Below are 57671 nucleotides of genomic sequence, written 5' to 3' on the forward strand. Positions count from 1 at the left end.
GGCCACCCCAACTTGCCAAAAACCCACAACAGTTGAGCCTCGCAATATGCGGAAGCTGAACCGGACAGCCGTGGGACGAGCCCGGGCATGACGGAGTAACTCACTGGCGGGGTTGCTCGTCCCAGGAGTCCGATATCTTCACATGCCCGCCTTGAACCTCCAGGGGACAATGGCGCCGCCCGAACCGAACTGACGCAGCGCTCAGCGCGGCAGCTTCCTGATCAACGCGGTCGCCAGCTTGATCGTCTGCTGCGCCAGCGGCGTCGGGCGCTTGTGCGCCGAGGTGACGAAGCACAGCACGCTTGTCGGGGCCGGCTCGGTCAGGGGCCGGATCGCGAGTTCGCCGGCGCGGCCCGAGGCGGCGACGCCGCTCGGGGTCAGCACCGCGTGGCCGTAGCCGGCGCAGACGAGATCGATGATCGAGGGCACGCTCGACACCTCCCAGGCGATGTCGAGCTTGATCCCGGCGAGCGCGGCCTGCGTCTCCAGCAGGCGCCGCATCGCGTGCACCCGCTCCGGCATGATCAGGCTGTAGCGCGACAGCTCGGCCATCGGCAGCGGCGCGGTGACGCGGCGCTTGCCCTTCGGCGCGTGGCTGACGAGGGCGAGCGGCTCCTGCAGCACCGGCGTGATCTCGATACCGGCCTGGGCTTCCGGATTGTAGACCATGCCGACATCGATGCGGCCCGTGGTGACCCACTCGACCACATGCGTCGACAGGCCCTCGACCACGGCGAGGCGCGCGGCCGGATATTCCTTCCGGAAGCGGTCGATCAGCGGCAAGGTCAATTGCCGCGCGATGCTCGGCGGCAGGCCGATGGTGACGCGGCCGACCGGCGCATCGCGGCTGGCGCCGAGATCCTCGCGCGCATGCGCCACCAGCTGCAGCACGCCGACGCTGTGGTCGAGCAGCCGCTTCCCCGCTTCAGTCAGTTCGACGCCGCGCCCGTTGCGCGCGAACAGCTGCTGCTTCAATTCCGATTCCAGCGCCCGCACCTGCCGCGACAGCGCCGGCTGCGCCACGTCGAGCACGGACGCGGCCTTGCTGAACGAGCCGAGCTCGGCGACCTGGACGAAGTATTCGAGCTGCTTGAGGTTCATGGGCGGTGGCCCCGCGAATGCCCGTGGTGTGACGCGAACTCGGAGCCGCAAGCGCGCTGCAACCTCGCCCCGCTTGCGGGGCCGCGACGAGCTTCGCTCGCGCTGAGAGGTCGGATTGCATCGTCAGATCCAATCCGGGTGAGGGGGTACAGGTCTATCCGCGAACACCCCCCGCGCGGCTGCCCCTCACCCCAACCCTCTCCCCGTAAGAACGGGGAGAGGGAGCGCACCGTTGTTCTCATCTGACAGCGAGCTTTCATCAAACCCGCCTCATCTCAATTCAACACGTTCACCGAAAAATTCAGCACCGACGCAAACCCTACCCAACACGCATAGGGCACGAACAGCAACGCGGCGATCCGATCCTCGCGCCATTGCATCACGATGAAGATCACGATCAGCACGAACATGCTGGCGATGATCGCGAACGCGACCCACATCAGATGCGCGGTGAAGAACACCGGCGACCAGGCGAAGTTCAGCACCAGCTGTCCCCACCACACCTGCATCACGGCGCCGCTTTCGACCCGCTCATAGGTGCGCCAGCCGGCGACCGCAATCATGATGTAGAGCACGGTCCAGGCGATCGGAAACAGCCAGCCCGGCGGGGTGAACCAGGGCTTGTTGAGCGAGCCGTACCAGGCGCCGGGCATGTTGGAGGCGCCGATGATCCAGCCGCCTCCGACCACGAGGACCAGCAGGACGAGGAGATGCAGGATGGATCGGTTCATATTCCGCTCGGCGTGATTTACAGGAGGAGGTTCTCGGTCCGTCCGCTGGCGACCGGCAGCCATGCGGCTTGGGCACCCACGCACGCACTGGACAGGGCTGCCGGGTGCGCGTAGCCAGGACATAACACAATGCGAGGAAAAGTCAGGGTTTTCGCCCTGATGCCAACGTCCAGGGACCGGAACGCCGATCACATCTGCGCCGGGTCCTGATACCAGGAAACGGAGTTTCGTCAGTGGCTGATTCCCCGGCCTCCCCTTCAGCCATCGCCTCGATCGCGGCCGTCGAAGCCGGCCTCGCCGCGCAGGGCTATATCGCCAGCCGCCAGATCGCCACCGCCGTCTACCTGTCGCAGGCGATCGACAAGCCGATCCTGGTCGAGGGGCCGGCCGGCGTCGGCAAGACCGAGCTCGCCAAGGCGATCGCCGCCTGGCGCGGCCTGAAGATGATCCGGCTGCAATGCTATGAGGGTCTCGACGAGGCCAAGGCGCTGTACGAGTGGAAATACGCCAAGCAGCTGCTCTACACCCAGATCCTGAAGGACAAGCTCGGCGAGGTGCTCGGCGGCGCCCAGACCTTGCATGCCGCGCTCGGCCAGCTGCATGATTTCGGCGACGTGTTCTTCTCCAAGGAGTTCGTCGAGCCGCGGCCGCTGCTGCAGGCGCTGCTCGAGCCAAACGGTTGCGTACTGCTGATCGACGAGATCGACAAATCCGACGCCGAGTTCGAATCGCTGCTGCTGGAGATCCTCTCCGATTTCCAGGTTACGATCCCCGAGCTCGGCAGCATCGCCGCCGCAAAGCCGCCGACGGTGATCCTGACCTCCAACTCCGAGCGCAATCTCGGCGACGCGCTCAAGCGGCGCTGCCTGCATCTGCACATCGGCTTCCCCGAGCAGAAGCTGGAGGAGCGCATCGTCGAGAGCCGCGTGCCCGGCATCGCGCAGAATCTGCGCCGGCAGCTCGTGGCCTTCATCCACGACGTCAGGACGCTCGACCTGAAGAAGCAGCCTTCGGTGAGCGAGACCATCGATTGGGCGCGCGTGCTGGTGCTGCTGCAGGCCGCTGAACTCGACCACGAGGTGGTCAAGGACACGCTCAACGTGCTGCTGAAATACGAATCGGACATCGAGGTCGCGCTGCCGCAGGTGACGACCTTCGTCGCCAAGGCGCAGCGACAGAACATCTTCGGGTAGGCGCCATGCAGGAGAACCTGCATCGGTTCTTCCGGGCGGCGCGCGGCGCCGGCGTGCACGTCTCGCCGGCCGAGAGCATCGACGCCATGCGCGCGGTGGCGAGCGTCGGTCTCGCCGACCGCACGGTGCTGCGCGACAGCCTGCTGCTGACGCTCGCCAAGAGCGAGGACGAGAAGAAGGCGCTCGGCGCCTGCTTCGACCTGTTCTTCGCCCATGTCGATCCGGCGCAGGCCGAGGCGGATGACGAGACGCGGCAGGACGCGGCGTCGAAGGAGGCCCAGGCAGCTCCGCCATCATCGGGACAGCCGGCCGGCGCCGAGGCGGATGCCGAGCTTGGGCCCCTCGCCCAGATGCTGCTGACGCAGAACACGGCTGACATCTCGGCCGCGATCGCCAACGCGTCCAGCGCCGTCGGGCTGTCGGAGATCCGCTACTTCACCCAGCGCGGCCTGTTCTCCAGCCGCATGCTGGAGACGATGGGCATCCAGCGGCTGCGCGACGATCTGGATACGCTCACCGAAACCAATCCGTCATTGGCGGAGCGGCTGCAGGCCGGGCTCGACGGCCTGCGCGACACCGTGCGCGATGCCGTCGCGCAGGCGCTGGCGCTGTACGGCCGAGAAGAGACCGAGAATCTGCGCCACGAGATCCTGCGCAATGCCCAGCTCTCGCGCATCGAGCCGCGCCAGGTCGCGGCGATGCGGGCGCTGATCCGGCAGATCGCGCGCCGCCTGCGCGAGCGCTATGCGAAGCCGCGCAAGCGCCAGCGCCGCGGCCATCTCGACGTCCGCCGCACGCTCCGCCGCAACGCCGCCTGGGGCAGCGTGCCCTTCCTCACCGCGTGGAAGCGACGGCACCGCGACCGCCCGAAGATCGTCGCGCTGTGCGACGTCTCCGGCTCGGTCGCCCGCGTCTCGGACTTCTTCCTGCTGCTGATCCACAGCCTGCACGACGTCGTCAGCGACGTCCGCTCGTTCGCATTCTCCGGCCACCTGATCGAGGTCAGCGAGATCCTGGAGCAGAAGCCGGCCGAGGAGGCCATGGCCGAGATCATGCACAAGGTCGGCTTCGGCTCGTCCGACTACGGCTCGTCGCTGGTCGATTTCGAGAAGCAGTTCATGGCCTCGGTGACGCCGCAGACCACCGTGATCATTCTGGGTGATGCCCGCAGCAACAAGCTCGCCCCGCGCGCCGACATCCTGAAAGCGATCTCGGAGCGCGCCAAGCGCGTGGTGTGGCTCAATCCAGAGGGCCGCATGACCTGGGGCTGGGGCGATTCAGAGATGCCGCGCTACCAGACCTTCTGCAACGTCGTCCGCCCCTGCGCAACGGCCCAGCAGCTCGAGCGCGCCGTGAGCGACATCGTCTCGGCCTATCAGTAGGCCACCGCTCTCACCCCGTCATTGCGAGCGAAGCAAGCAATCCAGGGATGGAGCAAGGACTCTGGATTGCTTCGTCGCTGCGCTTCTCACCATGACGCCGAAAATTCGTAGGGTGGCAAAGCCGTCGTGCGGCGCAAGCCGCGCGATGGCGTGCCCACCGACAGTCCATCCGCGCAAGACGGCGGGCATGGCGCGAACATGTAACACGGACAAACAATCGCATTGCGGGCGCGCCTTTGCCCACCCTACGCACCGTCGGCGGAGCTACCTTGCCCCCGCCGCCCGCTTCAACAATGCCGCACGCTGCTGGTCCGTAAAACTCACCCCCGACTTCTTCTCCACCACGCGCACCGCCCACGACCGCATCGGATCGTCATCCACCCGCGCCGGCTCGCGCAGAATGGCGACGCCGATCTCCAGCATCTTGGCATCGGCCTGATGCTCGATGCCGCCGCCACCGACGCTCGCCAATGCCAGCGCGCCGGCCGCAGCGCCGATGCCGGCGGCCAGCGCCGTCGCCACGAAGAGTTTCCAATCCAAGTCCACCCCCTGCTCTCATCCGCCCCTGGGCGGCCACGCTCGAACAGGTTGGTGGCCGCGACATGGCGATCCCGCGTCCATCGTTCGACAGAGGGCGCATCAGACGACCACAATTGTTCGACGAACGAAGCGCAATGCCTGCGAACTGTGATGTGCTGTGTGACTGCCCGTCGCGTTACCATGTCGCAGCGCTCGAGCCTTGTGTCGTCGGGCAAATCACGACGATGCTTGCGCCCAACCTGATCCGGCGAAGAGGGGCGTACGCGTCGTCACGATACGTGGGGCAGGCTGCGGTGGACGCCGTTGCATCATGCGCTTGTTGCGCGGACGAGTGATGTCGTGGCGTACGGTGAAGTCGTGATGTCCTGATACCCCGACGCTGGTATCACCCGCGCAACGCGCTACGCGCGTTGTCGCGAACGCGACGAGGCTTCGCCTCGCGCGGAGGTGGCCAACAAGCCCGGCGCACCAGGGAGACCACGTATAAGCCGTCAAACATCGCGCAGGGAAGGCCGGCATGTTCGGCCCACCTGTGGTTCCTGCCCCGTGCATTTTTGATCGCACGGGGGCCGCGGGTGTGGTGGACACCCGGCCTTCCCTGCGCCCTCGATTTTCGCCGGGGGTGATCGACCAGCAAAGCTCGGGCCGACCAGCCGCGAGAGCGCGATGTCATATTCCAGATTCGACCGATCAAAGACGGGCCCCTGCCGGCAGCACCCGCCCTCAGCGCGGCACCACCGCAGTCGCCTCGATCTCCACCCGCGCGGCCTTCTCGACCAGCCTGACGACCTGCACCAGGGCCATCGCGGGATAATGACTGCCAAAGATCTCGCGATAGATCTTCCCAAGCTCCTTCAGATGGCCGAGATACTCATCCATGTCGACGACATACCAGGTCAGGCGCACCAGGTGCTCCGGACGCGCATGGCCCTCGGCCAGGATTGCGGAGATGTTTTCCAGCGCCTGCCGCACCTGCGCGACGAAGCCGTCGGCGAGCGTCTCGCTCGCGTCCCAGCCGATCACGCCGCCGGTGACGACGATGCGCCCCTCGGCGCTGATGCCGTTGGCATAGCCCTTTGGCATCGGCCAGCCGCTCGGCTGCAGCACGCGCATGCCCTCGGCCTCATCCTGCTTCACCACGGCCAGCGTGGGCGCCTTGGTCGTGCTCACGACTGTGCCTCCTTATCGATTGTCAGCGCCGGACGGCGGCGCGGCCACGCCTTGCGCCAGCTGCCGCAGGGCAAAGCGCTTCAGCTTGCCGGTCTCGGTCTTGGGCAACTGTGTCACGAACTCGATCGCACGCGGATATTTGTACGGTGCGATCTCGCGTTTGACATGCTCCTGCAGTTCGGCCACCAGCGCCGGCGTGCCTTCGGCTCCCGGCGCCAGCACGACATAGGCCTTCACGACCATGCCGCGCGCGTCGTCGGGAGCACCGACAACGCCGCATTCGGCGACAGCCGCGTGCGTCAGCAGCGCCGCCTCGACGTCGGTGCCGGCGATGTTGTAGCCGGACGAGACGATCATGTCATCGGAGCGCGACTGATACCAGAAGTAGCCGTCCTCATCCATCACATAGGTATCGCCGGTGACGTTCCAGCCGTTCTGAACATATTTGCGCTGACGCTCGTCGGCGAGATAGCGGCAGCCGGTGGGACCGCGCACTGCGAGCCGCCCCATCGTGCCCGGCGGCACGTCGCGGCCCTCGTCGTCGACGATCTTGGCCTCGTAGCCCGGCACCGGCTTGCCGGTGGCGCCGGGGCGGATCTCGTCCTCGATGGCGCTGATGAAGATGTGCAGCATCTCGGTCGAGCCGATGCCGTCCATCAGCTTCAGCCCGGTCGCCTTCAGCCAGGCGTCGAAGGTCGGCTTCGGCAGGGTCTCACCGGCGGAAACGCATTTGCGCAGCGAGGAGATGTCGCGCCCCTCGAGCTTGCTCAGCATCGCCCGATAGGCGGTCGGCGCCGTGAAGCAGATCGTGGCCTTGGTGCGCTCGATGGCCGCGAGCAGATCGTCCGGCGAGGTCTTTTCCAGCACGACATAGGATGCCCCGATATGCATCGGAAACAGCACGCCGCCGAAGCCGAAGGTGAAGGCGAGCGGTGCGGTACCGATGAAGCGGTCGCTCTGGCTGGCGCGCAGCACGTTGCGGGCGTAGCCGTCGCACACTGCGAGCATGTCGCGGTGAAAATGCATGGTGCCCTTGGGATCGCCGGTCGTACCGGAAGTGAAGGCGATCAAGCAGAGATCGTCGGAGGCGGTGTCGACTGCGGTGAACTCCGGGCTGGCATCGGCGATCAGCGCTTCCAGCGCGCTGGGCTGGCCGTTGCCCCAATAGACCACCTGCTTCAGCGCCGGCGCGATCGGCCGGGTCTTTTCCATCTCGTCGGCGAGCTTGCCATCGCACAAGGCCAGCGCGATCTGCGCCTTCTGGATCGGATAGGACAGCTCTTTGGCGCGCAGCAGCGGCATGGTGGCGACCACGATGCCGCCGGCCTTGATGACGGCCAGATAGGTGGCAACCATCATCGGATTGTTGGCGGAGCGGAGCAGCACGCGGCCGCCGGGCACGAGGCCGAGCTTGCCGACCAGGACGTTGGCGATCCTGTTCACCAGGGCCTGCAGCTCACGATACGTGTAGCCGATGTCAGCGCTGATGATGCACGGCGCATCGCCCCGCCCCTCATTCACCCAGCGATCGACGAAATGCGTCACGCAGTTCAGCCGCGGCGGATACTGGAATTCGGGCCGGCTGAAGACGAAGTCAGGCCACAGCTCGCGCGGCGGCAGATTGTCCTGGGCGAAGGTGTCGACGTGGGCGCTGTGCGCATGCGCACCGGCGCTCTCCGGCTGCTGAACCTTGGCGGCAGTGGCCATCACACGCTCCTGTCTGAAGGGAAGAACGCCCGGCACGTTTCAGTCCTAAACATTTTAGACTTAAAACATCTGGACGCAAGAGCCGAGGAGAGCCGAAGATTGTGCACTGCCCGCAAATTGTTTGAGCGTTTGCCGCGCGTGGCAGCGTGGCCTGCGACGTCCTGTCAGGCCCGCTTCAATCCTGCCGGCGCTGCACGGCCTTCTGCGCCGACCCCTTGGTCTTGGCGAGCAGCCGCATCAACTCGCGCACGTCTTTCTCCGAGAGATCGCCGAAGATATCCGCGATCCAGGTCTCGTGCTCGGCCGCCATCTTGCGGAATTCGGCGCGACCGAGCTTGGTCAGCCGGATCACCTGGACGCGGCGGTCGGTGTCGGAGGTGCGGCGATCCAGATGGCCGGATTCGACGAGGCGCTCGACCAGTCCGGTGACGTTGCCGTTCGAGACCATCATGCGCTTGGAGACGTCGGACAGGGTCATGCCATCAGGCGCCTTGTCGAGCTGCGCCATCAGGTCGAAACGCGGCAGGGTCACGTCGAAACGCTCACGCAGCCGGCTGCGGATCTCGCCTTCGATCAGCGTCGTGCAGGTGAGCAGGCGCAGCCACAGCCGCAGCTCCTCGGCATGGTCCTCGGGCAGCTCGACGGCCTTGGTCTCGGAATCAAGCGTCATGACGGAATCACTTGGGCACGTTCAGCCTCGTCTGGCGAGGCTCGTGAGTTTGACCTTCAGGACCTCCCGGGAGCAAGGAAAAATGTACCGTCATTTTGCGCAGGACGATGAGGCGGCAATTCCTTTAACCTTCAAGCAATTGGCGCGGCGCTTGCATGCGTGCCGAAACTGCCCTTTCCGCAAGCAGCTCGCTTGCGGCTGAGGGCGTCATCAGACTAGGCTTGTGACCAAGCTGCGGTCTGGCCCATCGTTTGGTCAGGTGCAAAAAACATAAACCTGAAATTCCGCATCCCGGGGGAGTTGTCATGAAAATGAGTTCGAAGCTGGCCGGTCTCGGCGTCGGTCTTGGCATTGCTGCGAGCCTGCTCGCCCAGCCGACGCTGGCCGCCGACAAGATCAAGATCGGCGTCATCGTCACCCTCTCCGGCCCCGCCGCCGCGCTCGGCGGCCAGGTCCGCGACGGCTTCAACCTTGCCATCAAGGACCTCGGCGGCAAGATGGGCGGCAAGGACGTCGAGGTGGTCGTCGCCGACGACGAGCTCAAGCCGGACGCCGCGATCACCAAGGTCAAGGGCCTGCTCGAGCGTGACAAGGTCGACTTCGTCGTCGGTCCGATCTTCTCCAACATGCTGCAGGCGATCCACCGGCCGGTCACCGAGAACAAGACCTTCCTGATCAGCCCGAATGCCGGTCCGTCCAGCTACGCCGGCAAGGAGTGCAGTCCCTACTTCTACGTGACCTCGTACCAGAACGACCAGGTGCATGCCGTTCTCGGCAAGGTCGCGCAGGACCGCGGCTACAAGAAGATGTATCTGCTGGTTCCGAACTACCAGGCCGGGCGCGATTCCGTCGCCGGCTTCAAGCTCGACTACAAGGGCGAGATCGTCGAGGAATCCTACGTCCCCCTCAACACGCTCGATTTCCAGCCCGAGCTGTCCAAGATCTCCTCGCAGAAGCCGGACGCCGTGTTCACTTTCATGCCGGGTGGCATGGGCGTGAACCTCGTCAAGCAGTTCAAGCAGGCCGGCCTTGCCGACACCATTCCGGTGCTCTCGGCCTTCACGGTCGACGAATCCACGCTGCCTGCGCAGCAGGACGCCGCGGTCGGAATGTTCGGCGGCGCCAACTGGGCGCCCAATTTCGACAATCCGCAAAGCAAGAAGTTCGTCGCCGGCTACGAGGCCGCCTACAACAGCGTGCCCGGCACCTACGCCATGCAGGCCTATGACGCCGCGCTTTTGATCGACAGCGCCGTGAAGGCGGTCAATGGCGACCTCAGCAACAAAGATGCGGTGGCCGCGGCGCTGAAGAAGGCCGATTTCGCCTCGCTGCGCGGCAACTTCAAGTTCAACACCAATGGCTACCCGATCCAGGACTTCTATCTGACCAAGGTCGCCAAGCGGCCCGACGGCAAGTTCCAGACCGAAATCGTGCAGAAGGTGTTCGAGAACTACGCCGACCGCTACGCCAAGGATTGCGCGGCCAAGTAACAACAGGGAGCGAAACCAACATGAACCATCCGGAAATCGCCGGCATCACCCGGGCCAATGAGGGCATCCAGGGCATCTCCTGGAACATCCTCGGCCAGGTCTACGTGCCGAAGAACCGCACCGAGCACAGCTTCTCCTGGCATGCGACGTTCCCGGTCGGCACCTTCGTGCCGCCGCACATCCATCCCGACCAGGACGAGTATCTCTACATCCTCGAAGGCCGGCTCGATTTCTTCCTCGACGGCGCCGAGGAATACGCCACCGCCGGCGACACGGTGCGGCTGCCGATGGGCAAGCCGCACGGCATCTTCAACAAGTCGCAGCAGACGGCCAAAACGCTGTTCTGGGTGTCGCCGACGCGGCGGCTCTACGAGCTGTTCTGGGCGATCCACAACATGCGCGAGCAGAACCCGGACGACGTGGTGAAGCTCGCCGCCGAGCACAACATCCACTTCCTGCCCCCGCCTCCGGGGGCGTGAGGCGGGCTGGTGCTTGGGTTCGAACTATACCACAGAATGCAGTCGGCTGCCTCTCCCCGTTGTTACGGGGAGAGGGCTGGGGTGAGGGGCAGTCCGGAAAACGGTGCTCGACGCTGACTTACGACGCCTGCCGCGTCACCATCCGCGCGGCAAAGCCGGCCCGGCTGGCATAGCCGCGCACGATGCCTTCGCGGGCTTCGTAGTTGAGGATGGTGTTGATGTCGCTGAACCCCTGCGGCGCGAGCTGCTCGACGGCATCGATGACGCCCTCGGGGCCGCCGCGACGGTTGGACGCGACGATCTCGGCCGTCATCGGCAGCCGCTTCTGCTCATAGGTCATCAGCGCCTGGCGCGGATGCTCGGAGCGGGCCAAGGCATCGGCGAGCGCTCGGGCATCGAGAATGGCCTGCGAGGCGCCGTTGGAGCCGACCGGGTACATCGGATGCGCGGCGTCGCCCAGCAGCGTGACGCGGCCACTCGACCAGTAAGGCAAGGGATCGCGGTCGCAGCAGGGATATTCCCAGAACTCCGGCGTCGCCCGCACCATCGCGGCGAAGTCGACCTGGGGAATGGAGAAGCCGTTGACATGCGGCATCAGCTCGTCGGCCTTGCCGAGCCGCGACCAGTCCTCACGCCGCGGCGGCGCGGTGTTGGCATCGCCGATGCGCACCAGCACGGCCCAGTTGGTGAGGCGGCTCGCGGGGCTCGAGCCCTCGGCGATCGGATAGATCACCGCCTTGGCGTTGAGGCCGCCGGCGATGATCATCGAACGCCCGGTCAGGAACACCGGCCAGTCGGTGGCGCCGCGCCACAGCATCAGGCCGTTCCAGCACGGCGCGCCCTCGTTCGGGAACAGCGTCTGCCGGACCTTGGAATGGATGCCGTCGGCGCCGATCAGCACGTCGCCGCGGGCGGTGTGGACATGGGCGCCGGTGCGGTCGAAGAAATACGCGGTGACCCCGCCCTCATCCTGGGTGAAGGCGCCGAGCCGGCAGCCGGTGTGGACCTTCTCAGGCCCGAGCCGCTGCATCACCGCCTGATGGATCACGCTCTGCAGACGGCCGCGGTGAATCGAGAATTGCGGCACATCATGGCCGGCATCGAGCCCGCGGGTCTCGTGCCAGACCTCCTGGCCGCGCCGGGTCAGGTAGAACAGCTCATAGGTCCGGATGGCGACCTCGTCGAGCCGGTCGAGCAGCCCGAGCTGGGCGAGCTCGCGGATCGCGTGCGGCAGGGTGTTGATGCCGACACCGAGCTCGCGGATTGCATCCGCCTGCTCGAACAGCTCACAGTCGATGCCGCGCGCCCGCAGCATCAGAGCCGTGGTCAATCCGCCGATACCGCCGCCTACGATGATCGCCTTCATCGTCCCCTACTCCACTCGTACTTCGCATACCGGGCGGCAGCGTTGCACAGCGGCTCACTCCGCCGCAAGCGGCTTCGCAGCCTCGGCCTTCAGCTCGGCCCGCGTTTTCGGCTTAGCCTTAATCTTCAGCTCCTCGAAATCCTGCCGGTCGCGGACGCTGTTGCGGAAGATCTGCTCCTTGCCCGGCAGATATTGCGGTGGACAGAACATGTCGGCGCCGTACCAGGCCGCGGCCTTCATCGTGAAGGCGGGGTCGACCAGATGCGGACGGCCGAGCGCGACGAGATCGGCGCGGCCGGCGGCGAGGATGGTATTGACCTGGTCGGCCGAAGTGATGTTACCGACGCACATGGTGGCGACATCAGCCTCATTGCGGACCTGGTCCGAGAACGGCGTCTGGAACATGCGGCCGTAGATCGGCTTGGCCTCGCGCACGGTCTGCCCGGTCGAGACGTCGACGAGATCGACGCCCGCCTCGCCGAAGGCGCGGGCGATCAGCACCGCGTCGTCACCAGTGATGCCGCCCTCGGCCCAGTCGGTGGCGGAGATGCGCACCGACATCGGCTTGTGCGCCGGCCACGCCGCGCGCATCGCCGCGAACACTTCCAGCGGGAAGCGCAGCCGGTTCTCCAGCGAGCCGCCGTACTCATCGGTGCGCCTGTTGGTCAGCGGCGAGATGAAGCTCGCGAGCAGATAGCCGTGGGCGCAGTGCAGTTCGAGCATGTCGAATCCGCAGCGGTTGCCGCGCTCGGCCGCAGCGACGAAGTCGGTCTTGATCGCATCCATCGACTGGCGGTCGAGCTCGCGCGGCACCTGGCTGTCCGGGAAATACGGCAATGGCGACGCCGACACCACGTCCCAGCCGCCCTGCTCCAACGGCCGGTCGATGCCGTCCCACATCAGCTTGGTCGCGCCTTTGCGGCCGGCGTGGCCGAGCTGCAGCGCGAACTTCGCCTGCGAGTTCGCATGGACGAAATCGACGATGCGCGTCCACGCCGCCTCCTGTGCGTCGTTCCACAGACCGGCGCAGCCGGGCGTGATGCGGGCACCGCGGCTGACGCAGGTCATCTCCGTGAACAGCAGACCCGCGCCGCCGATCGCGCGCGAGCCGTAATGCACCAAGTGGAAATCGCCAGGGACACCTTCCTCCGCCGAGTACATGCACATCGGCGACAGCACCGCGCGGTTCACGATTGTCATCTCGCGCAGCTTGAGCGGCTGGAACATCGGCGCCAAGGGCTTCTCGACATCGACATCAAAACCCTTGGCGCGGACCTGGCGCGCGAAGGCCTTGTCAACCTCGGCCACGAAGTCCGGCGCGCGCAGAGTGAGATTGTCGTAGGTGATCGCTTTCGAGCGCGTCATCACGCCGAACGCGAACTGAACCGGATCGAAATCCCAGAAGCGGTCGACATGCTCGAACCAGACCAGCGACACGTCGGCGGCGTGCTGGGTCTTCTCGACCTCCTCGCGCCGGCCATGCTCGTAAAGATCGAGCGCCGCTGGAATGTTGGGCGCGCGCTGCATGGCGTCAGCCAGCGCGATCGCGTCCTCCATCGCAAGCTTGGTGCCCGAACCGATCGAGAAATGCGCGGTCGACTTGGCGTCACCGAGCAGCACCATGTTGTCCCTGACCCAGCGCTTGTTGCGGATCATCGGGAAATTGCGCCACATCGAGCGGTTGATCAGCAGCGGATGGTCGCCGAGGAACCAGCCGAAGATCTCCTTCATGCGATCGGCGGACTGCCGCTCGTCGAGCCCGGTCAGGCCGGCGCGCTCGAAGGTCTCGGGATCCGTCTCGAATATCCAGGTCGAGTGCCCCGCCTCATACTGATAGGCGTGCGCAATGAACGGGCCCCACTCCGTCTCCTGGAAGATGAAGGTGAAGGCATCGAGCGGCTTGGTCGAGCCCATCCACGCGAACTTGTTGGCGCGCAGGTCGACCTCGGGCTGGAAGTGATCGACATACTTCTGGCGGAAGCGGCTGTTGATGCCATCCGACAGGATCAGGAGATCCGCATCAGCGAATTGCGACTCGTCCTCGAGGTCGACCTCGAACTGCAGGGTCACACCCAGCTCGCGCGCTCGCTCCTGCAGGATGCGCAGCAGCGTGCGGCGCGAGCAGCCGCAGAAACCATTGCCGCCGACCCGGTGGACCGTGCCGCGGAAATGCACGGCAATATCATCCCAGTAGGCGAACTCCTGGGTGATCCGCTGGTAGCTCGGCAGATCGTGCTTCTCGAAATTGTCGAGCGTGGCGTCCGAGAACACCACGCCGAAGCCGAACGTATCGTCGGCACGGTTGCGCTCGTAGACCGCGATGTCGGCGCTGGGCCGCTGCTTCTTGAGCAATATCGCCGCATAGAGACCGGCAGGTCCGCCGCCGATGATCGCGATCTTCATGAGCGCCTCCGCTGGAGAGCCGAGCCAATGAAAATTATTTTAGACCTAAAATATCTCCTGGCAAGTCCCTTTGGTTCCCGCGGCCGCTCAATTGCCCTGGAAGACCGGTTTGGACTTGGCGGCGAACGCTTCGAAGGCGCGGTTGAAATCCTCTGTCGTCATGCACAAGGCCTGGGCAACTGCCTCCGCCTCGATCGCCTCCTCGACCGACATCGCCCATTCCATCGCCAGCATGCGCTTGGTCATCGTGTTGGCAAAGGTCGGGCCGTTCGCGATCTCTGTTGCCAGTGTCACGGCCTGCCCCAGCACGTCGGCGGGCGCGACGGTGCGGCTGAAGAAGCCCCAGCGCTCGCCCTCGTCCGCGCTCATGAAGCGGCCAGTGTAGAGCAGTTCGGACGCACGCGACTGGCCGATGATGCGCGGCAGGATCGCGCAGGCGCCCATGTCGCAGCCGGCAAGACCGACCTTGTTGAACAGGAACGCTACCTTGGCGCCGGTCGCTGCGAGACGAATGTCGGAGGCCATCGCGACGATGGCGCCGGCACCGGCGCAGATGCCCTCGACGGCGGCGACGATCGGCTGCGGACAGGCGCGCATCGCCTTGACCAGGTCGCCGGTCATGCGGGTGAAGGCGGTGAGACCCTTGGTGTCCATCTTCACCAGCGGACCGATGATCTCGAACACATCGCCGCCGGACGAGAAGTTGCCGCCGGCGCCGGTCACGACCACCGCCTTGACCTCATCGTCGAAGGCACAGGCCCGGAAGAAATCGGTCAGCTCGCGATAGCTCTCGAACGTCAGCGGATTCTTGCGCTCGGGCCGGTTCAACGTCACGGTCGCGACGCGATCCTTGACCGTAAGCAGGAAATGGCTGGGCTTGTAGTCCGCCAGCGGCACGGTGACTGGGTTGGCCGGTCTCGACATGTAAGTTCCCTCTGTTCAACTGTTTTCGTTAGGCCAGGGCGCTGCGGCTCACACTTCGCCGCCGGCAACCGCGATCGCCTGCCCCGTGATCGCACCGGCACCGCTGCCGCACAGCCACAGCACAGTGTCGGCAACCTCCTGCGGCATGATGAGACGCCCCTGCGGATTGTGCTTGGCAAGCTCGGCGATCGCTTGCTCCCGGCTGCGGCCGGTCTTTTTCATGATGTTGTCGACGCTTTCCGCGACAAGATCGGTATCGGTAAAGCCGGGACACACGGCATTGACCGTGACGCGCGTCGCGGCCAGCTCCAGCGCCAGCGATCGCGTGAGGCCGACGACCGCATGCTTGGCCGCGGTGTACGCGCTGACATAGGGATAGCCCTTGAGGCCCGCGGTAGACGCCACTGCGACAATCCTGCCATAGGGCCTGCCCTTCATCGCCGGCAGCACCGCCTGCACGGCGTGTACGACGCCCATGAAGTTGATGTCCATCATGCGGTGGAACAGCGCGGTGTCGGATTTCAGGAACGGCGCCGATTCTGCGCTTCCCGCATTGGCAACCAGAATGTCGATCGGCTGATGCGCGGCGGCGCTTGCGGCTGCGGCATTGAGCGCCGCCGGATCGGCAACATCGGCGATTGCGGCGTGATCTGCGCATCCGGCCGCGATCGCCTCATCGAGCGTTGCGCGGTTGCGACCGACGATCGTCACGGTTGCGCCCGCAAGCTTCAAGGCGCGCGCGATTTCGCGGCCAATGCCGCGCCCGCCCCCGGTCACCATCGCATGCGCGGCTTGCGGAAGTCCGGACATGCGTGCGCCTCCTCTGATTTCGTTGGCTCGTCTCGACGGAGAAGTTATTTTAAACTTCAAATTTTTGCAACAACACGCCGGAAGCGGCTTGACACCTCGTTTACCGCGACTAGCGTTCAAGGGCCTGGAGCGAGCAACGTAGCGGCCTCGGGCATATCTCGGAGGTCTGCGTGCCTGCGTCGCAAATCGTTACCACGAAGGACGGCCGCTTCGGCTACGAGGCATCGGGGACGCCCGAGCAACAGAGCGTTGTGTTCCTGCACGGCATCGGTGGCGCCGCGCGCGCCTGGCGTGGTCAGCTCGATTATTTCGGCGAGCGCTGCCATGCGGTGGCCTGGGACATGCCGGGCTATGGCCGATCCGCCCGGCTCGACATGGTCAGCATCACCACGCTCGCCGCTGCGCTCCAAGACTTCCTGATTCAGATCGGCGCCAAGCAGCCGATCCTCGTTGGTCATTCCATCGGCGGAATGATCGTACAGGAATGGTTGACGATGCATCCACAGGCCGCGTCGGCCGTGGTGTTGGCTCAGACCAGCCCGGCATTCGGCAAGGCCGACGGCGACTGGCAGAAATCGTTCATCGAGGCCCGCCTCGGCCCGCTGGATCGCGGAGCGACGATGGCGTCATTGGCGTCGGGCCTGGTCGAGGAGTTGGTCGGCGACGATCCCGATCCGCACGGCCTTGAAATTGCAACCTCCTGCATGGCCGGCGTGCCCGAGGCAAGCTATCGCTCGAGCATGCTGGCCCTGCTCGGTTTCGACCGGCGACAAGCCTTGAGGGACATCAAGGTGCCGACGCTGGTGCTCTCGGGATCGAAGGATCGTAACGCACCGGCGCCGATGATGGAGAAGATGGCGAGCTTCATTCCCGCGTCGAGCTATGTCGAGATCCAAGGCGCCGGCCATCTCGTCAATCTCGAACGGCCCGGCGAATTCAACACTGCGCTCGACGCCTTTCTGAAGGCGCACGCGACAACGACGGCAGCGGAGGCACAATGACCATTCAGGTCCAGAAGACGGCGACGGCATCCCGTGAGGCGCTCGACGCCCCGATGTTCGATCCGGCCGCGTACCGGCTGACCGCTGAGCAGGCCGACATCATCACTCGCGCTCGGCAACTCGGACAGAGCGTGCTGGCGGGCCGCGCCGCGACCTGGGATCGCGAGGCGAGCTTTCCGACTGAGAACTACAAGGACCTGCATCGCGCCGGCCTGCTCGGCATCTCCGTTCCCAAGGCTCTCGGCGGCCTCGGCGCCGGCTACCAGACCTATGCACTCACCGCCGCCGAGATCGGCCGCTATTGCGGCGCGACCGCGCTGACCTGGAACATGCACGTTTGCTCGACCTTATGGTCCGGACCGCTCGCCGACGACCTCGACATGGAGGACGACGTCCGCGCCGAGCATGAGCGGCGGCGCGCGATCCACTACAAGCGCATCGTCGAGGACGGCGCGATCTACTCGCAACCGTTCTCGGAAGGCGGCGCAGCCGCGGCGGGCGGCGTCGCCTTCGGCACCGAGGCCAAGCCGGTCAATGGCGGCTGGCTGATCAACGGCAAGAAGATCTTCGCCTCGCTTGCCGGACACGCGGATTATTATGGTGTGCTATGCACCGAGGTCAGCGAGGGCGAGAAGGCGTCCCGCCGCAACACGCTCTATCTCGCGGTGCCGGCGAAAACGGAGGGCGTCTCCGTCGTCGGCGACTGGGATCCGCTGGGCATGCGCGGCACGGTGTCACGCACGCTGCTGTTCAAGGATGTCTTCGTCGCGGAGGACGCCGCCTTGATGCCGCGCGGCGTCTACTTCCAGGCGGCCATGCGCTGGCCGCACATGTTCATGACGTTGTCGCCGACCTATATGGGCCTGGCGCAGGCCGCCTACGACTTCACCGTCAAATATCTGCGCGGCGAGGTGCCCGGCATGCCGCCGGTCAAGCGGCGGATGTATCCGACCAAGCAGATCGCGGTGGCGCAGATGCAGATCAAGCTGGAGCAGATCAAGGGCATCTGGTTCCAGGCGGTGACCGAGGCGCGCGCTAATCCGACCAAGGAGCAGGTGCTGCGCGCCTATGCGGCGCAATACTCGGTGATGGAGGGGGCCAATGACCTGGCGGCGCTCGCCATCCGCACCTGCGGCGGACAGTCGATGCTCAAGACGCTGCCGCTGGAGCGCATCTATCGCGACAGCCGTTGCGGCTCCCTGATGCTGCCCTGGACCGCCGAATTGTGCCTCGACCGCATCGGCCGCGAGGCACTGTACGAGCCCGGCGAGACGGACGACTGAGCGTGGACCTCTGCAACCTGATCGAGCGCAACGCGGCGTTCACGCCGGACAAGCCGGCGATCCACTTCGAAGGCGCGACGCTGAGCTATGCCGATTTCAGCGCGCGCATCGCGCTGATGGCGCGCGCGCTCAAGTCCGAGTTCGGCGTCGGGCGCGGCGACCGCGTCGCGATCCTGAGCCTCAACCGGCCGGACTATCTGGTCCTGCTCTATGCCTGTGCGCGGCTCGGCGCGATCCTGGTGCCGTTGAACTGGCGGCTTGCAGTCGCCGAACAGGTCTTCATTCTCTCGGACGCTGCCGCCAAGGTGCTGGTGTTGGAGCAGGCCTTTGCGCCGGTGCTGCCGGCGCTAGCGGAGCAGCACCCGGAGACAGTGCCGGTCGGCATCGATTTCACGCCGGCTAACGGATTGCAGATCGACGATCTCCTAGCGCGTGGCCACGGCGACGATCGCAACCCGCACATCGATCTCTCCTGCCCGCTGCTGATCGTCTACACCTCGGGCACCACGGGCCGGCCGAAGGGCGCAGTGCTGCGGCAGGAGGCGCTGCTGTGGAACGGGGTGATGAGCCAGCACATGCATGGCCTGACCTCCGACGATCACGTGCTGACGGTGCTGCCGCTGTTCCATGTCGGCGGCCTCAACATCCAGACCACGCCGGCGCTGCATCACGGCGCCACCGTCACGCTGCACGCCCGCTTCACCCCGGATTCGACGCTGGCCGCGATCGTCAACGACCGGCCGACATTGACCGTGCTGGTGCCTGCAACGATCCAGGCCGTCACCGAGCATCCGGGCTGGGCCGCCGCGAACCTGTCGTCGCTCAAGGCCGTCGCCACCGGCTCGAGCATCGTGCCGCCGGCGCTGATCGCGCGTATCACGGCGCGCGGTGTGCCGGTACTGCAGGTCTATGGCTCGACCGAGACCTGTCCGATCGCGGTCTACACGCGGCTCGGCGGCGACCTCTCGCGCGCAGGCTCGACCGGCCTGCCCGGGCTGTGCTGCGAGGCCAAGATCATCGACAAAGACGGCGACGAACTTCCGGCGGGCAAAGCGGGCGAGATCGCCGTGCGCGGGCCCAATCTGTTCTTCGAATATTGGGGCAACGCCAAAGCCACGCAGCAGGCGATCCATGACGGCTGGTATCGCACCGGCGACATCGCCCAGCGCGATGCGGAGGGGTACTTCTTCGTGCTCGAGCGCAAGAACAACATGATCATCTCGGGCGGCGAGAACGTCTATCCGGCCGAGATCGAGCGTGTGCTCAGCGAGCATCCCGACGTCATCGACTGCGGCGTGATCGGCCGGCCCGATCCGCGCTGGGACGAGGTGCCGGTCGCCTTCGTGGTCAAGCGCCAGGGCTGCGCGCTTGAGGCCGAGACCCTGCGCGCGCATCTGCAGTCGCAGCTCGCGCGCTTCAAGGTGCCGCGGGACATCGTTTTCGTCGACGACCTGCCGCGCACCGCGCTCGGCAAGGTGCAGCACCATCTGCTGCGCCAGATCGATGACCCCGAAATAAGCGAGACGGAGACGCGCTCTTGAAAATTGCAGTGCTCGGCGGCGGCAACGGCTCCTTTGCAGCGGCAGGCGATTTCGCGCTCGGAGGTCACGAGGTCCGGCTGTGGCGCCGCGATGCGGACGCTGTCGCGCAGCATCGAGCGGCGGGCTCGACGATCGTCGTCAAGGACGTCAATGGCCGGCATGAGGCCAGGCTCGCGCTGGTCACGACCGACGTCGGCGAGGCCGTCCATGGTGCCGAGCTGATCCTCTGCCCGGCGCCGGCCTTCGCACAGGCCGACATCGCGCGCCGTCTGGCGCCGCATCTGACCGACGGCCAGGTCGTATTCCTGCCGCCGGCGACCTTCGGCACCATGATCTTCGCGGCGGCCGCACGCGATGCCGGCAACAAAGCCAGTGTCAGCTACGCCGAGACCGGCACCCTGCCCTGGCTGACCCGCAAGCATGGCCCGTTCGAAGTGGCGATCACCATCCGCGCCAAGCGGCTGCCCGTCGGCGTGTTTCCTCTCAGGACGGCGGACCGCGCTCTCGCGGTGATCGGCCGCGCCTTCCCTGGCGTGATCGAGTCGTGCGGCGATGCTCTGTCGGGCGCACTGATGAATGCCGGCTGCATCATTCATCCGCCGCTGATCGTGATGAATGCAGGGCCGATCGAGCACTTCGAACGCTGGGACATCCACAAGGAGGGCACGCAACCGTCGATCCGCCGCGTTACCGATGCGCTCGATGCGGAGCGGATTGCGGTGCGCGAAGCGCTCGGCTATGGCGCGCCGCATTTCCCGCTGGCGCATCACTACGCCAAGGAGGGCGAGATCTGGATGTATGGCCGCGGCTCGCACGATCGGCTCACCGATTCCGGCGATTGGCGCGAGCAGCTCGTGCTGACGCAGCACCGCTACATGCGCGAGGATCTCCGGCTCGGCCTGTCGTTCCTGATCTCGGCGGCCGAGCTGAGCGGCACGCCGGTGCCGCTTGCCCGCGCTTTCCTTGCCATCGGCGGCGCAATCTGCGGCGAGGATTTTTGGGCGACGGGACGCACGCTCGCCAGCCTCGGCCTTAGCGGTCTCGATCGAACCGCCCTGCAGGCGCTGTTGCGCGACGGGTTCGCGGCATGAGCACGCGCGGTCATATTGCCTGCCTCGGCGCCGGCCGCATGGGGCGCGGCATCGCGGTGGCTTTCGCCTATGCCGGCCATCCCGTGACCATGATCGACATCAAGCCGCGCACGGCGGCCGAGTTCGACAGGCTGCAGCGCGAGGCGCTCGGCGAGATCAGCGCGACGTTCGCCACCTTGGCGCGGCTCGGGATGCTGCGGGCCGCGGACGCCGACAGACTGATGGCGAAGATCAGCGTGGCTCCGGCCGACGCGAGCAGCGACGTGCTGGCGCAGACCACGCTCGTCTTCGAAGGCGTGCCGGAGATCGTCGACCTCAAGCGCGAGGTCTTGGCTGCGGCGTCGCGCGCGGTCGCGCCGGACGTGATCATCGCCTCGACGACGTCGACCATCCTGGTCGATGATCTCTCCGGCGCGGTGGAGCGGCCCGAGCGCTTTCTCAATGCCCATTGGCTCAACCCGGCCTATCTGATCCCGCTGGTCGAGATCTCGCCGGGCAAGGCCACAGATCCCGACGTCACGGCGCGGCTGAAGGCTTTGCTGGAAGACATCGGCAAGGTGCCGGTGGTCTGCGCGGCGACGCCGGGCTTCATCGTGCCGCGCATCCAGGCGCTCGCCATGAACGAGGCGGCGCGGATGGTCGGCGAAGGTGTCGCCAGCGCCGAGGAGATCGACAAGGCGATCCGCTACGGCTTCGGCTTCCGCTACGCCGTGCTCGGCCTGCTCGAATTCATAGACTGGGGCGGCGGCGACATCCTCTATTACGCCAGCCGCTATCTCGAAGGTGCGCTGGGTAGCGACCGCTACCGCGCGCCCGAGGTGATCGAGCGCAACATGGCGGAGGGCCGCATCGGCCTGCGCACCGGTTCGGGCTTCCTCGACTACTCCGGCATGGACGTCGCCGCCTATCGCGAGCAGCGGCTGGGAGCGCTGGTCGATATGCTCAGGCATTTCAAACTGGCCCGGCCACCGGTGGTGGATTGAGCGCGGCGAGTGCACGTGAATGCGCCCTCTCCCTTTGCGGGAGAGGGCATGTAGGACAGTGCGGCGAGCTCGGTTGGGTGAGGGGTATGTTTCCACGAGCTTTGCTCGCTGAGAGATACCCCTCACCCAATCGAGTGCGAGGATGGGCCGGCGATGCCCTCTCCCGCAAGGGGAGAGGACGCTGTATCGCGCAGCGAGGCGATGGGTGCGGTCGGATTCACGGTTCAAACAGCGATCGGCATGAGGGCGCAGTCTCGCGGCACATCATGCCCGAGGTATGCGATGAGTTCGTCCCTCTGGGAATGCAGAGGGCGCAGGGAATGCCGGGTGAAGGCCTCACCCATGGCCCGCCTGCGAAAAAAATGCAGGCGGCAGGTACCACAGGCAAAGCCGAACACTCCGGCATTCCCTGCGCGATGGGTCTAACGCTTATACGCAGTCTCCCTGGTGCGCCGGGCTTGTTGGCCACCATCACCGCGCGGCACTGAGGCCGACGCGACTTGATACCAGCGTCGGGGTATCAGGACGCTGCGACTTCACGTCCGCAAGCGATCGTTCGTCCGCGCCCTCGTAAGAAGACGCTGCGATCTCTCGCGGCCATCGCATCCCCACCTCGCGTGTCGTGACGATCGCGCGCAACGCCCCTCCGCAGTGAGGCGGGATGCAGAGAGAGAACCATAATTTCCGAAAAATAGCAAGCAGATTATTTTTAACAGAAGAACGGAATGATTCTGTCTCGGCGCTTGTCATTTGGGCCGGCCCGCACCGCGTGATGACGGTGCGCTCCCCTCCCCCTTGCGGGGAGGGGTCGGGGGTGGGAGTCCTCGAGTTGTGCTTGGAGTGACGAGCGCAAGAGCCCTGCATCGATCAACCGATGGCGTGTTGCGGCCTACGCGTCTCACAGTGGAGGTTTGTGTACGAGCAGTTGCGCCCACAACGGAGTTCAGCGCATGGGGACCCCCACCCCCGCCCCCTCCCCGCAAGGGGGAGGGGAGCGCACTACCGCCGCGCCAGCAGCTCGCCAGTAGAATGCGAAGGACTCTACCCGAACACGTCCTGCAACACGCCTTCCTTGATCACGGCGACCCCATCCAGCTCGATCGTTGTCCCCATCATCGGCAGGTCGAAATGGCCCGCCGTGTAGCGACCGGCGAATTCGTTGGCGCCGGTGGAGAACAGGAAGTTGCCGGGGACGGCGCGCAGCTCGGTGCCGTTGGTGTCGCGCTGGTCGTACATGGTCAGCGCCTCGTAGCGCGCGCCGGGGTTCATGCCCCAGCCGACATGCGACACCGCATAGGCCTCGCGGTCGCCCCAGGAGGCGAGATAGGCACGCATCATCGCGGCGTCGGCGCCCTCGCCTGCCAGGTCGGTGATGTAGTCGTCGCGCAGCGTCATCGTGACAGGCGATGAGAGATAGCGCTTGAAGGTGAGGTTGATGTCGCCCGGCGCCATGACGATGGTGCCGTTGACCGATTTGCTCTTGGGAAAGCTGACGACGATGCCGCCCGGCCAATGCGCCAGCGTGCCGGGACGGTCGGTCCAGCCCCAAACGCCGACAGTCGAGGCGCCCTCCATGACGACGTCGAGATCGGTGCCGGCCTTCGACGTCACGCGCATGCGTTTCGTGCCGCGCAGCATCTTGGCGGCGGCCCGCACGCGCTTCTCCAGCGCCGAGTCAGGCCGCATGCGCTCGAGCGCTTCCGGATGCTCATTGGAGATGACGAGAATGCGCGCGCCGGTTTTGAGGATCTCCGGCGTCTCCACCGCGTGCATCAGGCCCTCGATGGTGCAGTCGACGACGAAGCCCGCTTGCTGCAAGGCCGTCACAACGGGGCCGAGCTTGCCGATCGCCTCCGACGCGCCGGTCGAGCGCACCGGCACCGGGTGGGGGTTGCGCGGGGTCGGCACCACGACGTGGAACGGACGCGCGCCCATGCGCAGCAGCGCCAGCTCGGCGATGTGCACGTTGAGCGGGCGCGACTGCGTCTCCGAGAGGATGGCGGCGGTATCGCCGACCTTCACGGCACAGCGCTCGAAGATCTCGCAGAATGCGTCGATCCATTTCGCCTCGATGCGATCCGCCAGCATGGTCGTTCTCCCGATTGTTGTCGTTGTCTGTATCAGACCGAGGGGAAGCCGCGCAGCAGGTAAGCGCGCAGGCCCTGCAGCAGGGCGTTGAGAATGAGGCCCAGGAGCGAGATCGTGATCAGCGGCACGAACATGTCGACGGCCTGGAAGGTGCGCGCGGCGGTCACCAGCACATGGCCGAGCCCGTCGGTCGAGGTGATCATCTCGGCGAGGAACACGACGATGCAGGAGATCACGAGGCCGATGCGGCAGCCGGTCAGGATCGACGGCATCGCGGCCGGCAGCACCACCTTCCACAGCACGTCGCGCGGCGGCGTCCCGGCTGCGAGTGCCGACCAGATCAGCTTCTGCTCGACCGTGGTGGCGCCGTAATAGGTCGACAGCAGGATCGGAAACAGCGCATCCGCCGCCACCAGCATGATCTTGGATTCGTGGCCGAAGCCGAGCAGCAGCAGGAAGGCCGGATAGAGCGCGACCTTCGGCAGCGGCGCCAGCACGCGCACGATGGGCTTGACGGCGGCGTTGACGGGCGGGCTCACCGCAGCGGCAATTCCCAGGGAAACACCGAGCACCACGGCGATCGCAAAGCCGGCGAACAGCCGGAACAGCGTCGCCACGATGTCCTGCTGGAAGGTGACGCTCGAGAGCTGCTGACCCATGCGCAGGAACACCTGCCCCGGCGGCGGCAGCAGGGTCGGCGGCGCGTAGCCGAACGACACCAGCGCCTGCCACAGCAGCAGGACCAGCACGATCGGCGCGGCGCCCAGCAGGATGTCGTTGGAGGTGCGCGTCATGAGAAGCTCAAGGGCATGTCGAACTGCGGCTCGGACCAGCGAACCAGCCAGCGCCTGACGACCTCGAACGCCGCATCGAGGCAGATGCCCATGGCGCCGATGATGATGATCATCGCGAACACCGTGTCGTACTGGCCCATGTCGAGCGCGTTGAACAGGATGTTGCCGGCGCCGGACTGCCGCGCGATCATCTCGCTGGTGACCATCGTGATCAGCGCCAGCACCAGGCCCGTGCGGCAGCCGGTCAGGATCTCCGGCAAGGCCGCAGGCAGGACGATGCGCAGCAGACGCTCGGCCGGCGACAGACCCATCGCCGCTCCCGACCACAGCATCTTCTCCTCGACCGCCTTGGCGCCCTCGAAGCTGTGGTAGATCACCGGAAGGCTGACGCCGAGGAAGATCACCAGCGTCTTGGAAATGTCGCCGACGCCGAGCCACAGCATGATGATCGGCATCAGCGCCGCCTTCGGCACCGGGTAGATCAGCATCAGCAGCGGATTGAAGAAGGCGGCGGTCGACCGGCTGCGCCCCATCAGCAACCCGAGCGGAATCGAGAAGGCGAGCGCCAGCGCGAAGCCGATCGCCATCCGCCGCAGCGAGGCCAGGATGTTGATCAGGGATTCCTTGTCGGTGAGGATCGGCGGGATCGCGCGCAGCGATTCCAGCGCGGTCGGGAAGCTGTCGTTCTTCAGCCCGAGCGAGGCGAGCTGCCAGGCCAGGAGCAGACCGCAGCAAGCCAGCACCGGCGCGAGCGGCTTCGACAGTCCATTCATGACGGCAGCTCGTTGTCACCGGAATCGTCGAACATGCGCTCGATGTCGACGATGTATTTCTGATAGCGCGGGTCCAGCAGCAGCTCCTCGCGGCGGCGCGGCCGGGGCAGATCGATGTCGATCACCTCGCGGATGCGGCCGGGCGAGCGCGACATCATCACGACCTTGTCGGACAGGAACACGGCTTCCTCGACCGAGTGGGTCACGAACAGCACCGTCTTGCGGTCGCGCTCCCAGATGTCGAGCAGGTCGTTCTGCAGCCGCGTGCGCGTGTGCGCGTCGAGTGCGCCGAACGGCTCGTCCATCAGCAGCACCTCCGGCCCGTAGGCCAGCGTGCGCGCCAGCGCGACGCGCTGCTTCATGCCGCCGGAGAGCTCCTTGGGATAGAATTTCTCGAAGCCGGTGAGACCGACCATGGCGAGCAACGTCCGCGCGAGCGCCTCGGCCTTCGCCGGCTTCTTGCCCTGCTGCAGCGGACCATACATCACGTTGCCGAGCACGCTCTTCCAGGGGAAGAGCGCGAACTCCTGGAACACCGGGCCGCGATCGGGGCCGGGACCGGTGATCGGCTTGCCCTTCATTTTCGCGGTGCCGCTGGTCGGGCTGACGAAGCCACCGACGATGTAGAGCAAGGTCGACTTGCCGCAGCCGGAGGGCCCGAGGATCGAGACGAAGGCGCCCTCGCCCACCGTCAGCGAAATGTCCGACAGCGCGGTGTGGTCGCGGCGCGACGAGGTCTTGAACACCTGCGACACGTGATCGATCTCGATGATCGGCGTGGCCGCGCGACGGCCGAGCGGCGTGCCCGCGAGCTGGCCGGGTCGGATCGGGGTCACGCCCATGTCGGCTTCTCTTTCCGATGCAGCACGCTCAAACGCTCCGTGAAATCAGGCAAGACAGACTGCCGCAGATTAGCAAGAAACCTGCCAATCGTCGCCACGCGCGGATCATTCCCGGTCCTGATCGAACCAGGGCCATTCGGCCGGCCCTTCGTGAGTCACGGCGCCGAGCGGTGCCTGCCCAACGAGTTTCGCGTATTTCGCCAGTGCACCTGCCCTGTGCCGCGGCGGCCGCTGCGACCACGCGCTGCGACGCGCCGCGAGCTCGGACTCATCGAGCAGCACGTCGAGCGTGCGCGCCTTCGCATCGATGCGGATCGGATCGCCATCCTGCACCAGCGCCAGCGGACCGCCGACGAAGGCTTCCGGGGAGACGTAGCCGATGCACAGGCCGCGGGTGGCTCCGGAGAAGCGGCCATCGGTGATCAGCGCGACCTTCTCGCCCATGCCCTGACCATAGATCAGCGCGGTGACACCGAGCATCTCGCGCATGCCGGGACCGCCGACCGGTCCTTCGTTGCGGATGATCAGCACCTCGCCGGCTTGATAGTTGCGCGCGCGCACGGCCGCGACGCAGGTCTCTTCGTCTTCGAACACCCGTGCACGGCCCTCGAACACCAGGTTCTTGAGGCCGGCAACCTTGATGACGGCGCCATCGGGCGCGAGGTTGCCCTTGAGCACGGCGACGCCACCGTCGGCCATGATCGGCCTGGCCGGGCTGAACACGATCTCGCCGTCCGGCGCGTTGGCCGCGCCGTATTCCTCGGCCAGCGTGCGGCCCGTCACCGTGAGGCAGGAGCCGTCGATGTGGCCGCTCTCGATCAGCGCGCGGATCACCACGGCGGCGCCGCCGATGTCGTAGACGTCCTTGGCGGTGTACTTGCCGCCCGGCCTGAGATTGCCGATCAGCGGCGTGCGCGCGAACACCTCGCCGACATCGTCGAGCGTGAAGCGGATGCCGGCCTCATTGGCGATCGCCGGCAGATGCAGCGCCGCGTTGGTGGAGCCGCCGGTCGCCGCGACGATCGCCGCGCCGTTCTCCAGCGCCTTCCGGGTCACGAGGTCGCGCGGCAGCGGGCCGCCACGCGCGAGCATCTGCATGATCAGGCGTCCGGCCTGCCGCGCCACGTGGGCGCGCTCGGCATAAACGCCGGGGATCATCGAGACGTTGGGCATCGACAGGCCCATTGCCTCCGACAGCATGCCCATGGTGTTGGCGGTAAATTGCCCGGCGCAGGCGCCGATCGTCGGCAGGCAGGACCGCTCGATGCCTTCGAGCGTCTGTGCATCGATCTCGCCAGTCATGTAGCTGCCGACCGCTTCATACGAATCGAGCACCGTCAGCGTCCTGCCCTGGTACTTGCCGGGCAGCGCGCTGCCGCCATAGATGAAGATCGAGGGCACGTTGCAGCGGACCATGCCCATCATCACGCCGGGCAAGGTCTTGTCGCAGCCGCCGAAGCCGATCAGCGCATCATAGGCGAGGCCGTGGACCACGGCCTCGATCGAATCGGCGATCAGCTCGCGCGAGAACAGAGAGAACTTCATTCCCTCGTGGTTCATGCTGATGCCGTCGGAGACCGAGACGGTGGCGAACTCGCGCGGCGTGCCGCCGGCCTCCGAGATGCCCGTCTTCGCCGCGTCGACCTGGAAGTCGTGCGTCATGTTGCAGGGCGTCTGCTCGCCCTTCTGGCTGACGACACCGATCATCGGCTTGGCGATGTCGGCGTCATCCAGCCCCATCGCGCGCATGAAGGCGCGGTGCGGGGCGCGGTCGAGCCCCTCCACCGTCACGCGCGAGCGCAGCTTCCTCATCGACACGAGCTCCGCGCCAGCCGCCTACTGGATCGGCGCGACGATCGTCGGATGCTTGAACTGGGCGACGTCGAGCTTCGGCAGCATGCCGGTCTCGGCGTAGATGTCGAGCATCTTCTGGATCGCCGGGAAGTTCGGCGCGGCGACCGGGTCGCGGCCGAAATCATTGTCTTTCAGCAGATAGGTATCGATCACGGCGACCGGCGCCTTCATGACCTCCGACACCACCTTCAAGGTCTCGTCGCGGTTGGCGAGCGCCTTCTTCATGCCGGCGGTGATGTCGCGGACATAGGCCTTCACCAGCTCAGGGTTCTTGTCGACGAAATCGGCGCGGCAGGCCTCGAGGATGTGGACGATGTTCGGCATCGCCTCGGACAGCGAGAACAGCTTACGGGTGCCGCCCTTGGCCTCGGCGCGCGCTGCAAAAGGCTGATTCATGTTGACGGCGTCGACACGGCCCTGGCGCAGCGCATCCTCCGACACCGCGAAACCGACCTCGACCAGCTTGATGTCCTTGGCGGGATCGAGCCCGGCCTTCTTCAAGAGCATGTTGAACGGCCCCTGCGTGCCGCCACCGATCACGGAGATGCCGACCGTCTTGCCCTTGAGATCGGCGATGGTCTTGATCGGCGAATCGTCCTTGACCGCCCAGTAGACCGAGAAGCCGCCCGGCTTCTCATAGACGTGCTGCGCGACGATGTAGGCCTTGAGGCCGCCGCCGACCACGCCGTTGGCGAGTGACAGCGGCGCCTGCGTGGCGCAGTCGAGCGCGCCGGCGGCGAGCGCCTGCGTCATCGGTGCCGTTCCCTGGAACTGGGTCCACTCGATGTTGTAGGTCTTGCCGATATCCGGAAATTCGGCGGGCCGCTTCATCATCCAGTATTTGGATTCTTCCGCCGGGATGGTCCAGCCGACGCGGATCGTCTGCTGTGCGAATGTCGGCCCCGCGCTCGTCACCAAAGTCATCGCCGCGAGTGCCGCCAGCATCAACCGTTTCCGCATCACGCCCCTCCGCCTCATCAAAAAAGGAACCTCGCGGAGAATGTTTCATGTCTCAAATATCCGTGCAAGCGCGGAAAACGCCCCATGCTTGCCTGCCCCATGGGCAACCCCGCTTTGCAGCGCGGTGAAGCGGCGTCATGCGGAAACGTCGCTGGCCGTGTGCTGCGGATATGCCGGCAACGCAAGGTCGTGTCGAGGCCTCATGGTTCGAGACGCGCCGCTAGCGGCGCTCCTCACCATGAGGAGATGCATCGTGCTGCAGGATAGATGGACCGCGCCGCGAATTCCGGCCTCGTCCTAAGGAGCCCGCAAAGGCGGGCGTCTCGAAGGACGATGGAGGGCACATTGCCAGCCACGACGTTGTAAAAGGGGGCGGGAAAGAGGTTCGATTGCCATCCCTGCCCTGCCTCAGCCGACTGGCGTTGCCGCGCCGCACGCGCTAGGGAGAAGCTCCGAATTGACCTTTTGAGGAGTTCTTCGATGTCGATCCAGCGTTTCGAAATTGGCCCGCGCATGAGCCAGGTCGTCGTTCACGGCAATACCGTCTATCTCGCGGGCGTCGTCGCGCAGAAGACGGCCGGTGAAAGCGTCACCAAGCAGACCGAGGAGATTCTCTCGATCATCGACGGCCACCTCGCCAAGGCCGGCACCGACAAGTCGAAGCTGTTGTCGGCGACGATCTACCTCACCGACATCAAGACGTTCGGCGAAATGAACGCCGTGTGGGATGGCTGGGTCTCGGCCGGCAACACCCCGGCTCGCGCCACGGTCGAGGCCGGACTTGCGGCGCCGCAATACACCGTCGAGATCATGGTGATCGCGGCGAAGTAGACGCTGGGTCGCCGCACCCTAGATCATGATGCGATTCCGCGGAATCGCATCATGATCTTATCCTTTTGTTTGAGCATGATCTTTTCGGAAAACCGGCTTCCACTTTTCCGGATCATGCCCTAGCCGGTGTCGCGGCGACCGGTGTTGCGATTGAGCGGATCACGCCGCTCGCGCCTGAGCCCTTCGGGAAGCACCGGCTCGGTGCCGGGCAAGGGCTCGGCCCGCACGTCGGCGCCCCACTGCTCCTGCTGGCGGGGCGTCGTTTCATCCTTGACCTGTTGCGGCTGCGGCAGACCGTCCTTGCTGACGGGGTCGTAGGCGCCGGAGCGCAGGTCGCGGGTGTCTCTGCCTGTCATGATGTTTCAACAAGCGTGCTGCGGCATTCGTTCCTGATCGCCGGCATGGAACGAGGCCTTCCTGCCCCAGGTGAGCGCAGTGGTCGGCGTCGACGGTGGCGATGCAGCCGCGGTCAGGACTGAGGCCGCGCCGGCGCGCCCTCGCGGATGCCGTCGACCTTGACGGCGAGCCGCTTGATCTTGTCGTAAAGCGTCTGCTTCGGAATGCTCAGCAGCGCCGCGGTCGCCGGCACGTCGCCGAGCTTGCGGCGCAACGCATCTTCGATGATCGAGCGCTCGATGTTCTCCAACTGCCTTGGCAGCGACAGCTCGGAGCCTGCGGCGCCCGAGCGGTCGAGGACCTTGCGGTCGAGCACGCCGAGCACGAAGCGGTCGGCGACGTTGCGCAGCTCGCGCACATTGCCCGGCCATGAGTAGCCGAGCAGCAGCGACATGGTCTGCTCGTTCACGATCGGCGCGTCGCGCTCGAACCGCTTGGCGGCCTCGAGGGTGAAGTGCTCGAACAGGATCGGGATGTCCTCGCGGCGTTCGCGCAACGGAGGCAGCTCGATGAAGGCGACGCCGAGACGATAATACAGGTCGGCGCGGAACAGCTTCTGCTCGCTGAGCTCGAACAGATTGGCCTTGCTGGCCGCCACCACGCGGCAATCCACCGCCACAGGCTTGTTGGAGCCGACGCGCTCGACCGAGCGGTCCTGCAACGCCCGCAGCAGCTTCACCTGCACGCTGAGCGGCATGCTCTCGATTTCGTCGAGGAACAGCGTGCCGCCATGGGCGTATTCGATCTTGCCGATCCGCTGCTTGGTCGCGCCGGTGAAGGCGCCGGCCTCGTGGCCGAACAATTCGCTCTCGACCAGCGACTCCGGCAGGCCGCCGCAATTCACCGCGACATAGTTGCCGCCGCGCCGGGCGCTGTGAGCGTGCAGGCAACGGGCGACGACGTCCTTGCCGGTGCCGGTCTCGCCATAGATCGTCACGTCGACATTGGTCGAGGCCAGATTGGCGACGAGGCGGCGCACCTCCTGGATCTGCGGCGAGCGCCCGAGCAGGCTCGCTTCGATGCCCTGGCGGTCGGCGAGCGCCGAGCGCAAGGTGCGGACTTCGAGCGTCAGGCGACGCTTGTCGAGCGCGCGGCGCACCACCGAGACGAGCTGCTCCGACGAACAGGGCTTCTCGATGAAGTCGTAGGCGCCGTTGCGCATCGCGTCCACGGCCATCGAGATGTCGCCGTGGCCGGTGACCAGGATGACCGGCAGGTCCGGATCGAGCCGTTGCAATTCGGACAGCCACTCCGTGCCGCTCTTGCCGCGCAGCCGCACGTCGGAGACCACCACGAACGGCATGTCGGCGCGAACGATGCCGCCGGCGGCTTCGGCGGAGGCGAACGGCGTCACCGGGAGCCCGGCGAGCTGCAGCGCCTGGACGGCGCCGATGCGGACATCCTCATCGTCCTCGACATAGATCACGCCGACCGGTTGCTCAGGAGTCATGCGGGGACCTCTTCAATCGGCCAGCGGCAGCAGCACGATGAACTCGGCGCCGGCCGGCTCGAGATTCCGCGCCCGCAGCTCGCCGCCGAATGACCGTGCGATGTGGTTGGCGATGACGAGCCCAAGCCCGAGGCCCTTGCCGGCCGGCTTGGTCGTGACGAAGGGCTCGAACAGGTGCGGCAGGACATCGGCGGCGATCACCGGGCCGCTGTTGGCGATGGCGATCCGGCACTGCCCCTCCTCACGCACGGCGCGGATGTGGATGGACTTCCGCGCGGCGCCCTCGACGGCATCGAGCGCGTTGGCGACAATGTTGCAGAGCAGTTGCTCGAGCCGGATCTGATCGGCCCTGACATGAAGCTCGGGCGCGAGATCGATGGTCACGTCGACATGGCCGTCCTTCACCCGCGCGCCGAGGATCTTGAACGTTTCGGACAGCGCCTGCTCGACCGCGACGGCATCGAGCGGCGCGTTCGATTTGTAGGCGAACACGCGCAACTGGCCGGTCAGGCGCGCGAGACGGCGAACCAGCTCGCCGATGCGGATGAGATTGCCGCGGGCCTCGCCGATCATGCCGCGATCGACGAATTGCACGGCATTGTCGGAGGCGGTCTGCAGCGCCGCGAGCGGCTGGTTGATCTCGTGCACCATGCCGGCCGACATCTGGCCGAGCACGGCAAGCTTGCCGGCATGGACGAGCTCGTCCTGCGCGGCGCGCAATTCGGCGGTGCGCTCCTGCACCCGGATCTCCAGCCGGTCGTTGGCGGCCTGCAGCGCGGCCTGGCTCGCCAGCCGCTGCCGGATCTCGCGGCGTCGCTGCGCCAGCAGGCCGACCGCCAGCAGCGCCACGATGCTGGCGAGACCCGAGAGCGTGCCGATGATCAAGGCCGTCCGCCGGATCGGCGCCTCGTCGTCGAGCAGCAGCAGCTGCCATTGCCGCCCGTTGAGCGGACGCTCGTCGACGCTGTAGACCGCGCCACGCTCGGTCGCGACCTGACCGCCGCGATCGGTCCTCTCCATGAAGGTCCAGCCGAGCGGCGCGAGGCTGGAACTGCCATAGGGCTTCGACGTCGCGATTTCCTCGAGCGCATCCACCGAGAGCGGCGTCAGCGGGCGGAAGCGCCATTCGTCGCGCGAGGCGAGAATGGTGACGCCGCGGGCGTCGACCAGAAGCATGTCGGCACCGCGGTTGCGCCATTCGCGCTCGAAGGCATCGAGATTGACCTTGACGACGGCGACGCCGATCGTCCGTCCCTGTTGCTTGACGGCATAGGACAGGTAATAGCCGGCGCGCGCGCTGGTGATGCCGATGCCGAAGAACGCGCCGCGGCCGGTCGCCAGCGCCTGGCGCATATAAGGCCGGTAGGACAGGTTGCTGCCGACCGGCGTGCCCGGCTGGTCGAAATCGGCGGCGGCGATCGCATCACCGGCGACGGTGAGGACATAGAGGTTGTCGGCGCCGGCCAGCAGATTGATCGACTTCAGATGCAGGCTGACGCTCTGCTGCAGCGCGCGATCGTCCGGCGTGCCGAGCAGCCGGAAGACATCGGGCGAGGTCTCCAGCAGCGACGGCAGATATTCGAAGCGCGAGAGGTAGCCGTCGAGCTGCGCGGCCTCGACCGCCAGCCGCTGCTGGGCCGTGGCGTGCCGCTGATCGAGCCCGCGGGAAAAGGCAATGGCATAGCCGAACCAGGCCGCCGTGCCGACCAGCGCAGCCGCCATCACTCCGCGAACGACCAAGCCCGCGCGCCTGCGGACCACCGCAGTGACGTCGGGATGTCGCTCGAGGCCGATCCGGAATGGAAGGTCCGTCATTCCCTTTTCCAGGCCCATCGCTCCCAGGCCCATGCACCGGGCCGCGCCTGCCGTATCCGCAATTGTTCTGCAAGTCTAAGGCCTTGCCGGGCCATAGGCGACAACAAAATCGGCCACGCCCGCGCCCTGGGCACCCTCGTCAGTGCAGCTTGACGTGCGGCTCGGTGCGGCGGGTGATCAGCCGCGCCAGCGTGTCCAGGGTCACCTTGGCGAAGCCGTGCAGCGCGTATTCGTGCATCTTGTAGAGCGACAGATACATCATCCGCGCGAACAGGCCTTCGAACACCAGATTGCCGCCGACCAGCGCGCCCATCATCGAGCCGACGGTGCTGAACTCGCCGAGCGACACCAGCGAGCCGAAATCGTGATAGCGGTAGTCCGCCAGCGGCTCGCCCCTGATGAAGCGCGGGATCTGCTTGTAGAGGTGCGAGGCCTGCTGATGCGCGGCCTGCGCCCGCGGCGGCACGTTGCCGCGCTCGCCCCAGGAGCAGGCCGAGCAGTCGCCGATCGCGAAGACGCGCTCGTCGCGCGTGGTCTGCAGCGTCTGGCTGACCACGAGCTGGTTGATGCGGTTGGTCTCCAGCCCCGCGATGTCCTTCAGGAAGTCGGGCGCCTTGACGCCGGCGGCCCAGACGATCAGCTCCGCCGGGATGACGCGGCCGTCGGCGAGGCTCACTTTGTCGGGCCCGACCTCGGCGACCTTGGCGCCGACCAGCACCTCGACGCCGAGCTTTGCGAGCAGCTTCTCGGTCTCGCGCGACACCCGCTCGGGCAAGGCCGGCAACACCCGGCCCGCGGCTTCGATCAGCGTGATCCGGATGTCCTTCTCGGCGTCGACCTGGTCGAGGCCATAGGCCACCACCTCGCGGGTCGTTCGATGCAGCTCGGCGGCCAGCTCGACGCCGGTCGCGCCGGCGCCGATGATCGCCACCTTGAGCTGGTGCGGGGCGATCGGCGACGACTGCGAGTGGGCGCGGATGCAGGCGTTGACCATGCGCTCGTGGAAACGCCGGGCGTCGTGCTGCGATTCCAGCTTGATCGCGTGGTCGACGACACCGGGCGTGCCGAAATCATTGTTCTGGCTGCCGATGGCCATGACGAGCACGTCATAGGGGATGGTCCGCCGCGGCGTGACCTCGCGCCCCTCCGCATCGAGATAGGGCGCCACCAGCACCTCGCGCTTGTCGCGGTCGAGGCCGATCATGTCGCCGATGCGGTAGTGGAAGCCGTGCCAATAGGCCTGGGCGAGATAGTCAACCTCATGCGCCGAGAGGTCCATGCTGCCCGCGGCGATCTCGTGCAGCTTCGGCTTCCAGACATGGGTGCGGTTGCGCTCGACCAGGGTGACGTCGAGCTTCCCCTTGCGGCCGTATCCGTCTCCGAGCCGGGTCGCGAGCTCCAGGCCGCCGGCACCGCCGCCGACGATCACGATGCGAGGAACACCAGGCTGCGCGACGGCCATCATCCAACCTCCCCAAGGGTGACCGCGCCGCGACGGAGGGACTGCGATGTCACTCCGGTTGCGTCATCACGTCGGAATGCGCGGCCTTGCGGCGCCAGGCAGGATGCCTCCACGGTGAGCCCCTGCCCGCTGCCACCCTAGCAGATTATCCGAGATGTTGGCGGCATCGCGATTGGGCTTGACCGACTGATGCGCCGGGCCCTGACGATGACGAAGCGGGCATGCCACATTTTGGCACGACGGCGCCACTGACGCTGGAATGCGCCGGCAGCGCAACCCGCGACCGCAGGCCTATCCCGTCGTGACGGCGACCTCGACATCGGCCGGATCGATATCGCGATCGAGCGCGATGCGCAGCTTGTCGCGATCCAGCTCGCCTTCCCACCACGCCACGATCACGCAGGCGACGCCGTTGCCGCACAGGTTGGTCAGGGCGCGGCATTCGCTCATGAACTTGTCGATGCCGAGCACGATCGCCATGCCGGGAACGAGCTCCGGCCGCACGGCCGCCAGCGTTCCGGCCAGGGTGATGAAGCCTGCGCCGGTGATGCCCGAGGCGCCCTTCGAGGTCAGCATCGCAACCAGCAGGATCGTGATCTGCTCGCCGAAGGAGAGGTGGACGTTCATCGCCTGCGCAATGAACAGCGTCGCCAGCGTCATGTAGATGTTGGTGCCGTCGAGATTGAACGAGTAGCCGGTCGGAACCACCAGGCCGACGACCGGCTTGGAGCAGCCGAGCCGCTCCAGCTTCTCCATCATCTGCGGCAGCGCGCTCTCGGACGACGAGGTGCCGAGCACGATCAGCAGCTCGTCCTTGATGTATTTGAGGAACTTGAAGATCGAGAACCCGGCGATGCGGGCGATGATGCCGAGCACGATCACGACGAAAGCGATCGCCGTGAGATAGAAGGTCGCGATCAGGCCGGCGAGGTTGCCGAGCGCCTGCGGCCCATAGCGGCCGATGGTGAAGGCCATGGCGCCGAAGGCGCCGATCGGAGCGGCCTTCACCACGAGAGCGATGACGCCGAAGATTGCGTGCGCGGCGTCGTCGACGAAGGCGCGCATCGTGTGGCCGCGCTCGCCGAGCGCCATCAGCGAGATGCCGAACAGGATCGAGAACAGCAGCACCTGCAGGATCTCGCCCTGCGCGAACGCTCCGACCACCGTGTCCGGGATGATGTGAAGCACGAAGTCGACCGACTTCATCTCGCTCGCCTGCTTGGCGTAGTTGGCGACGGCGGCGGCGCCGGCGTTGCTCTGGCCCTGGAACCCGGCCCCCGGCTGGATGAAATTGCCGACGATGAGCCCGAGCGCGAGCGCGAAGGTCGAGACGATCTCGAAATAGATCAGCGCCTTGACGGCGACGCGCCCGACCTTCTTCACCTCGGAGACATGCGCGATGCCCGACACGACGGTGCAGAAGATGACCGGCGCGATCACCATCTTGATCAGCTTGACGAAGCCGTCGCCGAGCGCCTTGATCCATTCGTTCCTGCCGAGCTCGGGCCAGAGCCAGCCGACGACGACACCGAGCACGATCGCGAACAGGACCTGCACATAGAGGATCCGGTAGAACGGCTTCTGCGGCGCCGCGGCCGCTGTGATGGTTGCAGACATCGTATCTTCTCTCCCTGATCTTACTCGGTCTATCTCTCTGGCCTGCCTAGGACCCGCTTCCGCGCCGGCTCCATTGCGTGCCGGGGCAACGTCGCGCGTCTGGACGCGGGCCGCGCGAGGCGGACCCGCTAAGCTGCGCAGTCGGGATCGCCCGTCACCGGGTCTCAGGTGAGGAATGAGCTGTAGGCTGGCATCCGGACGTCCCCTCGCATCTGTTGTTCTGGAGCTGGCGCTCGTTTGGCGGCTCAGTAAGCAGCAATCGTGCCAGCCGAACGGTGCGGCGTGAGGCATCTGCATGTCCTTCAGTTTGCTGCGATTTGTGAACCATCACTCCCGCCGGGCCAGGGCCCTCGCGGCGCCGCGTCTGGACTTTCGGAAAATGGCCCCGGCCGACGCCCGAAGAACCGGACGGGCCGGCACGCCGTGGCCCGACCGGCCCCGCCGGTGATCACGAGCAGGTATCGCCCGTCCGCGATGAGGTTCGGTCCGCGTGGTCGTGCTCGACGAAGCCACAACAAGATCGATCAGCCCGGGCCGCCAGACTCCTTGGGCCAAAGCGGCGCGATCCAGCCCAGCGATTATTCCTTTGTCAGATCGGTCTCGGGTTGGGAACGCACATTTCCTGCGGATATCTTTCCGCATGGAGGTGAACTGATCGTTCTAAGTCGGTGCGGGCGTCGAAGCGCAGGTCGATGGCAAGGCGATGGATGCTGTCGAGAAGTCGTGCGACGAGTGCGTTTCCCATGACCAGGCGTGTTCCGTGTGTCGCCGATCCGGTCCATCGCATAGCGGGTGAGAAGACCGAGGACATGCCTCAATGGTCCAGCGAGGTGGACCGGATGCGCCGCGAACAGGACGCCCGTCTTCCGCTCGAGAAAGTCGAGAACGATCGGGCCGGCCTTGGGGAACATGTCCACGCGTCGGTAGGTCGCGTGCTGGCCGAACTTCGCGGTGAGATAGGTGCGCGCAGCGGCGTCCCCTCACCCTGCTCCTCTGGTCATGCGGCGATCCAGGCGTGGGCCTCGGCCGCCTCGGACAGCGAAAACACCCTGGTCGTTGCCGGCATCATGAACGCGAAGAGACGTACCGCCGTCCGGATCCATTCGATGTCGGTCACGACCGCGATCCTGTCCCAGCGCATCAGATGCTCGATGCCGATCTTGAAGTCTTCCCACATTGCGCCGGCATCGAGCGTGAAATCCTTGCCGGTCTCGTAGTATAATCGAAGAGTCCGGTTGGCTTGAAGTCCGGCGAGCACGGCGGGCGCCAGCACCTTGTCATAGTCCTCCTTCGTCACCCGGCCGCTGCAGCGGAACCCGACGACCTGGTCTGGAAAGTTCGTGAGCTGCTCGATCATGGCGTCCTCCTGTCGTTTTGTTGTGAAACCGAGGGGTTCGATCACGACGCACTCGATCTTGACCCTGCGATCTCGACCTTGCAGAGACTGGTTTGGCGGACCTGGCACCGGCTCGGTAGCTTTAGCGTCAGTCTCTCTGCGCGCTTGTCCGAGCGACCGTCAGATCCAAGGCCCGCGCTGGATCTTGATCCTGCCGGCCAGTATCCCGGCTGCTGTCCCTCGATCGCGAAACGGCTCCATCTCGCCACCGACTTGCAGCCAGTCGACGGCACCCGCGACATCATCTCGCTGTCCTCCGCCTGCGCCCTACAGACCGAGACGTCCAGCCAGGCCGGAAGTCCGGCCGGGATCCGGTAACGTGCGGATGCAGTCGATCCGTCTTCGCGCGGGCCGCAAGGCGCTCGGTTGGTGTTTCCTTGTTGACCATGCCCATGGCGCTGACTCCCCACCGTTGGTCGCCCCCTGACGTGAAACGCACTTCGCGACATCCGGTTGCCGTTTCAGTACCGGATGCGTCAGATGTGGCCACAGGACGCGCCGGCCGCCGCAACGATTCTGCGGAGTCGCCCCTCGCCGAGACGTCGGGTCGACACGGGGCTCGCCGCATGTCCGTCGTTCATCCCGCACACAACGCGTGGCCTGCTGCCGGCGATGGGGAGAGCACCGGCAGCAGGCTCCGTATCGGCGCGTCAGCCGATCGGGACCGCAACAAAATGGGTATTGGCGGCGGACTTGACCCGCATCAGCACGTCGCGCTTGCCGGCGGACCTTGCTTCCGACAATGCGTTGCGCAGTTCGGCGACGGTGCCGATGGTCCTGCCGCCGACATCGAGAATCACATCGCCGGACTGCACACCGTGCTCCGCCGCCGGGCCGTCGGGATCAACGGCGGTGACAACGATACCCTTGTTCCCGGCGCCCGCCACGTCCTCTGCGGGCGCGACTGACAGACCGAGATGTGGCACGCCGCGAGCCGAGCCGTTGTCGTGATCGTCGGAACTGGCCTGCTTCTGCTGCTGGTTCGGCATGCTCGCAAGCGTCACAGCGATGGTCATGGACTCACCCTTGCGCAGGATGTCGAGCTTTGCCGAGCTTCCGGGGGCCATCGCCGAGATCCGGCCCGCCAGGGCGCGCGAGTCCTTGATGGCTTCACCGTTGACGGCCGTAATGACGTCGCCAGGTTCAATCCCGGCTTTCGCCGCCGGCGTATCCGGCCTTGCTTCATCGACCAGCGCGCCCGCGGCGTTCCTCATGCCGAGACCTTCTGCGATACCTGCCGTCACCGGCTGGACCTGCACGCCGAGCCAGCCCCGGGTCACCACGCCCTTGTCCTTGAGCTGGGCAACGATCATCTTGACCGTCGGCGCAGGTATATCGAAGCCGATGCCGACCGAGCCGCCTGTGGGCGAATAGATCGCGGTGTTGACGCCGATGACATTGCCGTTGGTATCGAAGGTGGGACCGCCCGAATTGCCCTTGTTGATCGGCGCATCGATCTGGATGTAGTTGTCATAGGGGCTTGAGCTGAGCTCGCGGCCTTCCGCCGAGACGATGCCCGCCGTGACGGTGCCCCCGAGGCCGTAGGGATTGCCGACCGCCACGACCCAGTCACCGACGCGCGGCGTTTTGCTGTCCAGGTTGACATAGGTGAAGTCCGACTTGCCTTCGACCTTGATCAGCGCGACGTCGGTCTTCGGGTCGGTCCCAATGACTTTGGCGGTGTAGGCCTTGCCGTCGTCGGTGGTGACCTGCACCGACTTCGCGTGGTCCACAACATGGTTGTTGGTCACCGCGTAGCCGTCGGCCGAAATGAAGAATCCGGAGCCAACTCCCGTAATCAACTGGTGGCGACGCATCTTGCCTTGCGGGCCGTCGGCGAATCCGTATTGGCGGAAGAACTTCTCGAACGGCGTTCCCTGCATGAACGGCTCCCCGTTCGGCCCAAGCATGTCGGTCTCGTCACCTTCGTCGACACTGACGCGGACGGAGATCACCGCGGGCCTGACCTTGGCGACCAGATCGGCGAATCCGGTGGGGCCCTGCTCGCCCTGGGAAGGCGCCGCCGCCCATGCCTGATCGATCAGGCGGCCATAGCCGAGCGGTCCCGACAGCGCGATCGCCGAACCGATCACGGCAGCCGATCCGAGCAGAGTCAGGCGCCGCGCGGGCATGATCCTGCGGCGAGGTTGCTGATTGCTGTCCGACATGGATTGTCTCCTTCGAGATGTTGCGCCTCACGGCGTTGCACGAAGGAGTAACGCTGGTCAGATTACTACGTCCTGTCCGACGAATTAATTCATCCTGTCGGTGAGATGAATTCGTAGTAAGGCGGCATGCGCTGCCGAAGCACAGAAAGATGAACTGTTCGGCAGCGATCGCCCGGCGGACTGCGGCGTTCGGCATAGAAGGGCTCTTAGGTGAAGTGGAGCGATCGATGGCCAAAGATGCAACATCGCCAACAGCCGCCGCAGCTTGGCGCGATTCAAATGGAAGACTGCGAGAGGTGGGCGCCGATCATTCAGGCCGCCGGGCTCGCAGGCAAATAGCCGATGCCATTTGGAGTGACTTGGGCCTGCGAGTTTGGCGACGTCGTTCCAGTTGCTCGCTCAAGCGTGCTGCGGCCAATGCTGCTGAAACCTCTTTCGGACAAACCCAACGACTATACCGGCGGATTGACGATGATCATCGATGCGATCGCCGCAATTTCCTCGAGCTCATGACGTTTTCGGGCGCGCCCCCACATTGCCCGCATACGCTGAACTCGCCTCCAGCTGGCGTCGGTTCGACTAATGGCAGCAGCCGGGGGTCATGACGGCATCGAATACCCTATTCGACGATGTCTTCTTCGCCGCCAGCGGCTGCCTGCAGATCAGTGAGCTCCGTAGCTCGTTCCGAGAGTCTCCTCAGCAGCATGTCCAACATATGTGCGTCTTCATCGCTCAGACACGCTGCCAAATCTCTATTGTACGCCTTGGTTATCCGTTGCGCCTGCTCGTACAGGGCCTGTCCAGTGTCCGTCAGCGAAAGTGCCAAACGTCGCTTATTTTTGGGGAGCCTTGTCTTCGCAATGATTCCGCTGCCCACGAGCCTACCAACCCCTCTACTTGCAGGCTCCAGCTCGATGTCGGCGACTTCGGCGAGTTCGCTCAGGCTCATGCCAGGACGTTGCGCGACGTAAGCAAGAATGCGCCAGTCGCGCCGACCGATCCCCAACTCCCGCCGTAGCATGATGCCCGCGCCCCGCGCGGCGAGCTTTCCAAGATTATAGATACGAAACGCGAGATACTCGTCAATGTTTGACGGATCCTTCAAATTGCTCATGACGTTCCGGCTGAGGGTGGAGGATGGCGGATGAGGTGACGTTTTCGAAACATACCGTCGTTTGACAATCTCCAACAGCAGCATTGTGCATCGCAGAACACATTTGATTTGGTCAAACGTTTGTCGACCATTGACGCTGAGCCGAAAGACACACATCAACGATCGAGCCGCGTCCCTAAATGGACCAAGCTGATCAGAGTGGCGACGGCCACAGGCCCCCCTGCTATCAGCAACCTCGAAGATGTTCGGTGTTCAGATGCAAGCAATCGAAACTGGCATAGTGAGACTAGTTGCCTCTACAATTGCGGCCTGTGTTCTGCTGTGGGGACATCCATCCGCGGCAGATGAGATGAAGGTGACTTTGCTCGGAACCGGCACACCGACCCCACGGATCGGAAGCTTCAGTGCGTCAACACTCGTCGAGGCCGGACCCGAGAAATTGCTGTTTGATATGGGGCGGGGCTCGACCATTCGCCTCTTCCAGAAGCGAATTCCGCTCGGCGCCATCACCGCTCATTTCATCACGCATCTCCACTCCGACCATATTGTCGGCTTGCCTGATATGTGGCTCAGCGGCTGGATCGGAACGCCCTGGGCCTCACGAAAATCACCGATGGTGATCTTTGGGCCGGCCGGAACCGTCGCAATGACGCAAAACCTGACCAAGGCGTTCTCGGAGGATATTCGCATTCGCGAGGATGACGAACATCTGCCGCCGGAAGGCGTGGCATTTAATGCGCACGACATTCAGCCCGGACTCGTCTATGAGAAGGGCGGCGTGAAGGTCACGGCGATCGAGGTCAACCACGGTGAGAAGATCAAGCCAGCCTTCGGCTACGTGATCGAGTACGGCGGCAAGAAAGTCGTTCTATCGGGTGACACCAAATATGACGAGCGAATCGTGAACGCCGCGAAGGGCGCCGATCTGCTGGTTCACGAGGTCGCAATCATCGAACCTGATCTCGTGAAGGATTATCCCTCTTATCGTGCTATCGAAGCCCATCACACTTCACCAGAGGAAGCCGGGCGGATCTTCTCGCTCGCAAAGCCGAAGCTGGCGGTCTATTCGCATGTCGTATTCGCGACGGTGAAGCCGGTGCAGGATGTGCCCGAGGAGGCGCTGCTTCGGCGCACCCGCGCGACGTACCAGGGTCCATTAGTCATCGGACACGACCTGATGTCCTTTTCCGTCGGAGACGGCGTGTCGTCCTATAGTCCAGATGGGGAGCCCATGAAGCCGTTGATGGGCGATGGCCAGCGCTGATAACCACACTTGGTGACGATCTGACTGTGAAATTGCTTGGGGAACTATCCTCCCTCTGAAACTCAGATGCGAGCGCCGCGCTCATGTCCCGTGGGCAAAGGCGCGTGTTATCGCCCGCTGCGCGTATTCTCATTGAACGGTGATCCCCGCCGACAAAGGCTCTGAATGTTGGCGTTCGGGACAAGCGCGAGCTGCACGAACTCGTTACGGGCCTCACTAGGCGTATTTGACTTCCGGGGCATGCCGCACCTCCATTTTTGGGGTGACAAGCTCGGCGGGTGAGCCAGGGGCTTCAATCAATCTGACCTTAGGCGGGCAACGCCTGGTCTATACCGGGCCTCAAGCAGCCGCCCTCGTTCACGACGCCTTGGTTCGATCTGCTCCCATAGGGCAGCGTTCCTTCCGCGCTGCGCTACGATGACCTTTTCGAGCTTGGCAAAAGGCGCGTTCCCCAACAAATGGCGGACGTCACCCAGTTCCTGCAACCTGCCTAGGGGCCGGCCGTCTTCGGAGAAGCGAGTAACGGCAGACTGTCGCACTTCGGCCACGCTCTCGGGCCGCTCCCTGGCCTTTACGTACGCCTGGCAGGCTTCAAAGGAAACCGGTGCCTCGGGAAGCCAATGCCAGTCGTCTCAATCTCCTGGGCCCGCGCTGGGGCCTGTCACCTATAGTTTTCGGGATCGGAAGAACTGACGCCTCGTCGCGGCAGAAATCTCGGTTCCAGGCCTCGCGCGCTCTGCCGCGTCGACCTTCTCGCGTCGCTGCTCCGGGTGCGACTTTTATCAGGGCGTTCGTGCTAGCCCGACGCCAATTGCTTTTCCACCGCCTTGTGATCCTGCGCGAGGCCGGCGGCGATGCCCTTGGCCATGTCGCCGACATAGATGTCCTCCTCGCCGGTCTCGTAGCCGTCGAGAATTTCCTTGGCGGCCTCGGCCGGCGTCATCTTCGGGATCGGCAGGCCGGCCGTCATGCGCGTGTCGACGGCACCGGGCAGCGCGCCGGCGACGTGGACGCCCTTCGGCGTCAGTTCGCCGCGCAGTCCTTGCGTGAGGCTCAGCGCCGCGGCCTTCGAGGCGCAATAGGAGCCCATCAGCGGCAGGTTCACCCGCGCCAGGATGGTCAGGATGTTGAGCACGGCCCCCTGGTTCTTGATCAGCACCGGCGCGAAGGCGCGCGTCAGCCGCAACGGCGCGAGGTAGTTGATCTCGATCTCCTCCGTGGCGATGGCGAGATCGGGCGCGAGCATGAACGCAGTGTTGTGATTGACGCCGGCATTGTTGATCAGCAGCGTCGCGTCGGAAGCCTGTGCGGCGGCGGCTGCCGCGTCCCCATCGCTGGTAACGTCGAGCTTCAACGGCACGACCCTGTCGGACGCCGTGAGCGCGGAGACGTCGCGGGCGGCGGCATAGATCTTCGCAGCGCCGCGGGCGAGCAGTTCGGCGATGAGCGCCTTCGCGATGGCGCCGGTGGCGCCGGTGATGACGACGACGGAGTCCTTGATCGAAGCACTCATGCGGCTGATCCCTGCTGCTGGGGTTGCTCACGGGGCGAGGTGTCGTCGAGCCAGCCCGGCTCGACATCGGGGAGCGGAATGGCGGCCAGGAGCTGGCGCGTATAGGCGTGTTGCGGATGGGAGAAGATGCGGCCGACCGGGCCGTGCTCGACCACCTCGCCGCCCTTGAGAATGGCGACCTCGTCGCAGAGCACGCGGATCACTGAGAGATCATGGCTGATGAAGACCACGGTCAGCCCGAGCCTTGCGCGCAGCTCCTTCAACAGCATCAGGATGTGCGCCTGGGTCGAGACGTCGAGCCCGGAGACGATCTCGTCGGCGACGATGAAGTCCGGCTGCAGCGCCAGCGCGCGTGCGATGCCGGCGCGCTGGCGCTGGCCGCCGGAGAGCTCGTGCGGATAACGGTCGACGAAGGCTGTCGGCAGGCCGACGAGATCGAGCAGCGCGGCGGCGCGGTCGCGGCGATCGCGCCGGCCTTTCAACTGTCCATAGACCTCGAGCTGGCGCGTCAAGGTGACCGCGAGCGGCAGGCGCGGATTGAGCGAGGATTGCGGATCCTGGAAGATCATCTGGATGCGCGCGCGCAAGGGGCGCAGCGCGGCTTCGGACAGACGGCTGATCTCGACGCCGTCGAACTGGAGGCCGCCAGAAGTCGGCTCCAGCAGCCGCACCAGCAGCCGGCCCAGTGTGGTCTTGCCCGAACCGGATTCGCCGACGAGGCCGAGCACCGCGCCGCGCGGAACGGCGAGATCGACCGACTTGATGACGTCACGCATCACAGGCTTGCCGAACAGCGAAGTCGACCGCGCCGGATAGGCGAAGCCGAGCTGGCCGGTGCGCAGCAGGATCTCGCTCATGCCGGCCTCCTCGCCGCGAGCTGATCGAGCCGGTGCGCCTCCGCCCACAGGCTTTCGATCAGCGCCGGTGGCACCGGCCTCAAGCTGTCCGCCGGACGGTCGGCGCGCGGCGTCGCCGCCAGCAGCGCGCGCGTGTAGGCATGATGCGGCTTCACCAGCACGTCCGACGTCAATCCATCCTCGAGCACGCGGCCGGCATGCAGCACGGTCATGCTGCGGCAGATTTTTGCGACGACGCCGAGATCGTGGGTGACGAACAGGATCGCCGCGCCGTGGCGCTGGCGCATCCGCTCGACCAGCTGCAGCACCTGGCGCTGCACGGTGACGTCGAGCGCGGTGGTCGGCTCGTCGGCGATGACCAGCGACGGATCGCAGGCGAAGGCCATCGCGATCAGCACGCGCTGGCGCATGCCGCCGGAGAGCTCGTGCGGATAGAGTGCGAGGACGCCAGCGGGATCGCGGATCGCGACCTCGCTCAGCAGCTCGGCGGCGCGATCGCGCGCGGCACGCTTCGACAGCTTCAGATGCAGCTGCAACACCGCGCATATCTGCGCGCCGATACGCCGGACCGGGTTGAGCGACGTCATCGGATCCTGCGGGATCAGCGCGATGCGCCGTCCCAGCAGGTCGCGGCGCTGCTTGTCCGGCATCGCCAGGAGGTCGCGCCCCTCGAAGCTCACGCGGCCGGCCGTGATGGCGGCCTTCGCCGGCAGCAGGCCGAAGATGGTGCGGCCGACCATCGACTTGCCGGCACCGGATTCGCCGACGAGCCCGCGGACCTCGCCGGCCTCGACGCGCAAGGAGACGCCGCGCAGCACATTGGCGGCGCCGATCGCGACGTGGAGATTGTCGATGTCGAGCACGGCACTCATCGGCGCTGCACCGGATCGAGCGCGGCGCGCAGGCCGTCGCCGAGCAGGTTGAAGCCGATCACGCTGACGATGACGGCGCCGATCGGCAGCGCCATGATCCAGGGCGCCTGGTAGACGATCTGCCGTCCCTCGGTGATCATGCCGCCCCAGCTCGCGGTGTCGCCGGTGACGGAGATGCCGACGAAGGACAGGATGACCTCGACCAGGATAGCTATGCCCATCTCGACCGCCAGCAACGTGACGATCAGCGGCACGAGGTTGGGCAGGATCTCGAGCCGCAGCGCCTGCGCGCGGGTGAGGCCGAGCACCCGGGCCGCGGCGGCGTAGTCGCGCGCAAGCTGGGCCTGCGTTTCGGCTCTGGTGATGCGGGCGAAGCGGGTCCAGTCGACGACCACGATCGCAGCAATGACCGAGGTGAGGCCGGCGCCGATGACGGCGGCGAGCACGATCGACAGCAGCACCGGCGGGAACGCCATCCAGACGTCGATCAGCCGCGACACCAGCTGATCGATCCAGCCGCCGAAGGCGCCGGCAATCAGGCCGAGTGCGATGCCGATGACCGCAGCGAGCAGCGAGGCGATCAGCGCGACGGAGACCGCAGTACGCGCGGAATATATCAGGCGCGACAGCACGCAGCGGCCGAGGCTGTCGGTGCCCAACGGAAACGCCGCCTCGCCGCCGCGCATGAAGGCCGGCGGCAGCTGCGCCGACATCAGATCCTGCTCGGCCGGATCATGCGGCGCGATGACCGGGGCGAACAGCGCGATGAGCAGCAGCAGCGCGACAAGGCCGCCGCCGATCCACAGCCGCGCGCCGCCGCGTGAGAGAGCGCTGCGCCAGCGCGACGGCTGGGCCGTGATCGGGCCAGAAAGAACCAAGTCAACCATGGCGCAGCCTCGGATCGAGCAGCGCCACCAGCAGGTCGACGGCGAGATTGAGAGCGATGAACAGGACGGCGAAGGTCAGGATCAGCCCCTGGATCAGCGGGAAGTCGCGGTTGATGACGGCATCGATCGCCATGTTGCCGATGCCCTCGTAGGAGAAGATGCGCTCGACCAGCACGGTGCCGCCGAGCAGCAGGGTGACCTGCACGCCTGAGAGCGCGACCGTCGGGATCAGCGCGTTGGGGAACACCTCGCGCTGCAGGATCGTGGTGCGCGAAAATCCGCGGGTGCGGGCGATCTGGGCGTAGTCCTGGTCCTCGGCCTCTGCGAGCTGCGCCTTGAGGAGACGCGCGACCAGCGCGGCGAAGGGCAGCGCGAGCGCCAGCGACGGCAGCAACATATGGCGCAAGAGATCGGCGGCGACGTCGAGGCGCAGGGTGAGCAGGCTCTCGATCAGATAGAAGTGGGTGCGGAAGGCCACGGCAAGCTGCGGATCGAGCCGGCCGGAAATCGGCAGCAGCGGCAGCAGCACGCCGAAGCCGAGCAGCAGGATCAGGGCCCACAGGAAATCAGGAATGGCGAGAAAGAAGCCGTTGGCGGTGTCGAGCAGCCATTCGGCGCGGGTGCCGCGCGTGAGGCTGCCGACCAGCGCCACGGCTCCGCCCATCACGAGCGCCATGATCACCGAGAGCGCTGCGAGCTCAAGGGTCGCCGGCAGCCGCGCGCTGACCAATTCGAACACCTGCTGGCGCAGGCTGATCGAGCGGCCGAAATCGCCCGACGCGACTTGGCCAAGCCAGGTGATGAACTGCGACAGCAGCGGCTGATCGAGGCCGTAGAGCGCGCGCAGCCGCGCAATGTCGGCCGGCGAGGCGCCGGGCGGGATCATCATCGCGATGGGATCGCCGGGCACCACGCGCAGCAGCACGAACACGATGGCGCCGACGCCGAGCAGGGTCGGCGGGATCAGAGCGAGGCGCTTGAGAATGGCGCTCCAGCGCATCGCCCGACTCCGTCTCAGCCCTGGGTCACGAGCTGCGGCAGGATCATGCCGTTGGCCTGCGGCACCACCTTGAGGCCCTTCTTGTGCACGATCGGCTGGACGTATTGCAGCAGCGGAATCACCTCACCCTCCTCGGCGATGTATTTGTCGACCGCTTTCCAGCCGGCGATGCGCTTGGCCTCGTCCTTCTCGCCCCACAAGGGCCCGATGCGCTCGATCAGGTCCTTGCCCTTCCAGGCTGAATGTGGCGACGGGCCGAACATCGCAAAGCCGGTCGAGGTCGTGGGATCGCCGATCGCGTTGCCCCAATTGTAGAACGCCGCCGGCGCCAGCGCGTGGCGGGCGCGCAGCTCGAAATGCTGCGCGATCTCGTAGACCTCGATGTTGGCCTCGATGCCGACCTTGCGCCACATGCCGGCGATCGCCTGGACCATTTCGTAGTCCTTCGGCTTGAAGCCGCGCGTGGTCTGGATGGTGAACTTGACCGGCTTGGCGGCCGAGTAGCCGCTCTTGGCGAGCAGGCTCTTCGCGAGCTCCGGATCATAGGCGACCTTGATCGAGGGATCGAAGGCGGCGTAGCCCGGAGCTTCCAAGGTATCGATCGGCACGCCATAGCCGCGCAGCAGCTTTTCGACGATCGCCTTCTTGTCGATGGCGTGGTTGGCGGCGAGCCTGATGTTGCGGTCGAGCATCGGATCGATGTCGGTGAGGAAGATCATTCCGATGTCGGAGATCGGCTGCGTCAGGCCTGCCAAATTCGGCTTGGCCTTGAGGCGGTCGAACTCTTCATAGGGAATCTCGAAGGTGATGTCGGAGCCACCGGACTCGATCTCGGCGACGCGGCTGGTCGGATCGGTGACGAACTTGAAGACGACGGTCTCGAACGCCGGCTTCGGCCCCCAATAGCCGGGATGCGCCTTCAGCCGCAGGAACGCGTTGCGCTCGAAGGCATCGACCTTGTACGGGCCGGAGCCGATCGGCGCCTTCTCAAAGCCCTCCGCGCCGACCTTCTCGTAATAGGCCTTGGGCAGCACGTAGCCGGTGAGGAACGCCATCCATTTGAACAGCACCGGCTCGAACTCTACCACGTCGGCCGTGATGGTCTGGCCGTCGATCTTGAAGTTGTTGATCTTCGACCAGACGAACTGGATCGGGTTGCCGCCCTTCGGATCGGCGGCGCGGGTCAGCGACCACACCACGTCCTCCGGCGTCACCTTGGAGCCGTCATGCCAGGTCGCGTCGGAGCGCAGCTCCATCGTGACCTTGGTGCGGTCCTCGTTCCAGCCCCACTTCGTCAAGAGGCCCGGCTTGAACGAGAGATCGGCGGCCTGGCCGATATAGGGATCGAAGATGGCCTGGTAGATCGACTGGATGGTCGGATTGACCGCCGAGACGCCGACGGTCGGATCGAACGACGGCAGGTTGACGTTGTAGGCGATGGTCAGCGTGCCCGGCGCGGCACTGGCGGGGCGCAGCAGCAGGCCGGTGGCGAGTGGCAACGCAGCTGCGCCTGCGAGCTGCAACATCGTACGACGAGAGATCTGATGGTCACGCATGGTGATGCAACTCCGCATGGACGAAGGACGATGAGCGAAGAGAAGCGACGTCCCTGCCGACGCCGCCGGACGAATTGATCAGTTCGGCGCGCTCTCGGCCCAGCGCTTCATCAGCGTGTTCGAGGGCAAGGATTCGTCGACCAGCTTCTTCGCCGTCTCGATGCCGGCGACCGGGAGCTTCGCCGGATCGAGCAGGCCGATCTGCACCAGCACCGAGGCCTGATCCCAGTAGATGTGCTCGTTGTAGAGCTTGTCGCCGCGGAAGCGGACGATCGCAACCAGCGGAATCTCGACATATTTGCCGGTCGGCGGGATGCCGGGCAGCATCCAGTCGATCTCGATGTCGTGGGTGAAGCAGAACAGCATCTCGTCGACGACGCGGTCGGCGCCGATGGTGCGCGAGATCGGCACCAGCTTGGTGTCCGCCGGCGTCTTCGGAATGAAATGGTTGGCGTAGAACCTCAAGAGATCCTTGTAGCCGACGCCGCCGGTCATGGTCGGGATGTGGTTGACGTAGGGCTCGGCGACCATCGTGCCCATCGTCGCCTCCGCCGAGCGGGTGGCGAATTCGAGCTCGGTGTGACGGTCCCACAGCGACGACAGATCGTAGTGCGGGCCGAGCACTTTCCGGAACAGCGCGATCGAGCGCGAATGCGCCATCAGGGTCGCCGGCTTGTCGAAGCTGGCGCGCTCCGGCGCGGCGAAGGCGTGGTCGCAGCCTGGATAGAGATAGAACTCGGCATCGTCGCGGCCGGCAAAGCCGGCCTTGACCGCCTCGCGCGCCTCGGCGGGCGCGAACTTGTCGAGCTCGGCGAAGTGGAAGACGATCGGGCCCTTGATGTTCTTGGCCTCGGCGATATCGGCCTCGATGCCAACGCCATAATAGGAGACGGCGCAATCGACGTCGGTGCGGGCGGCGGTGAGATAAGCGAGCTTGCCGCCGAGGCAGAAGCCGAGCGCGCCGACCTTGCCCCTGCACTCGGGACGCGCGCGCAGCACCTTCAGCGCGTCGGCCGTGTCCTTGATCGCGAGATTGACGTCGAAGCGCTGGTAGTAGCCGAAGGCTTTACCGAAATCCGCCTCACCATAGCCGAGCTCGATGCCCGGCTCGAAGCGCCAGAACAGGTCCGGCGCCAGGACCACATACCCTTCCTCAGCATAATAGTCGGCGACCGCGCGCATCGAGGCGTTGACGCCGAAGATCTCCTGCAGGAGCACGATACCGGGACCGGAGCCTGACGCGGGCACCGCGAGATAGCCCTTGAACGTGCCGCCATCGGCGGCGGCGATGTCGATCCACTGACCAGCCACTGTCGTGCTCCCCGGTTCTGCCGGCCGACGTCCACGGTGACGCCGCGCCTGATGTGTTTTCTTCATTGAATTTTTAATGTAAAAATGTTGGATGTAAACAGCAGAGATTGAGCATGCGCTGCACACGCATTGTGCGGAGCGTCATCGGGAGACGGGCTATTGAAGAGGACGACGAGCGCTGGGGCGAGGCGCAGGACCGTGGCGGTGAAGGCGAGGGTGGCGGGCGGCACGGCGCGGTCACGGTCAGAGGCGGCTCGCGATGAGGCCGAGAGCGGCAGCAAAGGCGACGCGAAGGGAGCGTGGCATCTTGCGCGCAGTGACACCGAGCGACGGCTGTCCGACTTCGAATTCGCGCTGGAGCGGCTGGCCCAGTCCTATTATCGCTGGAAGGCGTCCTGCCTCGCCGCCGTTTGCGAGGTGCCGCTGACCGGCGACGATGTCGCCGTCCTCAATGTCGTACGCATGGGCGACGAGCCGAAGCGGCTCGCCGAGGTTGGCCAACTGCTCAACCGCGTCGATGTGCCTAATCTGCAATATGCGACGCGCAAGCTGGTCCGCGCCGGGCTGATCGAGACCGAAGGCCGTTCCTCACGCAAGGAGACACGCTACCGCGCCACGACACGCGGCCGCGCCGTCACCGAGGATTATGCGGCCTTGCGCGCGGCAACCCTGCCGCCGATGTTCGACGGCCTACCCGGCTGGATCGACGGCTGCGCCGCGACAGCGGCTCAGCTTGACCAGATGGCGGGGCTGTACGGCCAGGCGACGCGCATCGCGATCACGAGGCGGCACCAGTCCTGACCCGCCTCAGCGCAATATTTCGACCTTGGACCGCTATGTCGCGACTGTGGACGCGCTGAGGCCGTTCATTTGAGCGCCCCATCTCTGGAGGCTAGATGGACGGAGAGAGAACAGGCCTTTGCCCGCAGCCTCCGGTCGTGCGGGGCACGACAGGGGCGAAAGGCCAGAAATAAGATCAATGACTTATGCACCCCTCCTCTATTGAGGCGCCTTGATCTCAAATGGGAAATTTTAGCGGCGCCCGCACCGTCCAATGGTTGGGCTGGGCTAGGACGACCCGCCAAAGCCACGGCCTCAGGATCACAACCGCGCCCAAGGGGGAGGCGCGGAACCATCTCCAATTCCGCGCCATTGATGCCAACAGGCAAACAAGCGCATCCCGCAAAACGAGAAAACGACCATGAGAGACGATCCATCGCTCCCGCCGTTCATCTATGAAGGGCTCTATCCTGCCGAGGACAAGAAGACCGCCTTTGGCTCCTTCGCTGGTCTCGTAAAGCAGGCTGCGAAGCAGGTGCGCAGCGCCGTGGAGTCCGGGCGCAAGCCAGGCATGCCGCTCAGCGTCCTAAGCAACGCCGCCCGCCGGGCCCCGCTTGCTTCTCTGCTGTTCGCGTTCCTTCTGGGCGCTTCGATAGCCCGCCGAAGGTGAATGCCACCAGCATGGGACTTTTCCCGAGGCGCTCAAGAGATAGTGCAACGTAGCCCCTGCCCGTCCGCGCACGACTCTCCAACTGCTGGCAAGCGAAGCGCAACCAGACGACGATCTTGGCCCCGAGATCGTCCGGCTCTTCTGAGTTTCGCCTTGAACGCTATGCTTCCGCGCTGACGGACGCCCGAACGCCGAGGTGCAACGTGCCGGTGATCCGATATTGCAGGATCGCTGTTGCTGACCGTGCCGGTTCGCCAGCTATCTTTCCAAACGTCCTCTTTTAGAGAGGCGGCTTCAGCAGATCGGAAGGCTCAACACCCAGCGCGACAGCCAGGGCTTGGACGTTGTCGAGTTGCTGCCGATCTACCAGCTCTCAAGCGACCGTCGACATTGTTGACGCAGGTCAACGCTCTTGGCGATGGACATGTCAGCTTTTTACAACTTCAGGTCAATCGGGACCAAAACTTAGCGAGAAGGATGAGGAGACTTCCCATGCGGCTCGGCGGTCATACTGCAGCACTAGGCATGTTGCTTGGCGTCCTCGCCTTCCCCAGCGTCTGCCAGGCCGGCGGCACCGTCGAGGTGCTGCACTGGTGGACATCCGGTGGCGAAGCCAAGGCGATCGCCACGCTGAAGAGCGCCTTCGAAGCCCAAGGCGGCAAATGGATCGATTCTCCAGTCGCTGGCGGGGGTGGCGACGCCGCCATGACCGCCTTGCGAGCGCGCGTTGTTGCCGGCAATCCGCCGAGCGCGGTCCAACTCAAAGGACCGAATATCCAGGAATGGGCGCGCCAGGGCGTACTCACCGATATCGATGCGGTCGCTCGGGCGGAAAAGTGGGACGAGCTGCTGCCGCCGGTGCTTGCGTCGATCATGAAGTTCGACGGCAAATACGTGGCCGCCCCCGTCAACATCCATCGGGTCAACTGGATCTGGGCCAACCCGGCGGTGCTTGCCAAAGCGGGCGTCTTGCCGCCGACAACCTGGGACGAGTTCAACGCCGCAGCGGACAAGCTCAAAGCCGCGGGGATCACGCCGCTGGCGCATGGTGGCCAACCGTGGCAGGACGCGACCTTGTTCGAGACGGTCGTGCTCGGGTTGGGCGGCGCGGATTTCTATCGCAAAGCGCTGGTCGAACTCGACGAAAAGGCGATCACCAGCAGCACGATGATCAAGGTGTTCGACCAGATGCGCAAGCTGCGTTCCTATGTCAGCCCGGATTTCTCCGGCCGCGACTGGAACCTCGCCACGGCCACCATCATGAACGGCCAGGCTGGCTTCCAGCTGATGGGAGATTGGGCGAAAGGCGAGTTCGTGGCGGCCGGAAAAGTGGCTGGCCAGGATTTCTTGTGCATTCCGGCGCCGGGCCTGCCGGGCTTCATCTTGAATTCGGACAGCATCGCGATGTTCAAGGTGAACGGTGTCGACAAGCTGGAGGGTCAGAAGGTGCTTGCCAGCCTGATCATGTCGGAGGGTTTCCAAGAGACGTTCAGCCTCAACAAGGGGTCGATCCCCGCACGGCTCGGCGTGCCGCGCGACAAGTTCGATTCCTGCGCGCAGAAATCGATGGACGATCTGGCTGCGGACACCAAGGCGAATACCCTGGTTCCAAGCATGGCGCATGAAATGGCGGTGTCGCGTTCGGTACGCGGCGAGATCCTGGACGTCGTGACCAACCATTTCAATTCGGACATGAGCTCGCAGGACGCTGTCAAACGATTGATGGAGGCGATCAGGCGCGCGAGGTCATAAGACGAACGGCGCTGCCGTCTGCAGCGCCTCATATCCGTCGAGCAGTACCATCGCCATGCACCACGCAGCGCTCCATCGATTCCTGCGACGTGTCGACACTTGGCTGCCGCGCCTGGTCATAAGTCCGTCCGGCGCGGCCGTGTTCGTGTTCGTGTATCTGTTCATTGCCTGGACGATCTACATCTCGTTCACCCGGTCCAGCGTCCTGCCCGATTACAGCTTTGCCGGGCTCGTCCAATACGCGCGGCTGTGGGCGACGCCGCGCTGGTATGTGGCGATCGCCAACCTGTTCATCTTCACCACCCTGTTCATGGGCGGCTGCACCGTTATCGGCATCATGCTGGCGATCCTGCTCGACCAGCGCATCCGCGTCGAAGGCGTGATCCGCACCATCTATCTCTACCCGATGGCATTGTCGTTCATTGTCACCGGCACCGCCTGGAAATGGATCCTCAACCCTGGTCTCGGACTGGAAAAGATGGTGCAGTCGCTCGGCGTCACGAGCTTTCGCTTCGACTGGCTGGTCAATCCGGACATGGCAATCTACACCGTCGTGATTGCCGGCATCTGGCAATCTTCCGGCTATGCCATGGCGCTATTTCTCGCGGGCCTGCGCTCGATCGACGACGATGTTCTCAAGGCCGCGGCGGTCGATGGTGCCGGTCCGTTCCGCCTCTATATCCAGCTCGTGCTGCCGATGCTGCGGCCGATCTTTCTGTCAGTATTTGTCGTGCTGAGCCATCTCGCGATCAAGAGCTTCGACCTCGTCATTGCATTGACGAACGGCGGGCCAGGCTATGCGACCGATATGCCTGCGACCTTCATGTACTCGTTCGCATTCCAGCGCAGCGAGCTCGGGACCGCGGCGGCGAGCGCAACCATGATGCTGGCGACCGTGGTGGCGATCATGGTGCCATATCTATGGTCCGAGCTGCGGACGGACCGCCAATGATCCGCTCGCGCGCGCCCGGCATCGTCCGCCCGACCGGTATCCGAACCACGGTGCTGCGCGGCGTCCTGTTCGCGATCCTCGGCCTGTTCGTTCTCTACTACCTGCTGCCGTTGCTGGTGATGGTGGCGACATCATTGAAGTCGCTCGCGGAGATTCGTACCGGCTCGCTGATCAGCCTTCCACGCGCCGTCACCTTCGAGGCGTGGCCGAAAGCCTGGGAATCCGCCTGTGTCGGGGTACGCTGCGCCGGTCTCAAGCCCTATCTCTGGAATTCGGTTCTGATGGTCGTTCCGTCGGTATGCCTCTCCACCATGCTTGGCGCCGTCAACGGCTATACCCTGGCGAAGTGGCGGTTTCCCGGCTCAGAGACGTTGTTCGGGTTGATCCTGTTCGGCGCCTTCATTCCCTTTCAGGTCGTTCTGTTGCCGATGGCGCGTACCCTCGGCATCCTCGATCTGGCCGGCACCATTCCCGGACTGGTGCTGGTCCACGTGATCTATGGAATTCCGTTCACGACGCTGTTCTTCCGCAACTTCTTCGTCACCGTCTCGGACGGCATCATGAATGCGGCCAAGATCGACGGCGCGGGCTTCTTCCGGATCTTCTTCCAGGTCGTGCTCCCGCTCGCGCCGTCGACCATCGTGGTGACCGTGATCTGGCAGTTCACCCAGATCTGGAACGACTATCTGTTTGGAGTGGCCTTCACGGCCGGCGACAGCAACCCGGTCACGGTTGCGCTGAACAATCTGGTCGCGACCTCGACGGGCGTCAAGGAATACAATGTCGACATGGCGGCGGCCATCATCGCTGCTCTGCCCACGCTGGCCGTCTATATCATCGCCGGAAACTATTTCTTGCGCGGGCTCTCCGCTGGTGCCGTGAAAGGTTGACCGTGGCTTCTGTATGTCTCGACAAGGTCTACAAGCAATTCGGCGCAACTGCGGTGCTCGACGGCATCGACCTCGAAATCGCCGATGGCGAATTCGTCGTGCTGGTCGGGCCTTCGGGCTGCGGCAAGTCGACCCTGCTCAACGTTGTGGCCGGGCTCGAGACATTGTCGGAAGGCCAGGTCCGGATCGGCGACCGGATCGTCGATGATGTACCGCCAAAGGATCGAAACATCGCAATGGTGTTTCAGTCCTATTCGCTCTATCCGACCAAGACCGTCCGCGACAACATCCTGTTCGGGATGGTGACGCGGCGAATCCCGGAGGTGCAGCAGCAGCAGGCTCTCGCGCGCGTGACCGAACTGCTGCATATTGAGCAGCTACTGCAGCGCAAGCCCGGCCAGCTATCCGGCGGACAGCGCCAGCGCGTCGCCATGGGACGGGCGCTGGTGCGCGAGCCCGATGTTTTTCTGTTCGACGAGCCTTTGTCCAATCTCGATGCCAAGCTGCGGGTGGAGATGCGCACCGAGATCAAGAAGCTGCACGCCCGGCTCGGGCAGACCATCATCTATGTCACTCATGATCAGGTGGAGGCGATGACGCTGGCTTCACGCATCGCCGTGATGGACAATGGGCGGATCCGTCAGTTCGCCGCGCCGGAAACCGTCTATGAGCAGCCGGCGGACCTGTTCGTTGCAGGTTTCATGGGCTCGCCGGCGATGAACCTGGTGCCGGCACGCGTCGTTCAGGGTGATGGAATCTGGCTCGAAGTGGAAGACGCGCACGGCAATGTGCGACTTGCCGTTCCGCCGGGAGCGTCAGCCTCGATTGGCGCTCATGTCGGGCGCCATCTGAAACTGGGACTCCGGCCGGAAATCATCACCCGTCAGGGCACCCAGAAGCCGAGCGGGTTGCTCTGCACGTTCCAACGTCCAGTCGATGTGGTCGAACCGACCGGACCCGATACCATGATCGTGTTCGATCTGGGCGGTGTAGAGATGATCGCGCGCGTCCACCCCGAGGACAAGGCGCCTGTCGGCAGCCTCTATTCTTTCGAGGTCAACATGGACAAGGCGAAGCTGTTCGATCCCGACTCCGGCAAGCGGGTCTGACACCCCTCCGGCTGGATGCAGGACCAGCCTTGGTGTTGGAGCTTGATGGAAATCAACCTCCCCGCCTGCAAGATCGAAACAATAGCAGCCTGTCATCACGGTTGCTGCAAGTGCCTACGCTTTCTTTAGCGGCTCCGCTTTGCGGCACGCGGAACCGTGGTCGAGAACTGCATCGGTCGGGCCGCAATGGTTTCACAGTCAGGATGCCGCATGCATAAACATATTCTAATCCCGACGGACGGCTCGACGTTGTCGCAGGCTGCGGTTGAGTACGGCATCGCCCTCGCCAAGTCGGCTAGCGCCAAGGTCACGATATTGACCGTATCCCCCCCCTTCCACACCTTTGCCGTCGAGCCGGCAATGGTCACGGACACGCCGGCGCAGTACGCGAAGCAGGTCGCGGCCCTTGCCACGAAGTACCTCGATGCGGCCAAGCAGGTCGCGTTGGCCGCTGGCGTCGGCTGCGAGGCCGTGCATGTCGAACATGATCATCCTTATCTGGCCATAGTCGACATGGCGAAAGCGAGGTCATGCGACCTGATCGTCATGGCATCGCACGGCAGGCGCGGGATCACCGCCATCATGCTCGGAAGCGAAACGAACAAAGTACTGACACACAGCAACGTGCCGGTGCTTGTCGTTCGCCCGCCGGACCGGCCGTTCGTCTCCGTCGAATCCTGAACTCGACCGCTTCTGCGGCCGAGGTATGACTGCTCGCGTCTCATGGATGCTGCGCCGGGCAATGCCGAAGCACCCCAGGATCTCGCCGAGACGGTCACCGTCTCAAGATGACACCCGCCAAGGCAGACGGCCGGCGCTCACACCCTTGCCGA

At 65.2% G+C, this 57671-nt stretch carries 49 protein-coding genes; 18 read left to right on the forward strand and 31 right to left on the reverse strand.

The window, feature by feature from the left end:
• Positions 1-201: 201 nt before the first annotated feature.
• Positions 202-1101 carry a LysR family transcriptional regulator gene (locus tag ACQR1F_RS24950; RefSeq protein WP_315802427.1) on the reverse strand — a complete coding sequence of 300 codons (900 nt, stop codon included), beginning with the start codon at positions 1099-1101 and terminating at the stop codon, positions 202-204.
• Between the two features lie 275 nt (positions 1102-1376).
• On the reverse strand, positions 1377-1790 hold the full coding sequence (locus ACQR1F_RS24955; RefSeq protein ID WP_315802546.1) for a TspO/MBR family protein: 414 nt from the start codon (positions 1788-1790) through the stop codon (positions 1377-1379).
• A gap of 275 nt (positions 1791-2065) precedes the next feature.
• Here ACQR1F_RS24955 and ACQR1F_RS24960 point away from each other — a divergent pair, with 275 nt between their 5' ends.
• Together ACQR1F_RS24960 and ACQR1F_RS24965 are read left to right on the forward strand one after the other, a co-directional pair.
• Positions 2066-3025, forward strand: coding sequence for an AAA family ATPase (locus tag ACQR1F_RS24960; RefSeq protein WP_434898292.1), 960 nt, complete (start codon positions 2066-2068; stop codon positions 3023-3025).
• A gap of 5 nt (positions 3026-3030) precedes the next feature.
• Entirely contained in the window at positions 3031-4407 is a 1377-nt protein-coding gene (locus ACQR1F_RS24965) for a vWA domain-containing protein (RefSeq protein ID WP_316218457.1), read from the forward strand.
• Between the two features lie 264 nt (positions 4408-4671).
• Here ACQR1F_RS24965 and ACQR1F_RS24970 read toward each other — a convergent pair whose 3' ends face one another.
• The 4 genes from ACQR1F_RS24970 to ACQR1F_RS24985 form a co-directional block, all read right to left on the reverse strand.
• Positions 4672-4947 (reverse strand): hypothetical protein, encoded by a 276-nt coding sequence (locus ACQR1F_RS24970; protein WP_434914040.1) that lies wholly within the window; start codon positions 4945-4947, stop codon positions 4672-4674.
• A gap of 723 nt (positions 4948-5670) precedes the next feature.
• The gene (locus ACQR1F_RS24975) at positions 5671-6117 is read right to left on the reverse strand and encodes a RidA family protein (protein WP_315802423.1); all 447 of its coding nucleotides are present in this window, start codon (positions 6115-6117) and stop codon (positions 5671-5673) included.
• 12 nt (positions 6118-6129) lie between these two features.
• Positions 6130-7824 (reverse strand): benzoate-CoA ligase family protein, encoded by a 1695-nt coding sequence (locus ACQR1F_RS24980; protein WP_434914041.1) that lies wholly within the window; start codon positions 7822-7824, stop codon positions 6130-6132.
• Between the two features lie 175 nt (positions 7825-7999).
• On the reverse strand, positions 8000-8494 hold the full coding sequence (locus ACQR1F_RS24985) for a MarR family winged helix-turn-helix transcriptional regulator (protein WP_434886962.1): 495 nt from the start codon (positions 8492-8494) through the stop codon (positions 8000-8002).
• A gap of 305 nt (positions 8495-8799) precedes the next feature.
• On the opposite strand from ACQR1F_RS24985, the gene ACQR1F_RS24990 reads away from it, so the two are divergent.
• A complete protein-coding gene (locus ACQR1F_RS24990) occupies positions 8800-9984 on the forward strand; it encodes an ABC transporter substrate-binding protein (RefSeq protein ID WP_316183228.1) in 1185 nt (394 codons plus the stop codon).
• Positions 9985-10004: 20 nt separating this feature from the next.
• Entirely contained in the window at positions 10005-10463 is a 459-nt protein-coding gene (locus ACQR1F_RS24995) for a cupin domain-containing protein (RefSeq protein ID WP_315751999.1), read from the forward strand.
• A 118-nt stretch (positions 10464-10581) separates the two neighbouring features.
• Here the strand turns inward: ACQR1F_RS24995 and ACQR1F_RS25000 are convergent, their stop codons facing one another.
• From ACQR1F_RS25000 to ACQR1F_RS25015, 4 genes are all read right to left on the reverse strand, one after another.
• On the reverse strand, positions 10582-11829 hold the full coding sequence (locus tag ACQR1F_RS25000; RefSeq protein ID WP_316238985.1) for a flavin-dependent oxidoreductase: 1248 nt from the start codon (positions 11827-11829) through the stop codon (positions 10582-10584).
• Between the two features lie 54 nt (positions 11830-11883).
• Positions 11884-14232 carry a bifunctional salicylyl-CoA 5-hydroxylase/oxidoreductase gene (locus tag ACQR1F_RS25005; RefSeq protein ID WP_434839766.1) on the reverse strand — a complete coding sequence of 783 codons (2349 nt, stop codon included), beginning with the start codon at positions 14230-14232 and terminating at the stop codon, positions 11884-11886.
• A gap of 87 nt (positions 14233-14319) precedes the next feature.
• Positions 14320-15156 carry an enoyl-CoA hydratase family protein gene (locus tag ACQR1F_RS25010; RefSeq protein ID WP_315802417.1) on the reverse strand — a complete coding sequence of 279 codons (837 nt, stop codon included), beginning with the start codon at positions 15154-15156 and terminating at the stop codon, positions 14320-14322.
• Between the two features lie 48 nt (positions 15157-15204).
• Positions 15205-15966 (reverse strand): SDR family NAD(P)-dependent oxidoreductase, encoded by a 762-nt coding sequence (locus ACQR1F_RS25015; protein WP_315802545.1) that lies wholly within the window; start codon positions 15964-15966, stop codon positions 15205-15207.
• Positions 15967-16136: 170 nt separating this feature from the next.
• Between ACQR1F_RS25015 and ACQR1F_RS25020 the strand changes: the two genes are divergently transcribed.
• From ACQR1F_RS25020 to ACQR1F_RS25040, 5 genes are read left to right on the forward strand one after another with little or no spacing between them, the layout of a single operon-like run.
• The gene (locus ACQR1F_RS25020) at positions 16137-16967 is read left to right on the forward strand and encodes an alpha/beta fold hydrolase (protein WP_434882183.1); all 831 of its coding nucleotides are present in this window, start codon (positions 16137-16139) and stop codon (positions 16965-16967) included.
• Positions 16964-18250: an acyl-CoA dehydrogenase family protein gene (locus tag ACQR1F_RS25025; protein ID WP_434873914.1), complete on the forward strand. Its 1287-nt coding sequence runs from the start codon at positions 16964-16966 to the stop codon at positions 18248-18250. The genes ACQR1F_RS25020 and ACQR1F_RS25025 overlap by 4 nt, the downstream gene beginning before the upstream one ends.
• A 2-nt stretch (positions 18251-18252) precedes the next feature.
• Positions 18253-19791 (forward strand): class I adenylate-forming enzyme family protein, encoded by a 1539-nt coding sequence (locus ACQR1F_RS25030; RefSeq protein WP_434914042.1) that lies wholly within the window; start codon positions 18253-18255, stop codon positions 19789-19791.
• A complete protein-coding gene (locus ACQR1F_RS25035) occupies positions 19788-20882 on the forward strand; it encodes an NAD/NADP octopine/nopaline dehydrogenase family protein (protein ID WP_434914043.1) in 1095 nt (364 codons plus the stop codon). The genes ACQR1F_RS25030 and ACQR1F_RS25035 overlap by 4 nt, the downstream gene beginning before the upstream one ends.
• Complete coding sequence (locus ACQR1F_RS25040; RefSeq protein ID WP_434914044.1) at positions 20879-21865, forward strand: 3-hydroxybutyryl-CoA dehydrogenase; 987 nt, start codon at positions 20879-20881, stop codon at positions 21863-21865. The genes ACQR1F_RS25035 and ACQR1F_RS25040 overlap by 4 nt, the downstream gene beginning before the upstream one ends.
• 1041 nt (positions 21866-22906) lie before the next feature.
• Here ACQR1F_RS25040 and ACQR1F_RS25045 read toward each other — a convergent pair.
• From ACQR1F_RS25045 to ACQR1F_RS25070, 6 genes are all read right to left on the reverse strand, one after another.
• Positions 22907-23953, reverse strand: coding sequence for a peptidase M29 (locus ACQR1F_RS25045; protein ID WP_434914045.1), 1047 nt, complete (start codon positions 23951-23953; stop codon positions 22907-22909).
• A 32-nt stretch (positions 23954-23985) separates the two neighbouring features.
• A complete protein-coding gene (locus ACQR1F_RS25050; RefSeq protein WP_315802410.1) occupies positions 23986-24747 on the reverse strand; it encodes an ABC transporter permease in 762 nt (253 codons plus the stop codon).
• Positions 24744-25520 (reverse strand): ABC transporter permease, encoded by a 777-nt coding sequence (locus ACQR1F_RS25055; protein ID WP_315802409.1) that lies wholly within the window; start codon positions 25518-25520, stop codon positions 24744-24746. Before ACQR1F_RS25055 ends, ACQR1F_RS25050 begins: the two co-directional genes overlap by 4 nt.
• Positions 25517-26362, reverse strand: coding sequence for an ABC transporter ATP-binding protein (locus ACQR1F_RS25060; RefSeq protein WP_315802408.1), 846 nt, complete (start codon positions 26360-26362; stop codon positions 25517-25519). The genes ACQR1F_RS25055 and ACQR1F_RS25060 overlap by 4 nt, the downstream gene beginning before the upstream one ends.
• A 105-nt stretch (positions 26363-26467) precedes the next feature.
• Positions 26468-28174 carry a dihydroxy-acid dehydratase gene (gene ilvD, locus ACQR1F_RS25065; protein WP_434914046.1) on the reverse strand — a complete coding sequence of 569 codons (1707 nt, stop codon included), beginning with the start codon at positions 28172-28174 and terminating at the stop codon, positions 26468-26470.
• 24 nt (positions 28175-28198) lie between these two features.
• Positions 28199-29176, reverse strand: a complete 978-nt coding sequence (locus tag ACQR1F_RS25070) for an ABC transporter substrate-binding protein (protein ID WP_315802406.1) — start codon at positions 29174-29176, stop codon at positions 28199-28201.
• Between the two features lie 480 nt (positions 29177-29656).
• On the opposite strand from ACQR1F_RS25070, the gene ACQR1F_RS25075 reads away from it, so the two are divergent.
• A complete protein-coding gene (locus ACQR1F_RS25075; protein ID WP_315715601.1) occupies positions 29657-30007 on the forward strand; it encodes a RidA family protein in 351 nt (116 codons plus the stop codon).
• Positions 30008-30126: 119 nt separating this feature from the next.
• On the opposite strand, the gene ACQR1F_RS25080 is transcribed toward ACQR1F_RS25075, so the two are convergent.
• From ACQR1F_RS25080 to ACQR1F_RS25115, 8 genes are all read right to left on the reverse strand, one after another.
• Positions 30127-30363, reverse strand: coding sequence for a hypothetical protein (locus tag ACQR1F_RS25080; RefSeq protein ID WP_316218442.1), 237 nt, complete (start codon positions 30361-30363; stop codon positions 30127-30129).
• A 113-nt stretch (positions 30364-30476) separates the two neighbouring features.
• Positions 30477-31853, reverse strand: a complete 1377-nt coding sequence (locus tag ACQR1F_RS25085; protein ID WP_434914047.1) for a sigma-54-dependent transcriptional regulator — start codon at positions 31851-31853, stop codon at positions 30477-30479.
• A 12-nt stretch (positions 31854-31865) separates the two neighbouring features.
• Entirely contained in the window at positions 31866-33668 is a 1803-nt protein-coding gene (locus tag ACQR1F_RS25090; protein WP_434914048.1) for a sensor histidine kinase, read from the reverse strand.
• Positions 33669-33807: 139 nt separating this feature from the next.
• Positions 33808-35130 (reverse strand): NAD(P)/FAD-dependent oxidoreductase, encoded by a 1323-nt coding sequence (locus tag ACQR1F_RS25095; protein ID WP_434914080.1) that lies wholly within the window; start codon positions 35128-35130, stop codon positions 33808-33810.
• A 291-nt stretch (positions 35131-35421) separates the two neighbouring features.
• Positions 35422-36747, reverse strand: coding sequence for a dicarboxylate/amino acid:cation symporter (locus ACQR1F_RS25100; protein WP_315802402.1), 1326 nt, complete (start codon positions 36745-36747; stop codon positions 35422-35424).
• A gap of 997 nt (positions 36748-37744) precedes the next feature.
• Positions 37745-38104: an STAS/SEC14 domain-containing protein gene (locus ACQR1F_RS25105; protein ID WP_316218437.1), complete on the reverse strand. Its 360-nt coding sequence runs from the start codon at positions 38102-38104 to the stop codon at positions 37745-37747.
• Positions 38105-38793: 689 nt separating this feature from the next.
• Complete coding sequence (locus tag ACQR1F_RS25110) at positions 38794-40311, reverse strand: Do family serine endopeptidase (protein ID WP_434914049.1); 1518 nt, start codon at positions 40309-40311, stop codon at positions 38794-38796.
• 619 nt (positions 40312-40930) lie between these two features.
• Positions 40931-41425, reverse strand: coding sequence for a MarR family winged helix-turn-helix transcriptional regulator (locus tag ACQR1F_RS25115; RefSeq protein ID WP_315802399.1), 495 nt, complete (start codon positions 41423-41425; stop codon positions 40931-40933).
• A gap of 349 nt (positions 41426-41774) precedes the next feature.
• Here ACQR1F_RS25115 and ACQR1F_RS25120 point away from each other — a divergent pair, with 349 nt between their 5' ends.
• Positions 41775-42689, forward strand: a complete 915-nt coding sequence (locus ACQR1F_RS25120; RefSeq protein ID WP_316218434.1) for an MBL fold metallo-hydrolase — start codon at positions 41775-41777, stop codon at positions 42687-42689.
• A 796-nt stretch (positions 42690-43485) separates the two neighbouring features.
• Here ACQR1F_RS25120 and ACQR1F_RS25125 read toward each other — a convergent pair.
• The 7 genes from ACQR1F_RS25125 to ACQR1F_RS25155 form a co-directional block, all read right to left on the reverse strand.
• On the reverse strand, positions 43486-44202 hold the full coding sequence (locus ACQR1F_RS25125) for an SDR family oxidoreductase (protein ID WP_315802397.1): 717 nt from the start codon (positions 44200-44202) through the stop codon (positions 43486-43488).
• A complete protein-coding gene (locus ACQR1F_RS25130; RefSeq protein ID WP_434898276.1) occupies positions 44199-45059 on the reverse strand; it encodes an ATP-binding cassette domain-containing protein in 861 nt (286 codons plus the stop codon). The genes ACQR1F_RS25125 and ACQR1F_RS25130 overlap by 4 nt, the downstream gene beginning before the upstream one ends.
• A complete protein-coding gene (locus tag ACQR1F_RS25135; protein WP_434847601.1) occupies positions 45056-45931 on the reverse strand; it encodes an ABC transporter ATP-binding protein in 876 nt (291 codons plus the stop codon). The genes ACQR1F_RS25130 and ACQR1F_RS25135 overlap by 4 nt, the downstream gene beginning before the upstream one ends.
• Positions 45928-46818: an ABC transporter permease gene (locus ACQR1F_RS25140; protein ID WP_315802394.1), complete on the reverse strand. Its 891-nt coding sequence runs from the start codon at positions 46816-46818 to the stop codon at positions 45928-45930. The genes ACQR1F_RS25135 and ACQR1F_RS25140 overlap by 4 nt, the downstream gene beginning before the upstream one ends.
• Positions 46811-47818, reverse strand: a complete 1008-nt coding sequence (locus ACQR1F_RS25145) for an ABC transporter permease (protein WP_316178414.1) — start codon at positions 47816-47818, stop codon at positions 46811-46813. The genes ACQR1F_RS25140 and ACQR1F_RS25145 overlap by 8 nt, the downstream gene beginning before the upstream one ends.
• A 14-nt stretch (positions 47819-47832) precedes the next feature.
• Entirely contained in the window at positions 47833-49374 is a 1542-nt protein-coding gene (locus ACQR1F_RS25150; protein ID WP_434914050.1) for an ABC transporter substrate-binding protein, read from the reverse strand.
• Positions 49375-49452: 78 nt separating this feature from the next.
• Positions 49453-50685: a dienelactone hydrolase family protein gene (locus ACQR1F_RS25155; RefSeq protein WP_315802391.1), complete on the reverse strand. Its 1233-nt coding sequence runs from the start codon at positions 50683-50685 to the stop codon at positions 49453-49455.
• 204 nt (positions 50686-50889) lie between these two features.
• Between ACQR1F_RS25155 and ACQR1F_RS25160 the strand changes: the two genes are divergently transcribed.
• The 7 genes from ACQR1F_RS25160 to ACQR1F_RS25190 all read left to right on the forward strand — a co-directional run bounded on the left by ACQR1F_RS25160 (position 50890) and on the right by ACQR1F_RS25190 (position 57519).
• Positions 50890-51486, forward strand: coding sequence for a helix-turn-helix domain-containing protein (locus tag ACQR1F_RS25160; RefSeq protein WP_434847604.1), 597 nt, complete (start codon positions 50890-50892; stop codon positions 51484-51486).
• A 400-nt stretch (positions 51487-51886) separates the two neighbouring features.
• The gene (locus ACQR1F_RS25165; RefSeq protein WP_315802389.1) at positions 51887-52135 is read left to right on the forward strand and encodes a hypothetical protein; all 249 of its coding nucleotides are present in this window, start codon (positions 51887-51889) and stop codon (positions 52133-52135) included.
• A gap of 492 nt (positions 52136-52627) precedes the next feature.
• Complete coding sequence (locus tag ACQR1F_RS25170; RefSeq protein ID WP_434914051.1) at positions 52628-53887, forward strand: ABC transporter substrate-binding protein; 1260 nt, start codon at positions 52628-52630, stop codon at positions 53885-53887.
• 55 nt (positions 53888-53942) lie between these two features.
• On the forward strand, positions 53943-54839 hold the full coding sequence (locus ACQR1F_RS25175) for a carbohydrate ABC transporter permease (protein WP_434914052.1): 897 nt from the start codon (positions 53943-53945) through the stop codon (positions 54837-54839).
• Positions 54836-55729, forward strand: coding sequence for a carbohydrate ABC transporter permease (locus ACQR1F_RS25180; RefSeq protein ID WP_316218428.1), 894 nt, complete (start codon positions 54836-54838; stop codon positions 55727-55729). The genes ACQR1F_RS25175 and ACQR1F_RS25180 overlap by 4 nt, the downstream gene beginning before the upstream one ends.
• Before the next feature lie 2 nt (positions 55730-55731).
• Positions 55732-56838, forward strand: coding sequence for an ABC transporter ATP-binding protein (locus ACQR1F_RS25185; RefSeq protein WP_434914053.1), 1107 nt, complete (start codon positions 55732-55734; stop codon positions 56836-56838).
• Between the two features lie 210 nt (positions 56839-57048).
• The gene (locus ACQR1F_RS25190; RefSeq protein WP_434914054.1) at positions 57049-57519 is read left to right on the forward strand and encodes a universal stress protein; all 471 of its coding nucleotides are present in this window, start codon (positions 57049-57051) and stop codon (positions 57517-57519) included.
• Positions 57520-57671: the final 152 nt, after the last annotated feature.

Source organism: Bradyrhizobium sp. HKCCYLS3013, assembly GCF_051167615.1.
In the GTDB taxonomy this organism is placed as follows: domain Bacteria; phylum Pseudomonadota; class Alphaproteobacteria; order Rhizobiales; family Xanthobacteraceae; genus Bradyrhizobium.

Coding starts and splice junctions, on each gene's coding strand:
- ACQR1F_RS24950 (WP_315802427.1), bottom strand. CDS start 1,101: ATGAACCTCAAGCAGCTCGAATACTTCGTCCAGGTCGCCGAGCTCGGC.
- ACQR1F_RS24965 (WP_316218457.1), top strand. CDS start 3,031: ATGCAGGAGAACCTGCATCGGTTCTTCCGGGCGGCGCGCGGCGCCGGC.
- ACQR1F_RS24980 (WP_434914041.1), bottom strand. CDS start 7,824: ATGGCCACTGCCGCCAAGGTTCAGCAGCCGGAGAGCGCCGGTGCGCAT.
- ACQR1F_RS24985 (WP_434886962.1), bottom strand. CDS start 8,494: ATGACGCTTGATTCCGAGACCAAGGCCGTCGAGCTGCCCGAGGACCAT.
- ACQR1F_RS24990 (WP_316183228.1), top strand. CDS start 8,800: ATGAAAATGAGTTCGAAGCTGGCCGGTCTCGGCGTCGGTCTTGGCATT.
- ACQR1F_RS24995 (WP_315751999.1), top strand. CDS start 10,005: ATGAACCATCCGGAAATCGCCGGCATCACCCGGGCCAATGAGGGCATC.
- ACQR1F_RS25000 (WP_316238985.1), bottom strand. CDS start 11,829: ATGAAGGCGATCATCGTAGGCGGCGGTATCGGCGGATTGACCACGGCT.
- ACQR1F_RS25005 (WP_434839766.1), bottom strand. CDS start 14,232: ATGAAGATCGCGATCATCGGCGGCGGACCTGCCGGTCTCTATGCGGCG.
- ACQR1F_RS25010 (WP_315802417.1), bottom strand. CDS start 15,156: ATGTCGAGACCGGCCAACCCAGTCACCGTGCCGCTGGCGGACTACAAG.
- ACQR1F_RS25015 (WP_315802545.1), bottom strand. CDS start 15,966: ATGTCCGGACTTCCGCAAGCCGCGCATGCGATGGTGACCGGGGGCGGG.
- ACQR1F_RS25025 (WP_434873914.1), top strand. CDS start 16,964: ATGACCATTCAGGTCCAGAAGACGGCGACGGCATCCCGTGAGGCGCTC.
- ACQR1F_RS25040 (WP_434914044.1), top strand. CDS start 20,879: ATGAGCACGCGCGGTCATATTGCCTGCCTCGGCGCCGGCCGCATGGGG.
- ACQR1F_RS25045 (WP_434914045.1), bottom strand. CDS start 23,953: ATGCTGGCGGATCGCATCGAGGCGAAATGGATCGACGCATTCTGCGAG.
- ACQR1F_RS25050 (WP_315802410.1), bottom strand. CDS start 24,747: ATGACGCGCACCTCCAACGACATCCTGCTGGGCGCCGCGCCGATCGTG.
- ACQR1F_RS25055 (WP_315802409.1), bottom strand. CDS start 25,520: ATGAATGGACTGTCGAAGCCGCTCGCGCCGGTGCTGGCTTGCTGCGGT.
- ACQR1F_RS25060 (WP_315802408.1), bottom strand. CDS start 26,362: ATGGGCGTGACCCCGATCCGACCCGGCCAGCTCGCGGGCACGCCGCTC.
- ilvD (WP_434914046.1), bottom strand. CDS start 28,174: ATGAGGAAGCTGCGCTCGCGCGTGACGGTGGAGGGGCTCGACCGCGCC.
- ACQR1F_RS25070 (WP_315802406.1), bottom strand. CDS start 29,176: ATGCGGAAACGGTTGATGCTGGCGGCACTCGCGGCGATGACTTTGGTG.
- ACQR1F_RS25075 (WP_315715601.1), top strand. CDS start 29,657: ATGTCGATCCAGCGTTTCGAAATTGGCCCGCGCATGAGCCAGGTCGTC.
- ACQR1F_RS25080 (WP_316218442.1), bottom strand. CDS start 30,363: ATGACAGGCAGAGACACCCGCGACCTGCGCTCCGGCGCCTACGACCCC.
- ACQR1F_RS25085 (WP_434914047.1), bottom strand. CDS start 31,853: ATGACTCCTGAGCAACCGGTCGGCGTGATCTATGTCGAGGACGATGAG.
- ACQR1F_RS25090 (WP_434914048.1), bottom strand. CDS start 33,668: ATGACGGACCTTCCATTCCGGATCGGCCTCGAGCGACATCCCGACGTC.
- ACQR1F_RS25095 (WP_434914080.1), bottom strand. CDS start 35,130: ATGGCCGTCGCGCAGCCTGGTGTTCCTCGCATCGTGATCGTCGGCGGC.
- ACQR1F_RS25100 (WP_315802402.1), bottom strand. CDS start 36,747: ATGTCTGCAACCATCACAGCGGCCGCGGCGCCGCAGAAGCCGTTCTAC.
- ACQR1F_RS25105 (WP_316218437.1), bottom strand. CDS start 38,104: ATGATCGAGCAGCTCACGAACTTTCCAGACCAGGTCGTCGGGTTCCGC.
- ACQR1F_RS25110 (WP_434914049.1), bottom strand. CDS start 40,311: ATGTCGGACAGCAATCAGCAACCTCGCCGCAGGATCATGCCCGCGCGG.
- ACQR1F_RS25115 (WP_315802399.1), bottom strand. CDS start 41,425: ATGAGCAATTTGAAGGATCCGTCAAACATTGACGAGTATCTCGCGTTT.
- ACQR1F_RS25120 (WP_316218434.1), top strand. CDS start 41,775: ATGAAGGTGACTTTGCTCGGAACCGGCACACCGACCCCACGGATCGGA.
- ACQR1F_RS25125 (WP_315802397.1), bottom strand. CDS start 44,202: ATGAGTGCTTCGATCAAGGACTCCGTCGTCGTCATCACCGGCGCCACC.
- ACQR1F_RS25130 (WP_434898276.1), bottom strand. CDS start 45,059: ATGAGCGAGATCCTGCTGCGCACCGGCCAGCTCGGCTTCGCCTATCCG.
- ACQR1F_RS25135 (WP_434847601.1), bottom strand. CDS start 45,931: ATGAGTGCCGTGCTCGACATCGACAATCTCCACGTCGCGATCGGCGCC.
- ACQR1F_RS25140 (WP_315802394.1), bottom strand. CDS start 46,818: ATGGTTGACTTGGTTCTTTCTGGCCCGATCACGGCCCAGCCGTCGCGC.
- ACQR1F_RS25145 (WP_316178414.1), bottom strand. CDS start 47,818: ATGCGCTGGAGCGCCATTCTCAAGCGCCTCGCTCTGATCCCGCCGACC.
- ACQR1F_RS25150 (WP_434914050.1), bottom strand. CDS start 49,374: ATGCGTGACCATCAGATCTCTCGTCGTACGATGTTGCAGCTCGCAGGC.
- ACQR1F_RS25165 (WP_315802389.1), top strand. CDS start 51,887: ATGAGAGACGATCCATCGCTCCCGCCGTTCATCTATGAAGGGCTCTAT.
- ACQR1F_RS25170 (WP_434914051.1), top strand. CDS start 52,628: ATGCGGCTCGGCGGTCATACTGCAGCACTAGGCATGTTGCTTGGCGTC.
- ACQR1F_RS25175 (WP_434914052.1), top strand. CDS start 53,943: ATGCACCACGCAGCGCTCCATCGATTCCTGCGACGTGTCGACACTTGG.
- ACQR1F_RS25180 (WP_316218428.1), top strand. CDS start 54,836: ATGATCCGCTCGCGCGCGCCCGGCATCGTCCGCCCGACCGGTATCCGA.
- ACQR1F_RS25190 (WP_434914054.1), top strand. CDS start 57,049: ATGCATAAACATATTCTAATCCCGACGGACGGCTCGACGTTGTCGCAG.